46 protein-coding genes and 2 pseudogenes (1 of these 48 running past the window's edge) are annotated in these 57,671 nt (G+C 71.4%); 19 read left to right on the top strand and 29 right to left on the bottom strand.

What is annotated here, in order from left to right; all coding sequences use genetic code 11:
- The 4 genes from ABT254_RS43855 to ABT254_RS43840 form a co-directional block, all read right to left on the bottom strand.
- Positions 1-710 carry the 5' portion of an L-fuconate dehydratase gene (locus tag ABT254_RS43855; RefSeq protein ID WP_351483314.1) on the bottom strand. Its footprint begins 625 nt before the window's first position, so 710 of the gene's 1,335 nt are visible here — the first part of the coding sequence; its start codon is at positions 708-710; its stop codon lies beyond the left edge, outside the window.
- Between the two features lie 94 nt (positions 711-804).
- Positions 805-1,848, bottom strand: coding sequence for an ABC transporter permease (locus ABT254_RS43850; protein ID WP_351483313.1), 1,044 nt, complete (start codon positions 1,846-1,848; stop codon positions 805-807).
- Entirely contained in the window at positions 1,841-3,403 is a 1,563-nt protein-coding gene (locus ABT254_RS43845; protein ID WP_351483312.1) for a sugar ABC transporter ATP-binding protein, read from the bottom strand. The genes ABT254_RS43850 and ABT254_RS43845 overlap by 8 nt, the downstream gene beginning before the upstream one ends.
- A gap of 44 nt (positions 3,404-3,447) precedes the next feature.
- A complete protein-coding gene (locus tag ABT254_RS43840; protein ID WP_351483311.1) occupies positions 3,448-4,512 on the bottom strand; it encodes a sugar ABC transporter substrate-binding protein in 1,065 nt (354 codons plus the stop codon).
- 431 nt (positions 4,513-4,943) lie between these two features.
- Here ABT254_RS43840 and ABT254_RS43835 point away from each other — a divergent pair, with 431 nt between their 5' ends.
- From ABT254_RS43835 to ABT254_RS43825, 3 genes are all read left to right on the top strand, one after another.
- Positions 4,944-7,175 carry an alpha-L-fucosidase gene (locus ABT254_RS43835; RefSeq protein WP_351483310.1) on the top strand — a complete coding sequence of 744 codons (2,232 nt, stop codon included), beginning with the start codon at positions 4,944-4,946 and terminating at the stop codon, positions 7,173-7,175.
- A 167-nt stretch (positions 7,176-7,342) separates the two neighbouring features.
- Entirely contained in the window at positions 7,343-8,296 is a 954-nt protein-coding gene (locus ABT254_RS43830; RefSeq protein WP_351483309.1) for an expansin EXLX1 family cellulose-binding protein, read from the top strand.
- Positions 8,297-8,598: 302 nt separating this feature from the next.
- Entirely contained in the window at positions 8,599-10,611 is a 2,013-nt protein-coding gene (locus ABT254_RS43825) for a glycoside hydrolase (RefSeq protein WP_351483308.1), read from the top strand.
- A gap of 47 nt (positions 10,612-10,658) precedes the next feature.
- Here ABT254_RS43825 and ABT254_RS43820 read toward each other — a convergent pair.
- A pseudogene (locus ABT254_RS43820) lies at positions 10,659-10,880 on the bottom strand (VOC family protein); the annotation flags it as partial.
- A gap of 86 nt (positions 10,881-10,966) precedes the next feature.
- Here ABT254_RS43820 and ABT254_RS43815 point away from each other — a divergent pair.
- From ABT254_RS43815 to ABT254_RS43800, 4 genes are all read left to right on the top strand, one after another.
- The gene (locus ABT254_RS43815; protein WP_351483307.1) at positions 10,967-11,617 is read left to right on the top strand and encodes a hypothetical protein; all 651 of its coding nucleotides are present in this window, start codon (positions 10,967-10,969) and stop codon (positions 11,615-11,617) included.
- 158 nt (positions 11,618-11,775) lie between these two features.
- Entirely contained in the window at positions 11,776-15,027 is a 3,252-nt protein-coding gene (locus tag ABT254_RS43810) for an ATP-binding protein (protein ID WP_351483319.1), read from the top strand.
- A 197-nt stretch (positions 15,028-15,224) separates the two neighbouring features.
- A complete protein-coding gene (locus ABT254_RS43805) occupies positions 15,225-16,991 on the top strand; it encodes a serine/threonine-protein kinase (protein ID WP_351483306.1) in 1,767 nt (588 codons plus the stop codon).
- A complete protein-coding gene (locus ABT254_RS43800; RefSeq protein ID WP_351483305.1) occupies positions 16,988-17,656 on the top strand; it encodes a hypothetical protein in 669 nt (222 codons plus the stop codon). The genes ABT254_RS43805 and ABT254_RS43800 overlap by 4 nt, the downstream gene beginning before the upstream one ends.
- Here ABT254_RS43800 and ABT254_RS43795 read toward each other — a convergent pair.
- From ABT254_RS43795 to ABT254_RS43770, 6 genes are all read right to left on the bottom strand, one after another.
- Complete coding sequence (locus tag ABT254_RS43795) at positions 17,640-21,038, bottom strand: ATP-binding protein (RefSeq protein ID WP_351483304.1); 3,399 nt, start codon at positions 21,036-21,038, stop codon at positions 17,640-17,642. The two genes, ABT254_RS43800 and ABT254_RS43795, sit on opposite strands and share 17 nt — an antisense overlap.
- An 80-nt stretch (positions 21,039-21,118) precedes the next feature.
- Complete coding sequence (locus ABT254_RS43790) at positions 21,119-22,822, bottom strand: phosphoenolpyruvate--protein phosphotransferase (protein ID WP_351483303.1); 1,704 nt, start codon at positions 22,820-22,822, stop codon at positions 21,119-21,121.
- Positions 22,819-23,445, bottom strand: a complete 627-nt coding sequence (gene dhaL / locus ABT254_RS43785; protein ID WP_351483302.1) for a dihydroxyacetone kinase subunit DhaL — start codon at positions 23,443-23,445, stop codon at positions 22,819-22,821. Before dhaL ends, ABT254_RS43790 begins: the two co-directional genes overlap by 4 nt.
- A 151-nt stretch (positions 23,446-23,596) precedes the next feature.
- Positions 23,597-24,595 carry a dihydroxyacetone kinase subunit DhaK gene (gene dhaK, locus ABT254_RS43780; protein WP_351483301.1) on the bottom strand — a complete coding sequence of 333 codons (999 nt, stop codon included), beginning with the start codon at positions 24,593-24,595 and terminating at the stop codon, positions 23,597-23,599.
- The gene (locus ABT254_RS43775; protein ID WP_351483300.1) at positions 24,592-25,362 is read right to left on the bottom strand and encodes an MIP/aquaporin family protein; all 771 of its coding nucleotides are present in this window, start codon (positions 25,360-25,362) and stop codon (positions 24,592-24,594) included. Before ABT254_RS43775 ends, dhaK begins: the two co-directional genes overlap by 4 nt.
- Positions 25,363-25,618: 256 nt before the next feature.
- On the bottom strand, positions 25,619-26,398 hold the full coding sequence (locus ABT254_RS43770; protein WP_351483299.1) for an IclR family transcriptional regulator: 780 nt from the start codon (positions 26,396-26,398) through the stop codon (positions 25,619-25,621).
- Between the two features lie 61 nt (positions 26,399-26,459).
- Between ABT254_RS43770 and dhaM the strand changes: the two genes are divergently transcribed.
- The 3 genes from dhaM to ABT254_RS43755 all read left to right on the top strand — a co-directional run bounded on the left by dhaM (position 26,460) and on the right by ABT254_RS43755 (position 27,654).
- Complete coding sequence (gene dhaM, locus ABT254_RS43765; protein ID WP_351483298.1) at positions 26,460-26,852, top strand: dihydroxyacetone kinase phosphoryl donor subunit DhaM; 393 nt, start codon at positions 26,460-26,462, stop codon at positions 26,850-26,852.
- The gene (locus tag ABT254_RS43760) at positions 26,836-27,126 is read left to right on the top strand and encodes an HPr family phosphocarrier protein (protein ID WP_351483297.1); all 291 of its coding nucleotides are present in this window, start codon (positions 26,836-26,838) and stop codon (positions 27,124-27,126) included. Before dhaM ends, ABT254_RS43760 begins: the two co-directional genes overlap by 17 nt.
- A 75-nt stretch (positions 27,127-27,201) precedes the next feature.
- On the top strand, positions 27,202-27,654 hold the full coding sequence (locus tag ABT254_RS43755; protein WP_351483296.1) for an ATP-binding protein: 453 nt from the start codon (positions 27,202-27,204) through the stop codon (positions 27,652-27,654).
- Between the two features lie 16 nt (positions 27,655-27,670).
- Here ABT254_RS43755 and ABT254_RS43750 read toward each other — a convergent pair whose 3' ends face one another.
- Entirely contained in the window at positions 27,671-28,261 is a 591-nt protein-coding gene (locus ABT254_RS43750; RefSeq protein WP_351483295.1) for a TetR/AcrR family transcriptional regulator, read from the bottom strand.
- Positions 28,262-28,412: 151 nt separating this feature from the next.
- Here ABT254_RS43750 and ABT254_RS43745 point away from each other — a divergent pair, with 151 nt between their 5' ends.
- Both ABT254_RS43745 and ABT254_RS43740 read left to right on the top strand, forming a co-directional pair.
- Positions 28,413-29,480: an oxygenase MpaB family protein gene (locus tag ABT254_RS43745; protein ID WP_351483294.1), complete on the top strand. Its 1,068-nt coding sequence runs from the start codon at positions 28,413-28,415 to the stop codon at positions 29,478-29,480.
- A gap of 150 nt (positions 29,481-29,630) precedes the next feature.
- On the top strand, positions 29,631-29,984 hold the full coding sequence (locus ABT254_RS43740) for a hypothetical protein (RefSeq protein WP_351483293.1): 354 nt from the start codon (positions 29,631-29,633) through the stop codon (positions 29,982-29,984).
- A gap of 129 nt (positions 29,985-30,113) precedes the next feature.
- Here the strand turns inward: ABT254_RS43740 and ABT254_RS43735 are convergent.
- Positions 30,114-30,645, bottom strand: a pseudogene (locus ABT254_RS43735) (hypothetical protein); the annotation flags it as partial.
- Positions 30,646-30,843: 198 nt separating this feature from the next.
- Here ABT254_RS43735 and ABT254_RS43730 point away from each other — a divergent pair.
- The gene (locus ABT254_RS43730) at positions 30,844-31,869 is read left to right on the top strand and encodes an ArsR/SmtB family transcription factor (RefSeq protein ID WP_351483292.1); all 1,026 of its coding nucleotides are present in this window, start codon (positions 30,844-30,846) and stop codon (positions 31,867-31,869) included.
- Between the two features lie 185 nt (positions 31,870-32,054).
- Positions 32,055-32,513, top strand: a complete 459-nt coding sequence (locus tag ABT254_RS43725) for a hypothetical protein (RefSeq protein ID WP_351483291.1) — start codon at positions 32,055-32,057, stop codon at positions 32,511-32,513.
- Positions 32,514-32,585: 72 nt separating this feature from the next.
- On the opposite strand, the gene ABT254_RS43720 is transcribed toward ABT254_RS43725, so the two are convergent.
- The 11 genes from ABT254_RS43720 to ABT254_RS43670 form a co-directional block, all read right to left on the bottom strand.
- The gene (locus ABT254_RS43720; RefSeq protein WP_351483290.1) at positions 32,586-33,587 is read right to left on the bottom strand and encodes a LacI family DNA-binding transcriptional regulator; all 1,002 of its coding nucleotides are present in this window, start codon (positions 33,585-33,587) and stop codon (positions 32,586-32,588) included.
- A gap of 107 nt (positions 33,588-33,694) precedes the next feature.
- Positions 33,695-35,212: an alpha-N-arabinofuranosidase gene (locus tag ABT254_RS43715; RefSeq protein WP_351483289.1), complete on the bottom strand. Its 1,518-nt coding sequence runs from the start codon at positions 35,210-35,212 to the stop codon at positions 33,695-33,697.
- 121 nt (positions 35,213-35,333) lie between these two features.
- Positions 35,334-36,212, bottom strand: coding sequence for a potassium channel family protein (locus ABT254_RS43710; RefSeq protein WP_351483288.1), 879 nt, complete (start codon positions 36,210-36,212; stop codon positions 35,334-35,336).
- Positions 36,213-36,359: 147 nt separating this feature from the next.
- Entirely contained in the window at positions 36,360-38,528 is a 2,169-nt protein-coding gene (gene helR / locus ABT254_RS43705; RefSeq protein WP_351483287.1) for an RNA polymerase recycling motor ATPase HelR, read from the bottom strand.
- Between the two features lie 170 nt (positions 38,529-38,698).
- Positions 38,699-39,217 (bottom strand): GNAT family N-acetyltransferase, encoded by a 519-nt coding sequence (locus ABT254_RS43700; protein WP_351483286.1) that lies wholly within the window; start codon positions 39,215-39,217, stop codon positions 38,699-38,701.
- Between the two features lie 52 nt (positions 39,218-39,269).
- Positions 39,270-39,812: a P-loop nucleotide/nucleoside kinase family protein gene (locus tag ABT254_RS43695; RefSeq protein WP_351483285.1), complete on the bottom strand. Its 543-nt coding sequence runs from the start codon at positions 39,810-39,812 to the stop codon at positions 39,270-39,272.
- A 52-nt stretch (positions 39,813-39,864) separates the two neighbouring features.
- On the bottom strand, positions 39,865-40,560 hold the full coding sequence (locus ABT254_RS43690; protein ID WP_351483284.1) for a maleylpyruvate isomerase family mycothiol-dependent enzyme: 696 nt from the start codon (positions 40,558-40,560) through the stop codon (positions 39,865-39,867).
- A 22-nt stretch (positions 40,561-40,582) separates the two neighbouring features.
- Complete coding sequence (locus ABT254_RS43685; RefSeq protein WP_351483283.1) at positions 40,583-41,794, bottom strand: 4-hydroxybenzoate 3-monooxygenase; 1,212 nt, start codon at positions 41,792-41,794, stop codon at positions 40,583-40,585.
- A 56-nt stretch (positions 41,795-41,850) separates the two neighbouring features.
- The gene (locus ABT254_RS43680) at positions 41,851-43,233 is read right to left on the bottom strand and encodes an L-serine ammonia-lyase (RefSeq protein WP_351483282.1); all 1,383 of its coding nucleotides are present in this window, start codon (positions 43,231-43,233) and stop codon (positions 41,851-41,853) included.
- Between the two features lie 121 nt (positions 43,234-43,354).
- A complete protein-coding gene (locus ABT254_RS43675) occupies positions 43,355-43,609 on the bottom strand; it encodes a biotin/lipoyl attachment domain-containing protein (protein WP_351483281.1) in 255 nt (84 codons plus the stop codon).
- Positions 43,610-43,644: 35 nt separating this feature from the next.
- The gene (locus ABT254_RS43670; protein ID WP_351483280.1) at positions 43,645-44,826 is read right to left on the bottom strand and encodes an NAD(P)/FAD-dependent oxidoreductase; all 1,182 of its coding nucleotides are present in this window, start codon (positions 44,824-44,826) and stop codon (positions 43,645-43,647) included.
- 219 nt (positions 44,827-45,045) lie between these two features.
- Here ABT254_RS43670 and ABT254_RS43665 point away from each other — a divergent pair, with 219 nt between their 5' ends.
- A complete protein-coding gene (locus tag ABT254_RS43665) occupies positions 45,046-45,843 on the top strand; it encodes an IclR family transcriptional regulator (RefSeq protein ID WP_351483279.1) in 798 nt (265 codons plus the stop codon).
- 33 nt (positions 45,844-45,876) lie between these two features.
- Here the strand turns inward: ABT254_RS43665 and folP are convergent, their stop codons facing one another.
- From folP to ABT254_RS43650, 3 genes are all read right to left on the bottom strand, one after another.
- Complete coding sequence (folP, locus tag ABT254_RS43660) at positions 45,877-46,767, bottom strand: dihydropteroate synthase (protein ID WP_450753348.1); 891 nt, start codon at positions 46,765-46,767, stop codon at positions 45,877-45,879.
- Between the two features lie 190 nt (positions 46,768-46,957).
- The gene (locus ABT254_RS43655) at positions 46,958-47,338 is read right to left on the bottom strand and encodes a bifunctional 3-phenylpropionate/cinnamic acid dioxygenase ferredoxin subunit (RefSeq protein ID WP_351483278.1); all 381 of its coding nucleotides are present in this window, start codon (positions 47,336-47,338) and stop codon (positions 46,958-46,960) included.
- Positions 47,339-47,525: 187 nt separating this feature from the next.
- Positions 47,526-49,997, bottom strand: coding sequence for a SpoIIE family protein phosphatase (locus tag ABT254_RS43650; protein WP_450753347.1), 2,472 nt, complete (start codon positions 49,995-49,997; stop codon positions 47,526-47,528).
- Between the two features lie 253 nt (positions 49,998-50,250).
- Here ABT254_RS43650 and ABT254_RS43645 point away from each other — a divergent pair, with 253 nt between their 5' ends.
- Entirely contained in the window at positions 50,251-52,317 is a 2,067-nt protein-coding gene (locus ABT254_RS43645; RefSeq protein ID WP_351483277.1) for a SpoIIE family protein phosphatase, read from the top strand.
- Between the two features lie 69 nt (positions 52,318-52,386).
- The gene (locus ABT254_RS43640; protein ID WP_351483276.1) at positions 52,387-52,641 is read left to right on the top strand and encodes an EF-hand domain-containing protein; all 255 of its coding nucleotides are present in this window, start codon (positions 52,387-52,389) and stop codon (positions 52,639-52,641) included.
- A gap of 38 nt (positions 52,642-52,679) precedes the next feature.
- On the opposite strand, the gene ABT254_RS43635 is transcribed toward ABT254_RS43640, so the two are convergent.
- Together ABT254_RS43635 and ABT254_RS43630 are read right to left on the bottom strand one after the other, a co-directional pair.
- A complete protein-coding gene (locus tag ABT254_RS43635) occupies positions 52,680-53,603 on the bottom strand; it encodes an RNA polymerase sigma-70 factor (RefSeq protein ID WP_351483275.1) in 924 nt (307 codons plus the stop codon).
- Positions 53,604-53,768: 165 nt separating this feature from the next.
- On the bottom strand, positions 53,769-54,419 hold the full coding sequence (locus ABT254_RS43630; RefSeq protein WP_351483274.1) for a DUF6629 family protein: 651 nt from the start codon (positions 54,417-54,419) through the stop codon (positions 53,769-53,771).
- Positions 54,420-54,709: 290 nt separating this feature from the next.
- On the opposite strand from ABT254_RS43630, the gene ABT254_RS43625 reads away from it, so the two are divergent.
- Both ABT254_RS43625 and ABT254_RS43620 read left to right on the top strand, forming a co-directional pair.
- Positions 54,710-55,942, top strand: a complete 1,233-nt coding sequence (locus tag ABT254_RS43625; RefSeq protein WP_351483273.1) for a PP2C family protein-serine/threonine phosphatase — start codon at positions 54,710-54,712, stop codon at positions 55,940-55,942.
- Between the two features lie 207 nt (positions 55,943-56,149).
- Complete coding sequence (locus ABT254_RS43620) at positions 56,150-57,526, top strand: alpha-lytic protease prodomain-containing protein (RefSeq protein ID WP_351483272.1); 1,377 nt, start codon at positions 56,150-56,152, stop codon at positions 57,524-57,526.
- Positions 57,527-57,671 lie beyond the last annotated feature (145 nt).

The raw sequence follows: 57,671 nt of genomic DNA, 5'->3' as shown, positions 1-57,671 counted from the left end.
TCCTGAAGGTCCGCGCCGACCTTCAGCTTGATCTGGGTGAAGCCGTCGGCGACGGCCTCGCGGGCCAGACGGGCCAGCTTCTCGTCGGAGTAGCCGAGCCAGCCGGGGGTGGTGGTGTAGGCGGGGTAGCCCCGGTCGAGCAGGTGGGCGATGCGCTGGGCGCGGCCGGGCTCGGCGCGGCGCAGGATCTCGAGGGCCTCCTCGGGGGTGAGGGCGTCGGAGAGCCAGCGGAAGTCGACCTGCGCGACCAGTTCCTCGGGGGTCATCTCGCCGAGGAAGCGCCATACGGGCTTGCCGGCGCGCTTGGCGGCCAGGTCCCAGGCGGCGTTGACGACGGCGCCGGTGGCCATGTGGATGGCGCCCTTCTCCGGGCCGAGCCAGCGCAGTTGGGGGTCGTGGACGAGGGAGCGGGAGAACGCGCCGAGGTCGCCGCAGACCTGCTCGACGGACAGGCCGACCACGTGCGGGGCGAGGGCCGCGATGGCGGCGGCCTGGACGTCGTTGCCGCGGCCGGTGGTGAAGGCGAGGGCGTGGCCCTCCAGTCCGTCGGAGTCGTCGGTGCGCAGGACCACGTAGGCGGCGGAGTAGTCGGGCTCGGGGTTCATCGCGTCCGACCCGTCCAGGTGCTCGGACGTCGGGAAACGCACGTCCAGCACGTCCAGGGCGGTGATGCGGGCAGATGCCGGGGAAGCGGACAGGGCGGATGACATGGCGGCAACTCCTGTGAGAGCAGGGGCGATACGGCCCCGTGCGACGAGATGGCGGTGCGGTGGAGGGTGCCGGGCGGCCGGGGGGCCGCCCGGTTCACTCCTGGACCTTGCCGCCGGTGATGCGTGAGATGGCGAGGGCGACCAGGATGATCAGGCCGTTGAGAGCGCCGATCCACTGCGCGGGGACGCCCGCCAGGGTGAGCACGTTCTGGATCATGAAGAGCAGCAGGATGCCGCAGAAGGCCCCGAACATGGTGCCCTTGCCGCCGTTGAGGCTGATCCCGCCGATGACGGCGGCGGCGAACACGGTGAAGATGTAGCCGTTGCCCTGTGCGGAGGCGACCGAGGCCAGGCGTCCGGAGAGCAGCAGTCCGGCGAGGGCGGCGAGCAGGCTGCCCGTGACGATGACGATCCACAGCACCCGGTCGGTGCGGATGCCGGCGGCCTTCGCGGCGTCGACGTTGCCGCCGATGGCGTAGAGGGAGCGGCCGAAGCTGGTCCAGCCGAGGACCACGATCGCGACGGCGAACAGCAGCAGGCAGACCCAGATCGACGCGGGCATCCCGAACCATTCGGTGGTGCCGAGGTAGAGCATCGACGGCGGCAGCTGGAAGAATGTCTGGCCGCCGGAGATGCCGGTGAGGACACCGCGCAGCACGATCAGCATGCCGAGGGTGACGATGAACCCGTTGAGGCCGAAGCGGATGATCAGCAGGGCGTTGATCACGCCGATCAGCAGGCCCGTGGCGAGTGTGACGGGGATGGCCCAGGCACCGGGAAGGAGGCCCAGTCCGTGGCCGGCGCCGGCCGGTACCACCAGCCAGGCCGCGACGCCGGGTGCGAGGCCCATGGTGGACTCGAGCGACAGGTCCATCTTCTTGACGATCAGGATCATCGTCTGGGCGAGGACCAGCAGGGCCATCTCGGACATGGTCTGCAGGACGTTGATGAGGTTGTCGGCCTGCAGGAACACCGGGTTGACGATCTGTCCGACGATCGCGATGACCACGATGGCCGGGACGAGCGCGAGGTCGCGCAGCCGGGCCAGGGGTATCCGGCCGCCGAGCAGTGCGGTCCGCTTCGCCGCGGGCTCGGGGGTGCCCGCCGCGGCGGTGTCCGCGAGGACGGTTTCAGGCATGGAGGTCCACTCCTTCCATCGCGGCCACGAGGTCGTGGTCGTGCCAGCCGCGGGCGATCTCTGAGGTCACTCGGCCCTGGAACATCACCAGGACCCGGTCGCACATGCGCAGGTCGTCGAGTTCGTCGGAGGCGATGAGCACTCCGGTGCCGGACTGCGCGGTCTCCTCGACCTTGCCGAGGAGGAACTCCTTGGAGCGCACGTCCACGCCCGCGGTCGGGTTGATCAGGACCAGCAGCCGGGGGTCGTCGGCCAGGGCGCGGGCCATGACGACTTTCTGCTGGTTGCCTCCGGAGAGCGCGGAGACGGGCAGGTCGGGTCCGGGGGTCTTGATCGCCAGCTTCTCGATCATGCCCTCGGCGAGCCGGTCCCGTCGGGTCCGGCTGAGAAAGCCGTTCGCACCGAGCCGCTTCGGCACGGACAGCGTGGCGTTGTCGGCGATCGACATGTCGGGGACGAAGCCCTGGTGGTGCCGGTCCTGCGGGACGAACCCGGTGCCTGCGGCGAGCGCCGCGGGCACGCTGCCCGGCCGGGGCCGCTGCCCGGCGATCTCCACCTCCCCCGCCGCTGCCGCCCTCAGTCCTACGACGGTCTCGGCGACCTCGGTGCGACCGCTGCCGGCGGCCCCCGCGAGGCCGACGATCTCGCCGGCTCCGATCCGGAAGCTGACGTCCTCGTACCCCTCGCCCTGCAGCGCGCGGACGTTCAGTGCGGGCGTGGCGCCGGAGTCGACAGGCGCGGCCCGTTCCGCGCGCCGGTCGGCGGCCGCCTCGCCCGTCATGGCGGCGACGAGGTCGGCGCGGGGCAGGTCCGCGACCGGGGCGGTGACGATGTGCCGGGCGTCGCGGAACACGGTCACCATGTCGCAGATCTCGTAGACCTCCTGGAGGTGGTGGCTGATGAACAGGAAGGTGACGCCCTGGCGTTGCAGGTCGCGGATGCGGTCGAAGAGCCGGTTGATCGCGGCCCCGTCGAGCTGGGCGGTCGGCTCGTCGAGGATGATGAACCGGGCGCCGAAGGACAGCGCGCGGGCGATCTCGACGAACTGCCGCTGCTCGACGCTGAGTTCGGCGGCGGGGGCCTGCGGGTCGACGTTCACCGACCAGGCCGACAGCAGGTCCTGTGCACGCCGACGGGTGGCCCGCCAGCTGATGAGCCGGCCGGCTGCGTGGTCGTGCCGGTTCAGGAAGAGGTTCTCGGCGACGGTCAGCGTGGGGATGATCGTCGACTTCTGGTAGACGCAGGCCACGCGCCGGCGCCAGGCGTCGCGGTCGCCGAGCCGGGGGGCCGGTTCGCCGCCGAAGGTCACCGTGCCCTCGTCGGGGGCCTGGAGGCCGGTGAGCACGGACACCAGCGTCGATTTGCCGGCTCCGTTGCGGCCGACGAGCGCGTGGGTCTCGCCGGGCCTGATGGTGATCCGGGCGCCGTTCAGGGCCACCGTCGGACCGAATCGTTTGACGATGCCCGTCGCCTCGACGACGGGCGGGGCTGCGGGGGCCCGCCCGTCGTCCGCCGGGGCGGGCGCGGGGGTGACTGCTCGCTCCCCGTCGCTCATCTCAACCGCCTTGTTCTCGTGGAATGTTGTGTTCCGGAGGAGGATCAGCCGAGGTTGTTGCCCCACAGCGACTTGTCGTCGCTCTTGACGCTGGGCACGCCGCCGTAGGTGGCGCCGTCGGCGGTGACGAGCGGGGCGGAGAGCTGGTCCTCGAGCACGCCGTCGCGGACCTTGATGATCGTGCTGTCGTGGTCGGTCTTGCCGGGCTTGAACGTCTTTCCGTCGATCGCCGCCTTCAGGTAGTACAGGGCGTACTTGGCGTAGAGGTCGGCCGGCTGGGAGACGGTGGCGTCGATCTTGCCCGCGGCGATGTCCTTGAGCTCCTCGGGGATGCCGTCGTTGGACACGACGAAGACGTGCTTCTTGTCCTTCGGGTCCACCAGCAGGCCCTTCTGCTTGAGCACCTGGAGCGTGCCGGAGAGGGCGAAGCTGGACTCCATGTAGACACCCTTGATGTCCGGGTTGGCGGTCAGGTCGGTCTGCAGCTTCTGCGCGGCGACCGCGCCGTCCCAGTTGGTGGCCTCACCGAGCACCTTGATACCGGGGTAGTTCTTCTTCATGCACTCGTTGAACGCCTCGGTGCGGTCACGGCCGTTGATGGAGTCCAGACCGCCCTCCAGCATGACGACCTTGCCCTTGCCGCCCAGCTTGGTGCCCAGGTACTGGCAGGCCTTCTCGCCGTAGGCGCGGTTGTCGGCGCGCACGACCATGAACACCTTGCCGCTGTCGGGGCGGGTGTCGACGGTGACGACCGGGATCTTCTTCGCCTCCAGCTGCGCGAGGGTGGGCGCGATGGCGGCGGTGTCCTGCGGGGCCATCGCGATGCCCTTGACGCCCTGGCTGATGAACGTCTGTGCGTTGGCGGTGAGCTTGGCGACGTCGTTCTGCGAGTTGGTGGTCTTCAGGTCCAGCCCCAGCTCCTTGCCGTACTGGGGCGTGTACTTGATGTAGGAGTTCCAGAAGTCGGTGTCGGAGCGCGGGTAGTCGACGCCGACCAGCGGCTTGTCGCCCGACGACGCCGAAGTGGTGGAGCCGCTGCTGCATGCACTGAGCAGCGCCAGTGCGGACACGGCGGAGACGGCTGAACAGAGGGCGGTTCTGAGTCTCATCGATGCTTCCTCGCGCTCGTCCCTGGGCGGGAGATGTTTCGCCTCGACGACATCTGTGTATCGCCGTGCGGTAGAGATGGGATGTTTATAGGCGTGATTTCGACCCGCTGTCTAGACCCTCGTCGAACTCGAATTGAAGCGCCAGGTCACAGCCGTCTCGCTGTTACTGCTGGCGCCGCCGAGACTGAAGATGCATCCCATCAATCCATAGTGCCGGACCAGCGTGGCTGACCGCGAGGCCTCGGCAGACATGCCATGTTTGCTTGATCACAAAACTGCCTAAACCTGCCACAATCCGGCCCAACTGCCTTGCCGTGCGGTGCTTTTCATCCCTGCACGCTGGTTGACATCCCAGGGAGACATGGCCGACCTTCATCCGTAACAAGCGGCCCGCTGCACCCCCCTGCCCCCTTCCGAACCAGGGATGTTCCATGTCAAGTTCGCTCAGCAGACGCCACTTCCTGGCCGGCGCCACCTCCGTGGCCGCTGCCGCCGTCGCCGGAGGTGTGTTCGGCGCCGGCACCGCCCAGGCGGCGCCCAGCACCTACACGCCCGACTGGAACTCGGTCGACCAGCACCCGCCGGCGCCGGAGTGGTTCCAGGACGCGAAGTTCGGGATCTACTTCCACTGGGGCGTCTTCAGCGTTCCCGCGTACGACAGTGAGTGGTACCCGCGCAACATGTACAACGCGGGCAGCAACGCCAACCAGCACCACATCGCGACCTACGGCCAGCCGTCGGCTTGGCCGTACCACAACTTCATCAACGGGGCGCAGGACCTGGCGGGCAACTTCGTGAAGTTCGCGCCGAAGCTGAAGTCGGCCGGCGGAAACTTCGACCCCAACGAGTGGGCGCAACTGTTCGTCGACGCGGGCGCCAGGTTCGCCGGCCCGGTCGCCGAGCACCATGACGGCTTCTCCATGTGGGACAGCCAGGTCAACGAGTGGAACTCGGTGAACAAGGGCCCGGGGCTGAACCTGCTGCAGCTCTTCTCCACGGCCATCCGCGCCAAGGGCCTCAAGCTGCTGGTCGCCATGCACCACGCGTACAACTTCAACGGCTACTACGAGTACGCCCCCGCCCAGACGGACCCGAGCCTGAAGAAGCTCTACGGACAGCTGGGCTCGGCCGCCGAGAACCAGCTCTGGTACGACAAGCTCAAGGAGGTCATCGACCGCGCCCAGCCCGACATCCTGTGGCAGGACTTCAAGCTGGACGCCATCGACGAGACCCAGCGCCTGAACTTCCTGTCGTACTACTACAACCAGGCGGGCAGCTGGGGCCGTGAGGTCGTCGCCACCTACAAGGACGGCCTGAACAGCAAGGGCGAGGTCTTCGACTACGAGCGCGGCGGCCCGGCCGACATCACCACGCCGTACTGGCTCACCGACGACAGCATCTCCAGCTCCAGCTGGTGCTACACGCAGGGCATCGGTTACTACAACATTCAGCAGATGCTGCACTCGTTCATCGACCGGGTCAGCAAGAACGGCAACATGCTGCTGAACATCGCGCCGATGGCCGACGGCACCATCCCCCAAGCGCAGAAGGACGTCCTGCTCGGTATAGGCGACCACCTCAAGCGTTTCGGCGAGTCGATCTACTCGACGCGCGCGTGGAGCGTGTACGGCGAGGGCCCGACGAAGATGGGCGGCGGCGCCTTCACCAATCCGACGGCCGGCACGGCGCAGGACATCCGCTTCACCCGCAACAAGGACAACAACGTCCTGTACGCCACCGTCCTGGGCTGGCCGGGCAGTTCGCTGACGATCAAGACACTCGGCTCGGGCAACATCAACCTGTCGTCACTGACCTCGGTGAAACTTCTCGGCTCCACCGCCGGCACCTACATCGACCTGCCGACGCCGGCCCAGAGCGCCTCCGGCCTCACGGTCACCCTGCCGTCCTCCGCGCCGTACAGCGCAAACGCCTATGTCCTGAAGCTCTCCTTCTCCGGCACCATCCCGGCCGTGGCACCGCTCGCCGGGGCCGTCGCCTTCACGGACGTCAACTACACGGGCGGCTCCGCCACGTTCGCCCTCGGCGACTACACCGCGGCCGACCTGACCGCGGCGGGAGTGGGCGCGCGCAGCATCTCCTCCCTCCGTCCGGCCCAGGGCTACCAGGTGATCGGCTACTCCGGTGACAACTTCACCGGCACCGCCTGGACGTTCACCGCCGACAACCCCGACCTCAGGGGCACCGGCAACAACGATCAGATCACCTCGCTGAGGGTCCAGTTCAACCCGTCGACGTACTTCCGGCTCACCAACGTCACCGACGGTCTCGCCCTGGACAGCGGCGGCAACGTCGCCTCCGGATCGACCCTCAAGCAGTGGACCTGGAACGGCAGCTCCAACCTCCAGTGGCAGGCGGTCGATGTGGGCGGCGGCTACTACAAGCTGGTCAACCGCACGAACGGCATGGTCGCCGACGGCTGGGGCGCCGCCGCCGACGGCTCCGCGGCCCGACAGGCCGCCTGGAACGGCGGCACCAACCAGCAGTGGAAGATCACCCACCGGGGCGGCAACAGCTACTCGATCGCCAACCGCACCACCGGCCTGGTCCTCGACGGCGGCGGCAACGTCGCCTCGGGCTCCATCACCAAGCAGTGGACGTACGGCGGCAGTACGAACCTGCTGTGGACCTTCACGGCCCTCTGATCCCCGGAATGTGCGAGCGTCTGCGGTGGCGTACTTCTCGTGCGCCGCCGCAGCCGCCGTCCGACCGGAAGGAACCGTCGGCGACACACAGAAAAGGCAGGCAACCTTTTCGCCGTCGGCGGCAACTGAGCGGTGCACCATCGGCTCCATCTTCCGAACGGACAGGTATGAAGACAGCGAGGCAGGCCGCGCGGCAGCGCAGGCACATACGCCGGCTCATGCTGGGCGGCACGTTGGCACTGACCGCCACGGGCGTTCTCGCCTCCCTGGTCATGGGGGTCCTCCCCGGCCACGGCGCGAATGCGGGGTCTGCCGCGGGTATCCCCTCCGCCACCACCCAGGTGACCGCCGCCGGCTCGGCCGAGGCGCGCCCCTCGGCCACGTCGGCGTCCCCGACCACGACCGGCACGCCGTCGCCGACGGCCGCCGCGACCAGCGCTTCAGCGCGTCCGTCGGCCAAGGGCACCCCGCGCTCCCGGGGAACGAGGTCCACCACGGCAGTGGCGGCAGGGCGGATCCGGCCCCACACCACCTACTCGGGGGTCGCCACCGCCTACGAGGCCGGCGACGGAAACGGCGCCTGCCTGTTCGGACCCAGCGCCGACCTCATGATCGCCGCGATGAACACCACCGACTACGAGACGTCCAGGGCGTGCGGTGCGTACGTGCTCGTCCACGCGTCCAACGGTGCCTCCGTCACCGTACGGATCACCAACGAATGCCCCCTGCCCTGCGCGCCCGGGCAACTCGACCTGAGCCAGCAGGCCTTCGCCAAGCTGGCCGACCTCAAGGTCGGCCGGCTGGCGATCACCTGGCAGCTGGTGAGCCCCAGCGCAGTCGGCACGATGTCGATCAGGTACAAGACCGGGTCCAGCCCGTACTGGTGCGGCATCCAGGTGATCGGCCACCGGAATCCGGTGGCGCGGCTCGAGGTCCGCACCCCGGGCGGCTGGCGGCAGTTGCCGCGCACCGACTACAACTACTTCATTTCCGCCAACGGCGGCGGGTGCGGCGGCTCGATCAGGGTCACGGACCTCTACGGGGAGCAGCTGACCGTCAGTGGGATCGCACTGCGGCCGGACGTCGTGCAACCGACGCGGGTCCAGTTCGCCCGGCACTGATCGCGCCGGTCACACCTTTGGCGGCATCAACTCCCCAACTTTCGCTGTCCGTTCCGAAACTCACGGCCTCACGGATATGAGGCGAGCCATCGATCATGTCCATGCTTCCGGCAGTTGGCCGGAAGCATGGACACGTGAGTGGGCCCGAAAGTTTCGAAGATGTTAACGAATCATGCGGGAAGCATTGACGAGCTTTACCGCGTCCCTATCATCCGTGGTGCTCGGCAAGTCGACTGACGTTCGGCACCCCGCACGAGAACGCTTCTCGGGATGTCATGGACGCATCAAACTTGAGGAGAAGAATGAACCCGCTGACATGGCTCGGCCGCCGCCGAGTCCCGGTCTTAGGCCTGCTCGCCGCGGCCGCCCTGGTGACACCCGGGACCGCGGCCGGCGCGCCCAACCCCACGATCCAGGCATCCACGCTGGGCGCCCAAGCCGCCCAGTCCGGACGGTACTTCGGGACCGCCGTGGCCGCCGGGCGGCTCGGCGACGGCACGTACAGCAGGATCCTGGACCGGGAGTTCAACGCGGTCACGCCCGAGAACGAGATGAAGTGGGACGCGACCGAGCCGTCCCGCGGCAACTTCAACTTCGGGCCCGGCGACCAGATCGTCAGCCATGCCACCGCGCACGGCCAGCGGATGCGCGGCCACACCCTGGTCTGGCACTCCCAACTGCCCGGCTGGGTCAGCTCCATCAGGGACGCGAACACCCTGCGCAGCGTGATGAACAACCACATCACCACCGTCATGAACCACTACAAGGGCAGGATCTACGCCTGGGACGTGGTCAACGAGGCGTTCGCCGACAACGGCAGCGGCCAGCAGCGCAGTTCGGTGTTCCACGACGTGCTGGGCAACGGCTTCATCGAGGAGGCGTTCCGCACCGCCCGGAACGTCGACCCGGCGGCCAAGCTCTGCTACAACGACTACAACATCGAGAACTGGAGCGACGCCAAGACCCAGGGCGTCTACCGCATGGTCCGCGACTTCAAGTCCCGCGGTGTGCCCATCGACTGCGTCGGCTTCCAGTCCCACTTCGGCACCGGCGGCCCGCCGTCGAGCTTCCAGACCACCCTGTCGAACTTCGCCGCCCTCGGCGTGGACGTGCAGATCACCGAACTGGACATCGCGCAGGCCTCGCCGACGGCGTACGCGAACACGGTGCGCGCCTGTATGAACGTGCCGCGCTGCACCGGCATCACCGTCTGGGGCATCCGCGACAGCGACTCCTGGCGCAGCGGCGAGAACCCGCTGCTGTTCGACCGCAACGGCAACAAGAAGCCCGCGTACAACGCGACGCTGACGGCGATGGGCGGCACGCCCGCCGCCACCCGCAGCGCTGCCGAGGCCGCCGCCCTGCCCAGCCGTTACTCGTGGAGCTCCAGCGGTCCGCTGATCGCACCCAAACCGGACGCCACCCACAACATCGCCGGGATCAAGGATCCGACGGTCGTCCAGTACAACGGCAAGTACCACGTGTTCGCCAGTGTCGCGAGCGCCTCCGGGTACAGCCTGGTGTACCTGAACTTCAGTGACTGGTCCCAGGCCGGTTCCGCCACGCACCACTATCTGGACCGCACCGCCATCGGCACCGGGTACCGGGCCGCGCCCCAGGTCTTCTACTACGCGCCGCAGCGCCTGTGGTACCTCGTCTACCAGACCGGCAACGCCTCGTACTCCACCAACCCCGACATCAGCAACCCCAACGGATGGAGTGCGCCGCGCAACTTCTACTCGTCGATGCCGGACATCATCCGGCAGAACATCGGGGGCGGCTACTGGGTCGACATGTGGGTGATCTGCGACAGCGCCAACTGCTACCTGTTCTCCTCCGACGACAACGGGCACCTCTACCGCTCGCAGACAACCGTCGGCCAGTTCCCGAACGGCTTCACCAACACCGTCATCGCGGCCCAGGACTCCAACAAGTACGCCCTGTTCGAAGCGAGCAACGTCTACAAGGTGCAGGGCAGCAACCAGTACCTCCTCCTCGTGGAGGCCATCGGCTCGGACGGCCGGCGCTACTTCCGCTCCTGGACCGCGAGCAGTCTCGCCGGCTCGTGGTCACCCCTGGCCGCGTCCGAGAGCAATCCGTTCGCGAGGTCGAGCAACGTGGCGTTCCCCGCCGGTGCCTGGAGTCGGGACATCAGTCACGGCGAGATGATCCGCGCGGGCTACGACCAGACGCTCACCATCCCGGCCTGCAAGCTGCAGTACCTGTACCAGGGCAAGGACCCCAACGCGGGCGGTGACTACAACAGCCTGCCGTGGCGTCTGGCCCTGCTCACCCAGACCAATTCCACCTGCTGACCCCATGGGCCCCGCCGCTCCTGCGGGGCCCATCCCCCTCGGGATCGTCAGGACGTGGCGGCCAGGTCGGACTCGCTGCGCAGAACGCAGAATTCGTCTCCTTCGGGATCAGCAAGGACCGCCCAGCCGGATCCATCGGGGTTCCGGCGATCGGCGACAAAGGTGGCACCGAGGCCCAACAGCCGTTCCACCTCCTGCTCACGCGAGGTCTCCGGGCGCAGACACAGATGGATCCGGTTCTTGATCGCCTTGGCTTCGGGCACCTGGTGTTCCCCTGTCGGGCCGGACATGGTCGGTGCCCCCGAGTCGTCCACGCCCATCTGCAAAAGTGGCGGGACACGAAGGGACGGTCCCCATGGCTGAGCACGCCGTCGTACGCCGGATCGGCGTCGCCGCCCTCTCCCTGCTGGCCGCGCTCGGGTCCGCGGCGGGACAGGGGTGGGCGCAGCCCCGGTCGTCCTCGCCCGCCGACTGCGCCCCTGTCACCGCAACGATCAAGGGCAGGGTGGGGGACACCGTCGTGGTACGGCTCGGCGTGACGAACCTGGGCCCCGGTTCCCCTGCCGGCGGAGCCCCTGGAAGTTTCGCTGTGGTGCCGCCTGCCGGGACCACGATCACATCCATTCCCTGGGAGGGGGACGACGACGATCGGACATACTCGTGCCGTCCGCCGCAGGACAAGGACAACGGCTTCTTCCTGTGCGACCTCTCGGAGTGGCCCGCTCCCCCGCCCGGCTCCTCGATCACCGTCGGATTCCACATCCGCATCGACAAGCGGATACCCGGCGCCAGGGGTTCCGTCACCGTGTACGGCCCGAACGACCCCAGGCCCGGCAACGACCGCGAGGCGATTCCTGTGGACGCCATGCCCGCGCCGTTCTGGCGTTGGCAGCACTGGGCGCCGGCGGCCGGGGCCCTGGCCCTGGTGGTCTGCGCCGGCGGATGGTTCGTGAAGAGGCGGCGGCAGGACAGGTTCCAGCGCCGAACATCCGCTGCTGCTCGTTGAGCACGATGGCCCGCTGCGACGAGCATCCCGGTGGGCGCACGCCAGGCACTATGGGGCGTATGGAGCACGCCGACGGTGAGGGACCGAGACGGGGCGTCCCGGGGCCGGAGCCCCGTGGGGCCGCCGGGCTGCGGGTCCGTGTCCTCGGTGGGTTGACCGTGACGCGCGGCGGACGGGCACTGAGTCTCGGTGGGCCCCGGCCGCGTGCGCTGTTCGTGCTGCTGGTGCTGGCTCGGGGCGCTGTGGTCACCTGCGACCGGCTGGTCGACGCCATGTGGGGCGAGGAACCGCCCCCGAGCGCGGTCGGTGCCCTCCAGGCGTACGTCTCGCGGCTGCGACGTGAGCTGGAACCGGCCCGCACGACCGGTACCCGCAGCAGCGTTCTCGTGCGGGAGGGCTCCGGTTACGCGATCCGTCTCGCCCCCGACGAGGTCGACGCCTGGCGGTTCGAAGCGCTGCTCGAACAGGCCGGCCGGCCCGAGCCGTCGGCGCCGGAGAAGGCCGGCCTGCTCACCGAGGCGCTCGCCCTCTGGGCGGGACCGGCCTTCGAGGGGTTCGAGGACGCACCCTGGGCACGGGCGGAGGCGGCTCGCCTTGCGGAACTGCGCGAGGTGGTACGGGAGCGGCTTCTGGCGGCCCGTCTGGAGTGCGGGGACCCTGGCGAGGTCCTCGACGAGGCCGAGGACCTCGTCGCCGAACAGCCTCTGCGCGAGGAGCGCTGGTCCCTGCTGGCCCTTGCCTGCTACCGGGCCCGTGGCCGGGCCGAGGCCCTCGCGGTACTGCGCCGCGCCCGCCGCACTCTGGCCGACCGGTTGGGCATTGATCCAGGTCCCGCCCTGCGCGGCGTCGAGGCCGAGGTCCTGTCCCATGCGCCGCGCCTCGCCGTGCCGGTACCGGCCACTGCGTCGGGGCTCACCCCCGCCTCCGGTCAACTCGTGGAGCGCGAACACGAGTTGGCCGAACTGCGGGACTGTCTCGCGGACGCGGTCGCGGGCCGGGGCGGACTGGTGTGTGTGCAGGGCCCCGCCGGGATCGGCCGCAGCGCACTGCTGGCGGAGGCTGCCCGGTCGGCTCGGGAGTCGGGCGTACGGGTCCACGGCGCGCACGCTTCCTCGCCGACCCGCCCGCGTGAACCCTACGAGGTCGTACGCCAGTTGCTCGGTCCGGAGGTCGCCGAGCAGGGCGGCGTGCCGGCGGCCGCCGCGACGCCGGCTGCCGAGGGACCGGACGGCTTCGGCGTTCTGCACGCCCTGTACCGGCTCATCGAGCGCCTGGTCACCGTCGACGACCCGGCGCGGCGGCCCCTGCTCCTCCTCGTGGACGACCTGCAGGCGTGCGACACGGCGTCCCTGCGCTTCCTCGCCCACCTGCTGCCGCGCATCCAGACCCTGCCGATTCTGGTCGTCACCGCGCTGCGCACGGGGGAACGTCCTGCCCTGGACGAGAACGAGCAGGTGCTGGCCGACATCGTGCAGGACCCCACGGTGGTGCACATCCGGCCGGAGCCTCTCGGCCCGGCAGGTGTCGATCATCTCGTACGGCGGCGGCTCGGCGCCCTGGCGCCCGAGGAGGTCGTCCAGGCCTGCCGCCGAGTGTCGGCGGGGCTGCCGCTGCTGCTGACCCATGTGCTCGGGACCCTGGAGACCGCGGGAGAGGGGGCAGACCCGCGTGTCGTCGAGGAGGCCGGAATCCGTGCCGTCTCCGAGCTCCTGCTCGCGCGGCTGGACCGGCTGCCGCCCGCCACCGCGGATGTCGTACGGGCGATCGCGGTCCTCGGCGGCGGGGCCTCCCTGCCGGCGGTCGCCGCCTTCGCGGAGCTGTCCGAGCAGGAGGTGGCCACGGCGACGGCGGCCCTGGTGCGGGCCGAAGTGGTCCGGGACCAGTACCCGTTGGACTTCGTCCATCCCCTGACCGGCGAGGCCGTGCTGCGAACGGTACCCGGGCAGCAGCGCCCGGACCTGCAGGAAAGGGCGGCACGGCTGCTCGACCGTGCCGGGGCGGCTCCGGAGCGGATCGCCGCGCATCTGCTCCTGGTCCCCTACCGGGGCGACCCCCGGGTGGTCGAGGTCCTGCGCACCGCAGCGGCACGCGCGCGTGCCCGCGGCGCCAACGACGCCGCCGCCACCCTGCTGACGCGGGCGCTGCTCGAACCGCCCGCGCGGGACGTCCGGCCCGAGGTGCTGCTGGAACTGGGCCGCGCGGAAGCCCTCGTCGACGGGCGGGCGGCGGCCCGGCATCTGCGGGAGGCGTACGAGAGGTCACCGTCGGCCGCGGGCGCCGCGCGTCTGCTCGCGCAGACGCTGATCTACACCGGCAAGCCCGGTGAGGCGGCCGAGTTCGCGGCACGGGCGGCGGCACGGCTGCCGACCGCCGGGCCGGCCGCTGCGGACGGTACGGCCGACGAGTGGCAGGGGTTGGTGGCCCTGGCCCGGCTCGGCGCCTTCGCGCACGGGCTCTACAGCACGGGCGCCGACGGCACGGACGGGAAACTGCCACCGCCCCTCGGCGACGGGCCCGGCGCCCGCATGCTCGCCGCCGAGGCGGCGAGGGAGGCCACCGTATGGGAACTGGACCGCGCCACGGCCGTCGCCTCCGCCCGTTTCTCGCTCACCGAACGGGTGCTGCTGCACAGCGGCGAGATCCTCTCCTGGTGCACCGCGGGCGTCGTGCTGCACCTGGCCGGCGAGGACGTGCGGCGGCTGTGGGACGAGACGCTGACGTACGCGGCTCAGCACGGGTCGCTGATCGGGACGCTCTCGGCGCACCTGTGGCAGGGGTTCACCCGGTGGCGGCACGGCGAGTTGGACCAGGCGCGCCGTTCGCTCGAGGCCGCGCTCGAACAGTTCGGCGCGTGGGGCGTCACACCCGGCGCCCCGCAGTGCCGGGCCTTCCTGACGGGTGTGCTGCTCGACCTCGGGGACATCGCCGCGGCGCGTGCCTGTCTCGCGCGGATGCGGCAGCGGAGCGCGGGTGCGGAGGGGGCGCGGTTGCACGGGGAGAGCGAGGCCCGCGTGCTGATCGCGCAGGGCCGGTACGCGCAGGCGCTGGCCGTGCTGGACGGCGTGCGCCACCTCCAGCCCGCGGTGGTGAACCCGGTGTGGTGGGACGGGGAACTCCTGCGGGTGCGGGCCCTGACCGGGCTGGGTGAGCGGGACCGGTCCGAACAGCTCGCGCGGCAGCAGCTGGTGATGGCCCGCAGGTGGGGCGCACCCGGCGCCGTCGCCCGGGTGCTGCGATTGCTCGGTGAGGCGCGCGGGCCCGGCGGCGCCAGCGAAATCCGGGAGGCGCTCGCCCTCGCGGCCGACGGCCCTGCTCGCCTGGAGCACCTGCGGGCCGTGCAGTCCCTGCATGCCGTGACCTGCGGGGACAGCTCCAAGGACGGCGCCGTACGCCGATTCCCCCCTGTGTGACCGGCGTACGACAGACCGTCGGGAGGAGAATCCGACGCCCGACTTGCGATCGGCTTGCAAGCGGTTCGCAAGACCGATGGTGCATCGTCCATGTCCCGGAGGAAGCAGACGCATCACCAGGCAGACGCATCACGAGGCGGACGCACCGCAGGAGCACGAACGGGGGCGGTCCGGGGGACGGGCCGGATGCAGAGGACATGAGCGAAGCGATACGCGGCGGGGGCCCATGGGCGGTCGCCGGCTACACACAGATCAAGGAGCTGGGCTCAGGCGCCAGTGGGCGCGTGGTCCTGGCCACGCACGACACCACCGGCACCCATGTGGCGATCAAGTACCTCGCCGAGCAGCTCTGTGACGACCCGGCCTTCCGTGAGGTCTTCCGCGCCGAGGCCCGGCTGCTGGGCGAGCTCCGCTCCCCGCATGTCGTGGCGCTCTACGAATACGTGGAGAGTCCGCGCGGTGCCGCCATCGTCATGGAACTCGTGGACGGTGTGCCGCTGCGCAAGCTGCTGCGCGAGCACGGTGCCACGACCCCCGAGGCCGCGCTCGTCGTGCTCAAGGGGTCGCTGCTCGGCCTCGCGGCGGCCCACGCGGAAGGCGTCGTGCACCGCGACTACAAGCCGGACAACGTCCTGGTCGCCGCCGACGGTTCCTCCAAGCTGGTGGACTTCGGCATCGCCGTGCCCAGCGGGGTGGCCGCCAATGCCTCGGGCACCCCGACCTATATGGCGCCCGAGCAGTGGACCGGCGGTGCGGCCGGGCCGGCCACCGACGTCTACGCGGCGACCGCGACCTTCTTCGAGTGCCTGACCGGGATGAAGCCGTACCCGGGCCAGACGCTGGCGGAGCTGGCCGTCCAGCACATCGAGGCACCGATCCCGGCCGAGCTGGCTCCCGAACCGGTGCGCCCGCTGATCCGCAGGGGCCTCGCCAAGACGCCCGAGGAGCGCCCGGAGAGCGCGGCGGCATTCGTCGAGGAGCTCGAAGCCGTCGCGGCGGGCGCGTACGGAGAGGAGTGGGAGGAGAACGGCCGACGCGAACTCGCGGCCCTGGCCGCCCTGTTCCTCCTGCTCTTCCCGCTCTCCGACGGTACGGCCTCGGGCACGACCGCCCTGGCCACGACCACCCTCGGAGCGGGCGCCCGCCGGCTGCCCGGCAGAAGGGGGAAGGTCCTGGCCGGGCTGGCGGCGGGGGTCGTGCTGGTGGTCGGCGGGGTCGCGGTGACGGCCGTCGCCACGGGTGGGGGCGGTGGGCACCGCACCACGCACGGAGCCGGGTCCAGCTCCGCCGAGGGGGCCGGTCCGAGCGGATCGTCCGACTCCCCGGACGGTGGCCCCTCGGCATCGGACGGCTCCGCGTCCCCGTCCGGGAGTGCTGCGCCCTCCGCGTCGGCGTCCGCGAAGGACGCTTCGCCCAGCGCTGACGGGACGTCCGGCGGGACGGGCGGCGGATCGTCGGGCACGGGCGGGACGACGTCCACGACGGGCGGCGGTACGAGCGGCACGGGCGGCGGTGGGACCACCGGCGGCAGCGCCTCCGGCGGAACGACCTCGACCGGGGGTGGCTCCACCAGCGGCGGCGGGACGACGGCAAGCGGCACCTCCACGCCCCCTCCCACCCTCGACGTCACCTCGGCGCAGATCAACGCGGTGGGCCCGACCTCGGCCACCTGCACCATCGTGGCCTCCGTCAGCGTGACGACCGACGGCGCCGCCGACGGCACGCTCTATCTCAGCTGGTACGTCAGCGACTCGGCCGGCGCCGTCGGCACCGTCGTCGCCACCGACCCCGTCGCACTGCCCAAGGGCAAGACCCAGATCTCGGGCCGCTACACCCACGCCTTCCCGGTCCCGACGCGCTACGACTACCTCGGCGTCAGGATCACCACCGATCCCGCGGCCGACTCCGGCAACGGTTCCTTCCAGTCCACCGCGGCTCCCGTCGATTGCGACCCGCCCCGATGAGCACACCCTCCGAGGACCCCCGACTGCGGTTCGCCCGTACCGACCCGGCGTCCCGCCCCGGCGACCCCGACCTCACCGCCACCCTCCCGCCGACGGATCCGGCCGCGACCCTGCACCTCCCTCCCTCGGAAGCAGGCGGGGCAGAGACCCGTTTCGGGCCCGGCGTGCCCGGTGCGCCGGACACCGCCGACAACCTCGCGACGGGCCTCTGGCGAGGCACGGTCACTCCCGAGGTCGCGTCCGGCGTGACCGCCCGTCGCCCCCGGCCGCGCCGGCGGCGGGAACTGCGGTTCCTGCTGGTGATGGTCGCCGTCGTGGTGGCCGTCGTGCTGGCCATGCGCTCCTGCACGGCTGCCGGACCACCGCTGAAAGTGCTGGACGCCACGGTCACGGCGCCCGAGGTCGGCCACTGCGCGAAGACGGTCGTCGTCACCGGAGTCCTCAGGACGGACGGCCATGCCGGCACCGTCGACTACCGCTGGAAGCGCAGCGACGGCACGGCGTCGGCCGTCCTCCACCAGGAAGTCGGCCGCAACGTCAAAAGCTCGAAGGTCGTACTGCGCTGGAGCTTCGACGGCCACGGCACCATGAAGGCCACCGCCACCCTCGAAGTGCTCTCGCCGGACCGGGTGACGGCCTCGACCGGCTTCACGTACGACTGTTAGGCCCTTCCGCGAGACCCACGGCTCCGCACTCCCGCGCGATGCTCCGCCCCCGGCTCAGCAAGGAACGGGCCTCGTCCTCCTCGGCGTACGCGGCGAGCGCACACAGCGCGCGGGCGTACTCCAGCCGTGCCGGGCCGGGTGCCAAGAGGGCGACGGCTTCACGCAGTTGGGGCTCGCCCTCGGGTCCTCGCAGCTGTCCGACGATCCGCAGCACCCGCCCCAGCGTGCTGGGGGCTCCCCACCCGCGGGCGACCGTCAGCTGCTCCTCTGCGAGCGCCAGCGCCTCGGCCCGCCGGCCGACGCCCGCGAGCGCGCGCGCCCGCAGCAGCGACCAGGGCCACCATGCCGGGTTGGCCAGCGGGGGCTGGAGGTGGCCCACGCCGTCGAGGGCGGCGAGCGCCTCCTCGTGGCGGCCTTCCGCGTTCAGCACGCCCGCCTCGCTCTCCCCCAGCAGCCGCTGCCCCTCCGTTCCCCGGATCCAGCCGCGCATCCGCTCCAGACAGGCGCGAGCCCCCGCGGTGTCTCCGAGGTCCAGCAGGACGGCGGTCAGGAAGGTGCGGCCCTGTGGGGCGCCCGGCGCGAGCCCCCAGGTCTCCGACTGCCCGACCGCGGTCTCCAGCGACTGCCGTGCCGCGTTCAGGTCCCCGTGGTGCCACTGGGTGAAGCCGCGCCACAGGTGTGTGGCGAGCACGGAGAACAGTGAGCCGCTCTCGACGGCGCGGGCCACCGCCGCGTCCCACAGTTCGCCGACCTCCTCGTCGGCGAGGTGCAGCACGATGGCGGCCGTGTACCAGAGCATCTCCTCCCCGGCGGCCTGGAGCACTCCGCCGGCGACGGCGAAGCGGGCCAGTTCGACGGCCCGGGCCCGGTTGCTGCCGTCCGAGGCCGCCTCCCGGGCGAGATTGGCGGCGAGCATCCGCGCGCCGGGGCCCTCGCCCTCGACGACCGGGTTCTCGACGGTGCGCCACAGCCGCGGGTCCAGGCCGTGCATGAAGCCGCTGATGCGCTCCAGCGCCAGCAGTCCCTGCCGTTCGTCCTTCAGCTCGGCGGGCAGTTCCGCCGCCGCCCGGCGGGCGAACTCGGTGGCCTGGCCATGGCCGCCGGCGAAGACCAGGATCCGGGCGAGCAGCAGGGCGGCGACCGCTCTGCGCTGCGGGTCGGCGAGGGTGTCGTAGGCCTGACGCAGATGGTCGACGGCGGCCGGGCCGTTGCCGAGCATCTCGGCGCGCCCGAGTTCGAGAAGGACCTCGGGGCGGCGTTCGGGGGTGGGCGGTTCGTCGAGAGCGCGGGTGAGGTGGGTGACGGCGGCGTCGGGGGCGCCCCGGCCCACGGCCTCGCGGGCGGCCGCGCAGAGGATCTCCACCACATCCGGGTCGCCCCGGTGCGGGGCGAGCAGCAGCTGGGCCGCCGTGCGCTCCGGCGGTGCGCCCGCGGCGGACAGCGCCCGGGCCGCCCGCTCATGCCGCAACTGCCGTTCCCCGGGCGGCAGTTCACGGTAGACGGCCTCACCGACCAGGGGGTGCGCGAAGGCGTAGGGGCGGCCGTCGCGCAGGATCTCGGCCTGCACGAGCGGCACGATCGCCTGCGCCGCCTCCGCCTCCGACCGCTCCATGAGCGCGGCGACCTCGGCGAGCGTGGCCGCCCCGTCTCCCAGTACGGCGACGGCCTGCGCCGCCGCCCGCGCGCCTTCGGGCAGGCGGGCGATCCGGCCCAGCACCAGCCCGGACACCGCCCGGGCCCCGGTCTCGGCCACCTCCCCGCTGTGCGCGGCGTCGGGCCGTGTCCCGCGCGCGTGCAGCGCGCGCAGCAACTGCCGCAGCAGCAGCGGGTTTCCGGCGGTGGCGCGATGGCAGGCCGCTGTGAACTCCTCCTGGGGCTCCTCACCGAGCGTCCGGCGTACGAGCCCTGCGACCCCGCCCGCCGTCAACGGTGTGGGCCTGATCCGCACCACCGACGGATCCGTCGTCAACGTCCCCGGCAGCTCCTCGCCCGGTCGCTGCTCCCCCGTGCGCAGGGTGAGCGCGATGAGCACCGGCAGCCCTTCGAGCCGGCCCGCCAGATACGCCAGAAACCGCAGCGAACCGCTGTCGCTCCACTGCACGTCGTCCACGGCCAGCACCAGCGGCCCGCGGGCTCGCACCAGCTTGCGCGTCAGCTCGCTCAGGCCGTTGAGCACGGCGAAACTCTGCGGCTGCTGCCCCCGTACCTCTCCGAACACCGCGCCCGCAGCGACGGCGGTCCCGGCGAGCAGGGGCTCCTCGCTGCCGCTCACCACCCGCTCGAACAGCTGGCGTACGACCCCGAAGCCGTAGTCCTTCTCCCGTTGGCTGCCCCTGGCGGTGAGGGTGAGGGCCCCTTCCCCGGCGGCCAGTTCGGAGACCTCGCCGAGCAGGCGGCTCTTGCCGATGCCGGCCGGGCCCTCGATGAGCACGACGCCGGGTCTGCCGTCGAGGGCCGCGCGCAGGCTGTCGCGCAGTTCGGCGATCTGGAGATCGCGTTCCACGAGCGCGTCGGTGCGTGGGGCGGGGCGAGGGACGAACACCGGCGCTGAGGCCGCGGACGTACCGGCCGCGGCAGGAGCGGTGTGCGGTATCTGCCGGGAAGGGGTATCCAGCAGGGGCGACTGGGCGAGGATCCTCGCTTCCAGGTCGCCCAGATCCGTCCCTGGAGCACACGACCCGGCCGGCAGCAGCTTCCTCCCGCGGCGGAGGGCCTCCAAGGCGTCGGCCTGGCGGTGGGCGCGGTAGAGGGCGAGGGCGAGCAGACCCCAGCGTTCCTCGCGCAGCGGGTCCTCGGCGACCAGGGATTCGAGTTCCGGGACGAGGACGGCGTCCTCGCCGCGGGCGAGACGGGCGGCGAGCAGGCGCTCGCGGGCCAGCTCACGCAGTTCGGTGAGGCGCACCGCCTCCGGGCGCGCCCAGGACTCGGCGGCGTACTCCGCGTACGCGGGCCCCCGCCACAGCGCGAGCCCGGACTCCAGGACGGACACCGCCTGCGAGGGTCGTCCCCGCTCCGAGTGCACCGAGGCGGACCGCAGCGCCGCCTCGAACCGCCAGGCGTCCACCGCCTCGTCCGGCAGCCGCAAGGCGTAGCCCGCCCCTTCGCTGACGATGACGCCGGCGCGGGCCCTCGCCTCCTGCTCCGGTTCGAGGCAGCGCCTGAGATGGGAGACATGGGCGTGCAGCGAGGCGGCGGCACTGGGCGGCGGTGTGCCGCCCCAGACCCGTTCGACCAGCCGGTCGCGGGAGACGACGGAGCCGCGGGCGACGATCAGCAGGGCGAGCACGGCACGCTGCCGCCGCCCGCCCAGCTCCAGCGGCCGGCCCCGGAATCCGGCACGGACCTCGCCGAGCACCGTCATGCGCAGTTCGTGCAGCGACACGTGGGGCATCAAACCAGAACACCGCCACACTGCTCCACAGCAGTCTCACAACAAAGACACGACTTCGGCCCCCGCGCGGTTCAGGCGCCCTCTTCCCAGGGCAGCGGCGGCTGACAGCACTGCTCGACGAGCCGCCACACCTCTTCGGGGGTCTCGCGGGTGAGGGCGACTGCGGCCAGGGAGGCGCAGGTGTCGTGGCGCAGGCGGCGGATGCGGGCCCGGACCTCGTCGAGGGCGGCGGGGCCGACCGAGAGGCCGTCGCAGCCGAGGCCGATGAGCAGGGGGGTCACGAGGGGGTGGGCGGCGGCGTCGCCGCAGACGGAGACCTGGCGATCGTGGCGGTGGGCGGCGGCCACGACGCGGGCGATGGCGTCGAGTACCGCCGGGTGTGCCGCCATGGCGGGGGTGGCCGCGGGGTCGCGCCGGTCCAGGCCCAGGATCTGGCAGGTGAGGTCATTGCTGCCGATGGAGAAGAAGGCGGCCTCGCGGGCGAGGTCGTCGGCGGAAGCGACCGCTTCGGGCAGTTCCACCATGATGCCCAGGGGTGGCGCCGGGACTCCGGTTTCGGTGGCCGCGGCCTCCAGGAGGCGTCGGCAGGCGCGGAGTTCGTCGACGCTCGCGACCATGGGGATCATGATGCGCAGGTCGGTGCCGGCTCCGGCGCCGAGCAGGCTGCGGAACTGGTCGGCGAAGGCGTCCGGTTGGGCGAGCATGAGGGGCAGCCCGCGCCCGAGCCGGCCGTCCTCGCGGCTCTCGGCGAGGAACGGCGGCAGTTTGTCGTCGGCGAAGTCGAGCGTGCGCGCCGTGACGACCTGCCCGGTGAGGGCGCGAAGGACGGGGACGAGGGTGGCCGCGTGCTGGTCGCGGGTGGGCCAGGCGCGATGGTTGAGGAAGGGCAGCTCGGTGCGGAGCAGCCCGACACCTTCGGCTCCCGTGGCCAGGGCCGCGCGGGCCTCGGCCAGGGTGGCCACGTTGGCCCGCAGCACGATGCGGTGAGAGTCGAGTGTCTCGGCGGGCAGGTCACGCTCTTCGGCGAGGGCGAGCCTGCGGGAGCGGGCGGCCTCCATGACGCGTAGGGCCCTGGTGCGTTCCTCGTCGTCGGGGTGGACAACGGCGCCGGCCCGGTCGGCGTCGAGCAGGATCTCCTGCCCGTCGGGCAGTTCGAGCAGCCGCGGGTCGACGGCCAGCAGGAAGGGGACGCCCAGCGAGCGGGCGACGATGGCGGCATGCGAGTTCGGGCCGCCCGTCACGGAGAGGGCGGCTGTCACGGTCCGGCCGGGTTCCAGCAGGTCGGCGGCGCCGATTTCATGGGCCACCAGGACCAGGGGCTGGTCCGGGGCGGGATCCGTGTCGCCGTGGAGATGCGCGAGGACGCGGCGGCCCACCTGCCGGACGTCCGCGGCGCGTTCGGCGAGGGTGGGGTCGTCCAGGGCGGCGATGGTTGCGGCGTAGGCGTCGACGGCCTGCCGGACGGCGACCGGTACCGGCCGGCCGTCCTTCGCCCCCTTGACGGCCTGGTCGCGCAGATCCCGGTCCTGGGCGATGTAGCTGTTGACCTCCATGATGTCGGCCTGCTCGTCCTTGCCCTGTTCGCGCAGCGAGGCCGACAGTTCGAGCAGGCGGGCGGCGACGGCGTCGAAGGCGTCCGTGATCTGTTGCGTGGGCTCGCCGCCGGCGCGGTGGGGCAGCGCACCTCTCGTGAAGGGCCGGTCGGTGCGGTGGAGGACGCCGAGGGCCGTGCCGGGTGCGGCGGCCCGCCCGGTGAAGGTGTGGCGGTCGGTCACCGGGCCCCCAGCGTCTCGGCGAGGGCGCGGAAGACCAGGGCGGTGGAGGTGGCACCCGGGTCCTGGTGGCCGATGCTGCGGGCGCCGAGGTAGGAGGCGCGGCCCTTGCGGGCCTGCATCGGGGCGGTGGCGCGCATGCCCTCTTCGGCGGCATCGGCGGCGGCCGCGGCCGCGGCGCCCAAGTCGGCCCCGGCGTCGGCCTGTTGCCGGAAGGCCGCCAGTGCGGGGGCGTAGGCGTCGATCATGGTCTTGTCGCCCGGGGCGGCCGCTCCGAGCTTCTCGATGCTCGCGAGGCCGGCGGCCAGTGCGGAGGCCAGCTGCTGCGGGTCGGCGGTGGCGGTGTCCAGGGCCTTGCCGATCGCGCGGAAGGCGCCGCCGTAGAGCGGTCCGGAGGCGCCGCCGACGGTGGAGATGAGAGTGGTGCCGGTCTTGACCAGTACGGCCCCCACGGTGTCCGGCGCGTAGTCGGCCAGGGCCTTGACGGCGGCGGAGAAGCCGCGGTGCATGTTGGTGCCGTGGTCGGCGTCGCCGATGGCCGAGTCGAGTTGGGTGAGGTGGTCCTTGTGCTGGTCCACGGCGGCTGCGATGGCCTGCACCCAGGTGCGGGCGAGGTCGGTGTCCACGGGGTCTCCGATCGGGGTCGGTACGGGGTTGGCGGGTGGTGTGGTGAGCCGGGGGCGGGGCGGTGGCGCGCGGGGTGCGGTCCGGGCGGGGCGGCCGCGGGAAGGCACCGGCCCGGCCCGCGCGGATGGCGCGGCCCGCCCCCGGCTCGGTTCAGACGCCCCAGCGCAGAGCCGGGGTGTTCACGGGTGCGTCCCACAGGGACAGCATGTCGGCATCGGCCTTGCATACGGTCAGGGAAACACCCGCCATGTCCAGGCTGGTGACGTAGTTGCCGACGAGGTTGCGGGCGATGACCACGCCCCTGTCCGCGAGTGCGGCGGCGACCTCGTTGTAGACCACGTACAGCTCGATGAGCGGGGTGCCGCCGAGACCGTTGACCATGACGATGGTCTCGTCACCGGCGTCGAGCGGCTGGTCGCCGAGGACGGCGTCCAGGGCGGTGGCCACGATCTCCCTGGCGGGACGCAGCTTCTCGCGGCGCCGTCCGGGTTCACCGTGGATGCCGACGCCGACCTCCATCTCGTCCTCGGGCAGTTCGAAGCCGGGCTTCCCGGAGGCGGGCGTGGTGCATGCGGTCAGGGCCACGGCGAAGGACCGGGAGGCGGCGTTGACCCGTTTGGCCATCTCGGCGACGGTGGCGAGGTCGGCGCCCTGCTCGGCGAGGGCCCCGGCGATCTTCTCGACGAAGACGGTGGCCCCGGTGCCCCGGCGGCCGGCCGTATAGGTGGAGTCCTGGACCGCGACGTCGTCGTCGACCAGGACGGTCTCCACGGCGATGCCTTCCTCGACGGCGAGTTCGGCGGCCATCTGGAAGTTGAGGACGTCTCCGGTGTAGTTCTTCACGATGAACACCACGCCCGCGCCGCCGTCGACGGCCTGGGCCGCGGTGAGCATCTGGCCGGGCACGGGCGAGGTGAACACCTCGCCGGCGCAGGCCGCGTCCAGCATCCCCTGTCCCACGAAGCCGCCGTGCAGGGGTTCGTGGCCCGAGCCGCCGCCGGAGACGAGGGCGACCTTGCCCGGCTTGGTGCCCGAGGTGCGGGCGATCACCCTGTTCTCCGCGTCGACCTTCAGCGCGGGGTGCGCGGCGGCGATCCCGGACAGCGCGTCGGCCAGTACCGCTTCAGGTGCGTTGATCAGCTTCTTCATGACAGGGCTCCTTCGGCGGCTGCGACGGGCTCGGGGGTCGGCTCGGCGAGGGTGGTGACGCCTCTGCGGGCGTTCAGGGCGACGTAGAGGAAACCGGCGGCGACCGCTCCCACGACCTCGGCGATCAGGTAGACGGGCAGCTGGTTCCAGTGGACCGTGCCGTTGAACAACTGGCCGACCAGCATGGGCCCGATCGTGCGGGCAGGGTTGATGGACGCGCTGGTGGCGGGCGCGACCACCATGATGACGGCGAACACGGCGAGGCCGATGGCGAGTCCGGCGAACCCGCCGGCCGAACGGCGGTCGATCGCGCCGAAGACGACGAAGGCGAGGACGGCCGTGCCGAGCGCTTCCGCGAAGAAGGCCTGGCCGACGCTGACTTGAGGGCCGTAGGAGGCGATGCCCAGACCGACGGTCACGGCCTTGTGGCCGAGCACCCCGATGATCGCGAGGGCTCCCAGTACGGCGCCTGCGACCTGGGCGGCTATGTATCCGGGGACGTCCCGCCACGGCATCTTCCTCGTGGCGGCGAGCGCGAGGGTGATGGCCGGGTTGATCTGACAGCCGGAGATGTGGCCGATCGCGTAGATCATCGCGATGACGACCGTGGCGAACGCCAGCGAGATCATGCCGAGGTCGGCGAAGGTGAACGGGGCCTTGCCGTTGACGATGAGTGTTGCGGGAACCGAACCGACGCCGATGAACACCAGCATCGCGGTGCCCAGAACCTCGGCCAGCAGCTTCTGTGGGTAGGTGTTTTCTTCCATGAAAGGCGCCCAGCGCCGAACGGCGGCTCGGGCGTCTCACCTCCTCCGCGGGGAGCGGGCTGTGAAGGGAGGGGGAAGCCGGGCGGCTTTGAGCCTCCGACTGCAGATCGTTCACTATGGATGAACGTTGTTCCGGAAATTAAGCCCGCGTTTCCGGCCTGTCAAGAGGTTCGGCAGCCTCGCGCTCCATTGACGGGCAGACCGATACGAAAAAGACCCCGCGGCGGTGCGCCGAGGGGCCTGATCAGGCGGGGGGTCAGTTCAACGTGGTGCGGGCGGCCGCGCCGCGGGGGGCTCCCAGGTCGCGGGAGAGGTTGCGGGCGGTCTCCCGGACGGCGACCGCAAGCTCCTGACGTGCCGATTCGGCCAGAATCCGCTCGACGGGTCCGACGATGCCGAGAGACCCGACCACCTCGCCGGAGCGGTCGAAGACGGGGGAGGCGATACCGGCGTCACCGATGGCGGATTCCTGGTCCTCGATCGCGTAGCCCGTCCTGAGGACCTCCTTCAGCTGCCCGGCCAGCTCCTCCGGGGCCGTGATGCTGGCACCGGTGAGCACCGCCTGCTCACCCGCGAGCAGCCGCTCACGCTCGACGGCCGGCAAGAAGGCCACGATGGCCTTGCCCAGGGCGCAGGTGCTCCACGGGATGCTGGCGCCCACCTCGAGGATCTGCACGGCGCCCTCGGGCCGGAAGGCATGGTGCACCACCAGGACGTGGTCACCGGTGAGCACGGCCACCCAGACCGCCTCGTTCGTCCGGTTCGCGAGCTGGTCCGCCCAGGTCAGCGAGCGGGTGCGCAGCTCCTGGGTGTCCAGGTAGGCATTGCCGAGCTGCACCAGTTCCGGGCCGAGCTGGTACTTCGAACTGTCCCGGTCCTGCACCACAAGCCCCTCGGCCTCCAGCGTGCGCAACAGCGCGTGCACGGTCGGCTTGGCCACGCCCAGGCGGTCGGCCAGCTCCGTCACTCCGAGCCGCGGACCGGTGGACGCGAGCTCCCGCAGTATCTGCACCGCTCGCTGCACGGCCTGCACCATCGAAAAATTCTCCTCGGTTCACTATTGCTGAACGCTGTTCCGACATCTACGTTAGCTGTTCATGAGCGCATCTGTCGGCATCGTACTCGTGTCCCACAGCGCCGAGCTCGCGGCGGGCCTTCGCCTGCTGGCGGAGCAGATCGGCTCCGACACGGTCCCCCTCGCCACGGCCGGAGGCACCGACGACGGCCGGATCGGCACCAGTTACGACCTCGTCCTCACCGCCATCCGCAGCGTCGACCGCGGTCAGGGTGTCGTCGTCCTGCCCGACCTGGGCAGCTCCGTCCTGACCGCCCGCACCGTCCTGGAGGACCACCCCCATCCCGACGTGCTGATCGTCGACGCCCCCTTCGTCGAAGGAGCCGTCGCAGCCGTCGTCACCGCCGCATCCGGCGCCGACCTCAAGGCCGTCGCCGACGCCGCCAAGGAGGCCCGTCATGTCCACAAGCTCTGAGCCCACCACCACGACCGCAGCCAGGCAGGAGGCGGCCGTCGTGCTGCCCGCCCCTCTCCACGCCCGCCCCGCGGGTCAACTCGCCCGGGCGGCAGCGACCTTCACCAGTGCCATCCAGCTGGAGTACGGCGACCGGACGGTCAATCCGACCGGCGTGCTCGCCGTCATGGGCCTCGGGGCCACCCTCGGAAGCACCGTGACCGTCCGCGCCGAAGGCCCCGACGCCGAACAGGCCGTCACGACACTGGCCCAGATCCTCGCCACCGCCGAGTGACCCGAAGGCCGCCGGCGGCACGAACCGGCTGCCGCTCGGCGAAGCCAGAAGCGGAGACCAGTGAAGGTGACCGAGGTGAGCACCCCCGCCACGCACACGCCCGACACCGAGACACGGCCGCCCTCGCGGATCGAGGACCTCTCGGTGCCGCACATCCCCGAGGCCGTTTACGCCGTCCGCCGACGGGCCCGCACCGTGCTGGCCCGATGGCGGGTTCCGAGGTCGACGGCCGACGACGCCCTCCTGGTGATCTCGGAGCTGACCACCAACGCGATCGTCCACGCACTGCCGCCGGCGGTGCTGCGGCTGTCCATGCCGCAGGACGGCACCTGCGGCGGGATCCGTATCGAGGTCACCGACGCGGGGCCGGTGTGTCGAGGATTTTCCGCGCCCGGCGGCCCCCACCTCGCCGAACACCAGGAACACGGCCGCGGGACCGGCATCGTCGCGGCCCTCTCCACCCGGCACGGAATCTCCCGTCACCCCGAGAGGACCACCCGCTGGGCCGTTCTCCACGTCATGGCGTGAAGCCGCTGACGCCCCGTCACCGCACGGGCGGCCAGAGGGCGTCGAGGATCACCCGCACCTGGTCGACGAGGTGCGACGGGTCGAATCTGCCGGGATCGGTGAGCGCGATGCGGCCGAAGTGCTCCGCGCAGGCGACGAGGGCGTGGGCGACGACCTGCGGGTCGAGTGCCGGGCCGCCCCTGTCCGCCAGGACGACGGAGATCCATTCCTGGACGCGGCGCCGGAACCGCTCGCGGTCCGCCTCGATACGGTCGCGGACGACCGGGGGCATGTTGCCCGGCGGCAGCAGGATCAGTCGCCAGGTGTCGGGGTCCTCGCGGAGCATCGCGGACATCCGGCGCACCGCCTCGGAGACGAACGCGGCGGGATCGCCCAGGTCCTGCGCGCCGGGGATCGTCTCCAGCAGGCGCCCGAAGGCGCGTGCCTGCTGCCGGTCGAGCAACGCCATCAGGAGGGCGTCGAGGTTCTCGAAGGCGCCGTAGACCACCGACCGGGCGACATCGGCCCGCTTCGCCACGGCGTCGACGGAGACCCGGTCGTAGCCGTCGCTCACGATCACGGCGAGGGCAGCGTCGAGCAGCTGCTCACGGCGCTGTGCGAGCGGCACGCGCGGGGCGTAGGGGCGTCGCTTGCGCGGCCTGTCTTCCGAAGCGCGGAGTGCTGACACCTTGGCATCTTACGACATGCGTGTCTTAATTTAAGACAGTAGTGTCGTAATCAAGGGCGGCGCAGGCCGCGGACACATGAGGAGCGGCTCCATGGCGAAGGTCAAGTCGAAGTGGAGCGAGGTCGAGCCGCACGAGGACTACGGCTTCTTCGGCCCGGGTTCGGTGGTGTGGAAGGTCTGGAGCCACCCGACCGCGCCGACGGTCGGTTTTCAGCGGGCCGTGGTGGTGGAGGAACTCGACCCGCCGCTGGTGGCCGCCGTCCACGCGACCCAGGGCATCTACCGACGCGCCCGCACCCGTTACGACCGCACCCTGCGCTACTTCGCCATGGTGGCCTTCGCCGGCTCCCGGGAGGTGTGCAAGGCCGCCGACGTCCTGGTCAAGATCCACTCCAAGGCGATCGGCGAACTGCCCTACGGCGGCGGCACCTACGACGCCAACGACCCTGCCTCGCAGCTGTGGATCCAGCTCACCGGGTGGCACTCGATCCTCTACGCGTACGAGAAGTACGGCCCCGGCAAGCTCACCGCGCAGGAGGAGCAGGAGTACTGGGAGGCGTGCGCGCTCGCCGCGGAACTGCAGACCTGCTCCCCCGACGACGTCCCCCGCAGCCGTGACGGCGTCCGGGCGTACTTCGAGGACATGCGCCCGCGGCTCTCCGCCAGCCCGATCGCCCGGCAGGCCATGAACCACCTGCTGAGGAGCGAGCTCGTGCTGCCGCCGACACCATGGTGGGCAAAGCCGGCGAGCCTGGCTGTCGCCAAGGCGCAACGGATCGCCACGATCGCCACCATGCCACGCTGGATGCGCGAGATGGCGGGGATCCGGCAGTCACGTCTCCTCGACACACTCATCGTGCCCGTCATGAAAACGGCCTTCGCGCTCGCCCACATGAGCCCCAAGGCCGAACTGCGCCTGCTGGCGCGCCTCTCGCCCTCCACGGTTCCGGTGATCGCGCCGATCAAGCTCGGCATCCCTCCCCACAAGGAGGAAGTACTGACGCCCGCGGAGGCCCGCGCCCGCCACGGCTACGCCAAGCCCGCCGAGGCCCACCTCGAATTCCGGGCCCGCCAGGCCGCCCGTGTCTTCGACGACGGCAAGGCACCCAGCGACCAGGGGCTCGTCGAGTCCCAGGAGATCCTCGGGCCGCTGTCGTAAAGGAACCATTATCGGGACATCGCGGAAGGAGGTGTAACGCGGCGACGGCGGTGAGGCGCTGAGGAACAGAGGCGTGGGAAAACCTCGGACTGAATTCATACGCCCCGGGCGACCGTGCCACCACGACAACTCGTCAGATCGGAATTTCTCGTGAGCAACACAGACCCGGTTTCCGGATACCAGACGTACCCCCAGCCCCCGGGGCCGGACCGCTCCGCGCAACGTCAGGCCACCGGCCGACGGGCGGCACTGACGATCTGCACGATCGCCGACACAGCGGCCGGACTGCTGGTCCTGTGGATTCTGCTGTTCCTGCTCGACGCGAACCAGGCGAATGTATTCGTCAAGTTCGTGCACGGAATATCGGACTGGCTGGCCGGATGGTCACAGGACATTTTCACGATGAACACCGAGGGTCTACGCGTCATCCTCAATTACGGTCTTCCGGCGATTCTGTATTTGCTGATCGGTCACGGAATCGCCGCACGGCTCAACCGGGCCTGACCTCCTCGTCGCGCAGCCGACCCGCCAGGGAGGTCAGTGGTTCGGTCTCCTCCGTGCAGCCGAGGACGGTCAGGCGGGAGATCGCCGCATCGAGGCGGGCGCCGGGCGTTCCAGATAGAGGCCCTCGACGGCAGCCGCGTCCAACTTCCTTGCCCGGATGATGAGTTCGGGCAGCGAGTCGGGGACGGCGGCGGGCGCGGCGGCGGTCGGTGTGGGCCGTGGTGCCGTAGCGGGCGGCGCGGCCGCGCACCTCCGCGCGCAGGCCGGCCACCGTCCAGGTGCGGCACGTGTAGCCGGTGGCGGGCTGTTCGCCGTGGCCGAGGAGCTCGATGCGCTGGAGGAGGACCTCCACGCCGGTGAGGAAGCCGAGCTGGTCCAGCGGCGAGTCGACCTCGTCGAACAGGTTCCGGTTCCCGGCGAGCAGTTCCAGGCCGCGGGCCTCGTTGCCGGTCAGCGCACAGAACTCCGGGTGCCGGCCGACCTCTTCGGACATCGAGGGGCTGCGGTAGCCGGTGAGGTGCAGTTCGCGGGCGCGGTCGGCGTGGCCGGTGCGCAGCAGGGGCAACAGTGCGTACGAGGCGGAGCGGGCCGGTTCCTCCTTGCAGGACGCCTTCCCGGCCAGGACCGGCTCCCAGGCGCGCAGCGCCCGCTCGTCCTCGCCCTCAGGATTTTCACGGGCACTTCACGGTGCGACGCGGCCTGCCCGGTGAGGGCGGCCGGGTACGGCGGCATCCAGCCGATCTCCCGTACGTCGGGTTCAACGCCGCAACCAAGCACCGTACTTGTCAGTCGTCCCCCATGATGACGCTCAGCGCTCTTCGCCCTCGGCCAACCCCCCACTGTCCGCGAATGAGGCCGCATGCTCCGTATCCATTTCACCACCGCCGACTTACAGAACATCCGAATCTCACGTCGCCCCGACCCCCTGTGGGAACTCGTCTGCGCCACCTGCCGGTTGGTCACACACCAGGGACCGCTCGAGTTCGGGGCATGGCGTCGCTCCGTCCGCGAACGGCTCGCCACGGACCCGGTGGCCGGCCGTGCCCTGCACACGCTGCAGACACTCGTCCCGCCCTTCGGGTACATCCCCGACTTCCTCACCCCGACCGTCCTGGAGGGAGGTCTGCCCGCGGCCCTGGAGGAGATACAGGCCACCCCTCCCGGCCGGCTGCGGCACGAGTTGGGCAGGCTCGCTGCCGCGCGTCCCCTCCCGGGGTGGACCACGACGCTGGGCCGACCGGGAGACCACGGTCTGCGATCTCTGGCCAAGTCGCTGGAAATCTCCGCCACGACCTTGCTCGAACCGCGCTGGGCCCATGTCCGCAGAGCCATCCGTGACGAGGTCGACCTGCGCTCTCGTGTCCTCCTCGACGGAGGGGTCCTGGCCCTGTTGGAAAGCCTGCGGCCGCTCGCCCGGTGGCGGGCGCCCGTCCTGGAAGTGGAGTACCCCACCCACCGCGACCTCCATCTGGAGGGCCGTGGGCTGCTTCTGCTCCCCTCCTACTTCTGCTGGCGCAGGCCCACCGCCCTCGCCGATCCGGCCCTCGGCCCGGTCCTGGTCTACCCGGTCACCGCACGGCCGCTCGACTCGATCACCTTCCACGACAACGGACTCGACCGTCTGCTGGGCCGCACCAGGGCCTCGGTCCTCACCGAGGTGGCCCGCGGCGGCCCCCGGACCACCTCCGAGGTGGCGACGGCTGTCGGCATCGGCCTGCCCAGCGCCAGCTACCAGCTCGCCGTCCTCCGGGACGGGGGGCTGGTGGCGAGCCGGCGCGAGGGACAGTACGTGCGGCACTCGGCGACGCTCATGGGCCACCGGCTCCTGGACGGAGACGGAGGACAATTGCAGCAGACGGGACAGACCGTCGGCGGCACCCCTTAGCGGGAGCCGCTGATCTGGCGGCGGCTCCGGCGGAGCCGCCGTGGTCCACGAGCTGCCCGTGATTCGAGCACATTCGAAATGCTTCTCCCCCGCCGGCGCACGGCCGAACATCGTCGGCGGGGCCCGGCCGCGAAGCATCGCGGCGACCGCACGAACCGCACCACTCGACCCAACGGGGGAAGACAATGAACCTGCTCCGCAATCACCGCACCCGTCGCGCCACCACCGCGGGTGTCACCCTTCTGCTGGCGGGCGTCCTCGGGACCGCCGGCGCCACCGCCTCCGGCGCCGAGGCCAAGGCCGCGGCGCCTCAGACCCAGCAGATCGCCTCGTCCGTCCTCGGCAGCGACTACAAGATCACGCTCACCGCGCTGCGCTCGTCCCAGGACGAGTACGCCGCCTCGGTGCGGCTGCAGGTCTACACGCACGACAGCGGCAAGTGGAAGGAGTCCGACCGGGTCACGGTGGGCGAGGTCGACGGATGGTTCTGGTACCCGCTGACCGGCAGCGGCTCCGTCTGCGAGTTCTCGACCGCGAGCATGGAGCCCGCGCCCCTCACCGTCAGCCTGCTGATCACCCCGTCCATCGGCTGCTCCCAGCCGGCGCACTACGTCGTCAAGCAGGGCAAGGTCTACGCCGGCTGAACCACCTCAGCCGGGGCGGCCGGGGTTTCGGGAAGGACAGCGTGGTCGGGCTGTACCCCGTCGAGGAGGTGGTCAGCCGCCCGTGGACTCCCGGATCACCAGGGAGAAGCCGCCGACGACATCCTGGTGCGGGGCCGGCGGCTCGGTCTGCTCGATGCGCCGGACGAGGAGGTCGACCGCGCGCTCGGCCATACCGTCGTGGTCCGGGTCGACGGTGGAGAGCGACGGGATGAAGAACTCGCTCTCCGAAACGTTGTCGAAGCCGATCACCTTCACCTGCTCGGGTACCCGCGTCCCGACGTCGGCCAGGCCCCGCAGCACGCCCATGGCAAGGGAGTCGGTCACACAGAACACGCCGTCGAAGTCCAGGCCGCTCTTCGCCATCTCCCGGGCGCGTTCGGCGCCTTCGCGCATGCCGAGCCGGCCCACCTGCTGCACCAGGGCGCCGTCGGCGGACAGGCCCGCGTCCTTGAGAGCCTTGAGGTAGCCCGCGATGCGCAGGCTGGAGGTGTCCACCTCCTCGACCGCCCCGCACACGATCGCGACACGCCGGCAACCCCGCTCGATCAGATGCCGGGTGGCGGCGTGGGACGCGTCGAAGTTGGGCATGGCGACGTGGTCCACCGGGCCGCCGAAGATCCGGTCGCCGAGGATGACCACCGGGTGGTCCACCCTGAGCCGCTCGGCATCACCCTGCCCCATGCCGGCCGCGCTCAGGATCAGCCCGTCGTAGAGCCGGTTGCGGGACAGGGACAGCGCCTCCAGCTCGTTGTCCCGGGAGGCGGTCTGTTCGATGTTCACCCGGAGGCCGCGCCGCTCGGCCGCGGCGATGATGGCGGCGGCCAGCAGCCCGTAGTAGGCGCTGTCCACCTCAGGAACGGCGAGGCCGATGGTTCCGGTACGGCCCTTGCGCAGATTGCGGGCCGCGACGTTGACCCGGTAGTCGAGCCGGGCCATGGCCTCGAGCACCTTCTCGCGCGTCGCGGGGCGGACGTTCGGATGGTCGTTGATGACGTTCGAGACGGTCATCGGTGAGACCCCGGCCGCCTTCGCCACGTCCTGGATCGTCGCCACCCTCACCCCTGGTCTGCCGTCTGGGAACCCACTCGCATGCTAAGCCGCACCCCTACCGGCCAGGACGGTGACGGAGTGCGGCCGGGACGACGGCCGGAGTCGTTGTGTCAGGCGAGCGGAGCGCTGACCGTGACGAAGGAGTGCGGCGGCAACGTGAGGGTGAACCCCTGGTCGGTGGCCTTGAGGGCGTCGAAGGAGCGCGGGGCGACCGTCTCCGGTGTGCCGGGCGTGTTGTGGTCCTGCAGCCGGTCGGCCGTCAGGATGCGGGCGCTCGGCTCGCCGACGCCGCGCCCGCGCAGGTCGAGCGTCACCCCCGCGGGCTCCTCCGCGTCCAGGTTGGACAGCGAGATGAGCACCGCCCCGTGCTTGACGCTGGCGGAGGCGGACAGGGTCTCCAGCTGCGTGTCGCCGACCGTGCGCCGCAGGCCGTCGCCGCGCAGATGCACGGCGAGTGACGTGGCGTCCTGATGGCCCTTGTTCATCTCGAACACGTGGTAGGTCGGGGTCAGCACCAGGCTGTCGCCGTCGGTCAGGAGCATGGCCTGCAGGACGTTGACCGTCTGCGCGATGTTGGCCATGTACAGACGGGCGGCATGCCGGTGGAAGATGTCGAAGTGGGTGGAGGCCACCAGCGCGTCGCGCAGGGTGTTCTGCTGGAACAGGAAGCCGGGGTTGGTGCCCGGCTCGACGTCCCACCAGGTGCCCCACTCGTCCAGCACCAGCCCGACGGTGCGCCCCGGGTCGTAGACGTCCATCACGGTGGAGTGGCCGGTCAGGATGCGGTCGAGGCGGCGGGCCGCGACCATGGTGCGGTAGTGGTCGTCGGTCCCGAAGACGGTCGCGCTGCCCTTGGCCTCCCAGGGACCGGCCAACGTGTAGTAGTGCACCGACAGGCCCTGGAAGAAGTTCTTCGGGGTGGCCTCGCAGCCGAAGCAGCTGATCTGCTGCATCAGCGTCTCGGTCCACTTGTAGTCGGCGTCCGAGGCGCCGGAGGCTATGCGGTAGAGCTTGTTGTCGCCGTGGTCGCGGCAGTAGGTGGCGTACTGGCGGGCCAGGTCGGCGGAGTACTCGGCGCGCATGTTGCCGCCGCAGCCCCAGGTCTCGTTGCCGATGCCCCAGAACTTCACCCGCCAGGGCTCCTCGCGGCCGTTGGCCTTGCGCAGCCGCACCATGGGGCTGTCGCCGTCGCGGGTGAGGTACTCCACCCACTCGCTCATCTCGCGCACGGTGCCGGAGCCGACGTTGCCGCTGATGTACGGCTCCGCGCCGAGCAGCTCGCACAGCGCCATGAACTCGTGGGTGCCGAAGTGGTTGTTCTCCTCGACGTCGCCCCAGTGCGTGTTGACCATGCTCGGCCGCTGCTCGCGGGGGCCGATGCCGTCACGCCAGTGGTACTCGTCGGCGAAACAGCCGCCCGGCCAGCGCAGGTTGGGGATGTCCAGGGCACGCAGGGCCTGTACGACGTCGAGGCGGATACCGCCCTCGTTCGGGACCGTCGAGTCCTCTCCGACCCAGAAGCCGCCGTAGATGCAGCGGCCGAGGTGCTCGGCGAAGTGACCGTAGAGGTGACGGCTGATCCTCGGGCCCTCGATGTCGAGGTTGATGACCGCGGTGGCGTTGGGCACGGACGTACTCCTGTGTCGGGTCGAGGACGTGGGGTGGGCAGGAACCGCGCATGGCAAACGCTTTCTTGTAGCGATACAAACGTACTCTCCACGGCACCGCCTTCGCCATGCCCGCCGGCGATCAGGGCCGCGCGGCTTCAAAGCCGTGGTCGGCGGCGTACGCGGCGAAGACCTCTGTCGTGCTGCCGTCCACGTGCAGGAAGCGCTGGTCGAGAATGGTGGCGAGGTCGTCGAGCGCGCCCGCGAGCAGGTCCCCGCCCAGTCGCACGTCCGGTCGTCGGGCCGCCTGCCCCTGCCGGGCAAGGGCGACGGCGTGGCCGAGGACGGCCGCCAGGGACGAGTGGTCCTCGCCGTCATGGAAGTAGTAGGCCTCGGCGTACTGGGTGAAGTCGACGCGGACGCGGACGACCTCGGTGGCCAGGCTGTCCAGCAGTGCCGCTCCGGCCACGCTGTCGATGTGCTCGGCCGTCGGTGCCGAGCGGTGCAGCAGCGACAGCCGGATGGCCAGGACCCGTCTGCGGGTCAACGCGGGGTAGATCTCCAGCACCCAGGAGACCGTGGCCGTCAGGAGGGCGAAGCCGACGAGGGCCTCCAGCGGGGAGACCAGGCGGAGCCACCCTTCGCCGGGCGTGATGTCCCCCAGGCCGAGGGTGGCGACGGTGACCAGGGACAGGTAGACCGAGTCGAGGAGTGCCGGCTGCTGGGCCGCTCTTGAACCAGGGGTGAGCGTGAACGCGCCCGGCATATGGGGCCAGTAGATGATCGCCCAGCCCAGGATGATGATGACGGCCCACAGCCCCACCACCGTCACCATCGCCAGCGGCCCGACGAGCCCGATCAGGCGGGGACGCAGCCGTGAGCGCCGGGCCAGTCGCCACATCCTGGTCATGACGAGTCGGCTGATGCCTCCGTGGCGGGTGGGGTGCCAGAGCGTGTGGAACAGATCCCGCAGGACAGCCAGGACCAGTCCGACGCCGACCAGCGAGACCAGCCACTCCATCCATGTCTCCCACGGGCCTGTTCCGCGAAGCGTCTCGACGGCTCCGGACGACCGGGAGCCGCGCACCTCCTGCCCGATTTTGCCCTGGTTTTTAGTGCTATGCCAAGGGTGACAGCGGCGGGATCCCCGACGGCCCGTCAAAGGTTTTCAGCGGGTGAGGATGACGAGCTGCTGCGTGGCTCGGGTCATGGCGACATAGCGGTCGACCGCTCCTTCGACGTCGGTGCCGAAACTGTCCGGGTCGACGAGGACGACCAGGTCGAACTCGAGCCCCTTCGACAGCGTGGGGGTCAGCGACTTGACCCGGGGCGTGGCCTGGAACGTGGGATCGCCGATCACGCAGGCGATTCCCTCGGCATGCGCGGCGAGCCAGGTGTCCAGGATCGAGTCCCGTTGCGAGGCAGTGCCGTGTACGACGGGGAGGCCGCTGCTGCGGACGGAGGTCGGCACGTTGGCGTCCGGGAGCACGGCCCGGATGACCGGCTCCGCTTCCGTCATGACCTCTTGCGGCGTGCGGTAGTTGATGCTCAGGGAGGCCACACTGACCCGGTCGAGCCCGATCCGCTGCAGCCGTTCCTGCCATGTCTCCGAGAACCCGTGCCGGGCCTGGGCGCGGTCACCGACGATGGTGAAGCTCCGGGACGGGCAGCGCAGCAGGAGCATCTGCCATTCCGCGTCGGTCAGTTCCTGGGCCTCGTCCACGACGATGTGCGCGAACGGACCGGCGAGCAGGTCCGGTTCGGCGATGCTCAGTTCGGCCTCGTCGACCAGGCTGACCTTGGCGTCCTGGCCGCGCAACATCCTCACCAGGCCTTCGCCGTCATCACCGTCGGCACCGGAATCGGCCGCCGCGTCGATGAGGTTGTCCACGACCTGCGCCATGCGCTCGCGCTGGGCGGCGATGACGGCCTCGTGCCGCCGCTTGCGCAGGGCCGTCTCCGGGTCGCCGAGCCGCTGCCGAGCGGCGTCCAGGAGCGGCAGATCGGACACCGTCCAGGCCTGGGCATCCGCCCGCTGCAGCTTGCGGACCTCCTCGCGGCTCAGCCAGGGCGCGCACATCCGCAGATAGGCCGGCACCGACCACAGATCTCCGACCAGGTCGGCCCCTTCGAGCAGCGGCCATGCCCGGTTGAGGGCCCCGACCAGCTCCCTGTCCCGCCGTAGCACCCTGCGGAACTGCTCCGGCGGGAGGTCGTCGCCGTCGTATCCGTCCTCCAGGATCGTGACCAGCTTCTCCCAGATCTGCTCACGCGCCTCGTTGTGCGGGGTGCCGGGTTCCGGCGCGTCGAAGGCCTCGGCCCAGTCGTCGGCGGTCAGCGGGATGTCGGTCCAGTCGACGGTGACCGTCATCCCCTCGGCGGGCGGCTCCTCGTAGAACCGGACGGCCTTCTCGATCGCCTTCACCATGTCCGCGGACGACTTCAGACGGGCCACCTCGGGGTCGGTCTCGACGCCCGCGTCGGCTCCCTCGTCGACGAGGTCCCGCAGGATGCAGGTCTGCACGCCCTCCTCGCCGAGGCTCGGCAGGACGTCGGCGACATAGTCCAGGTAGGGGCGGTGCGGGCCGACGAACAGTACGCCGCCCCGACGGTGCCCGAGGCGGGGGTCGGAGTAGAGGAGGTGGGCGGAGCGGTGCAGGGCGACGACGGTCTTGCCGGTGCCGGGACCGCCGTCGACGACGAGCGCGCCGCGTGATCCCGCCCGGATGATGGCGTCCTGGTCGGCCTGGATGGTGGCGAGCACGTCCCGCATGCGGGCCGAGCGGTTGCTGCCCAGACTGGCGATGAACGCGGACTGGTCGTCGAGCGCGGCGCGCCCCTCCAGCCCGTCGGCGGTGAACACCTCGTCCCAGTAGTCGCTGATACGGCCGCGGGTCCAGCGATAGCGGCGGCGGCCGGCGAGGCCCATCGGGTTGGCGTGGGTCGCCGCGAAGAACGGCTCGGCCGCGGGAGAGCGCCAGTCGAGCAACAGGCGACGCCCCGTGCTGTCGGTCAGGCCGAGTCGTCCGATGTAGACGGGCTCGGGGTCGTCCGCGCCGACGATGTGTCCGAGGCACAGGTCCAGGCCGAAGCGGCGCAGGGTGCGCAGCCGACCGGTCAGCCGGTGGACCTCCATGTCCCGGTCCATCGCCTGCCGGCCGGTGCCGCCGGGTGCCTTGAGCTCGGCGTCGAGGCGGGCGGACAGTTCGGCGATCGTCTGCTCGAGGTTCTCCGCGATCGCGGCGAAGTGCTGCTCGTCGGCGGCGATCAGGGTGGGGTCGGCCTTGTGGGCGAGTCGGTCGGGAAGGTCGAACGCACGGGTGGTCAGGGGGGTCATGTCACCGGACGGAACACGCACTTCGTGAAACTCCCAACTCCGCAGCTGACGGCCTCGGCGTGCGATTGTGCGGCACGACCGGGGCCTTGCCGCAAGCCCCCCAGTGCGCTATAAGTTGAGAGTGGCAAGGAGTGACCGACCTCCTTGCCTTTGCTTTTTGGGTGCCGTGTTCAGGCCGGTTCGCCGCGCAGGATGCTGTAGCGCACGCCGTCACGCCACTGTCCGTCGCGGAAGGCGATGCTGCGCAGGACGCCCTCGCGGGTGAACCCGACCTTCTCCAGGGCCCGTTGTTCGGGGATGTTGTCCGCTTCGGTGTCCGCCTCGATGCGTACGACCGTCGTGTGCGCGAAGAGGTAGCGGACCAACTGCCGCTGCGCCTCGGTTCCGACGCCCTGTCCGCGGGCCTCCGGCAGCAGGTTGATACCCATGTTCCAGTAGGTGGTGGTCCGGGTGGGCCTGACCTGCCGCCAGGCGACGAACCCCAGCGGCTGCGCGCCGCGCACCACCATCAGATGCCCTCCGTCGTCGCCGAGCAGGCCGTTCTCCGCCCACTGGCGCCGCCAGCGCCCGGTGTCCCACCAGCCCCACCACTGGAAGGGCACGACGGTCTCCGGATCGACGAGGAAGCGTTCCATGACGGACAGGTCGGGCTCGGCCACCGGACGCAGCGCAACACGGTCGATGCTCATGTGACTCACCCTACGGCGCGACCCGACGGCTGTCGGGGCTCCGCGGGTGGGGTCAACTCCCTTGCCCCGCCCAGCCGGTGAGGGCAACGACCTCGCGGGCGATGTCCCCGACCGTGCGTCCGTCCGTCATGACACGCACCGTCTCCGCGGGGGCCCGCCGGTCCAGGATCCGGGCCTTGCGGGCGCTGCCCTCGAGCTCCTTTTCCAGCTCCGAGCCGAGTTCCCGCCGTACCAGCCGCTCTCGGGCGGTGGCATCGGTGGCGGTGAGCAGGACCCGTACGGCCCGCACCTCGGCCCCCATGGCGCGCTCGAACATGCCCGCCGCCTCGGGGAGCACACTCGCCGTGTTCGTGTAGATCAGACGGCGGTAGCCGCGCCGGGCGAAGTTCGCCCACACCGCGGTCAGATTGCTCTCGGTGATCTCCGCGCGATGCGGATCGCCCTCCGGGGCCGGGTGCACCTGGCCCATGAAGTCGCCGTCGATGATGGCGTGAGCGACCGCGGCGGCCCGCAGCAGCGCCGAGACCTCCCACCCGACCGTTGTCTTTCCGACTCCGGCCCGTCCTCCGACGAGCAGCACCTCCGCACGGTCCATGGGAGGCAGCGTGCCAGTTCGCAGTCGTGCGGGGCGAGCAGATATCGCTGCCTCAGGGTGTCAGGGTGCCGGCCGCCAGGATGGCCAGACCGGCCTGCCGGTCCCCACTCCAGCTGAATGCCTCGCTCATGCCGGGCATACGGCCCCACAGCAGAAGCAGGAGGTGCTCCGCGGTGGCGGACAGCGTGGCTACGGGGGTTCCGGGGCCGTAGGTCCAGGAAGCCCCGATGTCCGTGGCCGCAAGGCGCAGTCCGCTCCGGGGCGGCTGCGCTCGGCCCCGCGCGATCTGCCTCGGCGCCATCGTGTCGAAGACCTCCGCCACTCCTTCACCCGCCAGTTCGGGGTCGAGCGCTCGCGCCCTTCCGAGCGCGTGCTCGGCGTCCCACCGGTGCACGAGCGACTCCAGAGCGCGGCGCCGCTGCCAGAACCCGACGGTGTGCGGCGGATGGAACGTCCAGGCGCTCGCACCCGGGTCCGTGTCCAGGACCTTCAGCAGCCTCTGCGACGTCTCTTCGAACCACCGCACGAGTTCCGCCGGATCGCGGGGAGCGGGTGCGGGGTCGTGGTCGCCGTGCTGTTCGGTCACGGCGGTCGCCGCCCACTGGTTCGAAGTGCCCAGGTGCTCCGCCAGGTCGTGCAGCGTCCACCCCGCGCAGTGCTCTATCGGGACGGACAGGTCGCCGTCGAGGCAGGCGCGGAACGCATGGAGTTCATCGCGCAGATGGAGAAGCAGAGAAGCCGAGTCCATGAGCGATGAACCTAACCCATGCCTAAGCGGGGTCCAGCCCCGTCATCAGTTCCGCGAAGGCGCGGGCCGCGGTGGGTGAGGTGAGCAGGCGGTCGAGGCGGGCGCGGGCCAGGTTGCGGTGGAAGGGGCCAAAGGCGGTGGTGTCGCCGGCGTCGTGGAGGGTGCGGGTGAGCCAGTGGGAGAACTCCTGGTCGTTCCAGACGCGGCGCAGGCACCGCTGCGAGTAGCCGCGCAGGGCTGTGTCGTCGTGGTCGCGGACGGAGTCCCGGACGGCCCGGGCGAAGACGTCTGCGTCGTAGAGGGCGAGGTTCATGCCCTTGCCGCCCATGGGGGAGACGATGTGGGCGGCATCGCCGACGAGGTAGAGGCGGCCGTACTGCATGGGATCGTGGACGAGACTGCGGAGGCGGAAGGTCTCGCGGTCGGTGATCGGACCGGCGGTGAGGGCGGGGTCGGCGAGGCGGGTGCGCAGGGCGTCCCAGATGCGGGTGTCGGGCCAGGCGTCGGGGTGGTCGTCCGGCGGGCACTGGAGGTAGTAGCGGCTGGTCTGCGGGCCGCGGGGGAAGTGGGCGGCGAAGCCGTGCGGGCTGACGGCGAGAAGCGGGTGGGCCGGGGGCGGGGCGTCGGCGAGGACGGTGAGCCAGCCGATGCCGTGGTCCTGGGAGTACGCGGTGAGGGCGCCGTCGGGGACCGCGGTGCGGCTGATGCCGTGGTCGCCGTCGCAGCCGGCGACGAAGGTGCAGGTGATGGTGTGGAGGGTGCCGTCCGCGGTGCGGTAGCGGACGGTCGGGCGGTCGCCGGTCAGGTCGTGCAGGGAGACGTCGGCGGCCTCGAAGCGCAGATCGCCGCCGTCGGCGAGGTATGCGGCGGTCAGCTTCTGGACCAGTACCTGCTGGGGGCAGAGGCGGGCCCGCGGGCCTTCGGAGCCGTCGTTGTCGGACACGAGGTGGCTCTCGCCGTCCACCCGGATCTCCAGGATGCCGTCGTACGGGATACCGCCCAGGACGCGGTCGGCCAGCCCCCAGGAGTCGAACATCCGCACGGCGCGGGTTTCGACGATGCCGGCCCGCTGGCGCTGCGCGACGTACTCGCGGCTGCGGCGCTCCAGGACGATGCAGTCGATTCCGCTGCGTCGTAGCAGATTGGCGACCGTCAGACCGGCCGGTCCCGCGCCGATCACGACGACGGTCGCGGATTCCGGCTGGTCCGCCAACTCCCCCGTATTTCCGGCCACTTGACCACCTCCGCTGTCAGACTAGCGGAGTGGTCCGGATCTCCAGGGGTTCCTCTTCAGCACTCGATGACGTTGACGGCGAGTCCGCCGCGGGCGGTCTCCTTGTACTTGACCTTCATGTCGGCGCCGGTCTCCTTCATGGTCTTGATGACCTTGTCGAGGGAGACGTGGTGGCGGCCGTCGCCTCGGAGTGCCATCCGGGCCGCGGTGACCGCCTTGACCGCGGCCATGCCGTTGCGCTCGATGCAGGGGATCTGGACCAGACCGCCGACCGGGTCGCAGGTGAGACCGAGGTTGTGCTCCATGCCGATCTCGGCGGCGTTCTCGACCTGTTCGGGGCTGCCGCCCAGTACCTCCGCGAGGCCGCCCGCCGCCATGGAGCAGGCGGAGCCGACCTCGCCCTGGCAGCCGACCTCGGCGCCGGAGATGGAGGCGTTCTCCTTGAAGAGCATGCCGATCGCGCCCGCGGCCAGCAGGAAGCGGACGATGCCGTCCTCGTCGGCACCGGGCACGAAGTTGAGGTAGTAGTGCAGGACCGCCGGGATGATGCCGGCCGCGCCGTTGGTGGGGGCGGTGACGACCCGGCCGCCGGCCGCGTTCTCCTCGTTCACGGCCATCGCGTAGAGCGTGACCCACTCCATCGCACGGGCCAACGGGTCGCCCTCGCTGCGCAGTTGACGGGCCGCGGCCGCGGCCCGGCGCCGTACCTTCAGGCCGCCCGGGAGGATGCCCTCCAGGGCCAGGCCGCGCGACACACAGCCCTCCATGACCCGCCAGATCTCCAGCAGACCCGCCCGGATCTCCTCCTCCGTCCGCCAGGCCTTCTCGTTCTCCAGCATCAGCGCGGAGATCGACAGGCCGGTCTCCCGGGCCAGCCGCAGCAGCTCGTCGCCCGTGCCGAAGGGGTGGGCGAGCACCGTGTCGTCCAGCTTGATCCGGTCCGCCCCGACGGCGTCCTCGTCGACGACGAAGCCGCCGCCCACCGAGTAGTACGTCTTCTCCAGCAGCGGCACATCGTCGGCGTCGTACGCGAAGAGGATCATGCCGTTCGCGTGGTACGGCAGCGAGCGCCGGCGGTGCAGGACCAGCTGGGTCGAGACGTCGAAGCCGATCTCGTGGACCGGGCCGATCCGGGCGCCGAGGAGGCGGATGCGGCCGGTGGCGCGGATGCGCTCGACGTCCAGGTCGGCCTGGGCGACGTCGACCGTGTGCGGCTCGTTGCCCTCCAGGCCGAGCAGCACCGCCTTGGGGGTGCCGTGGCCGTGGCCGGTCGCGCCGAGGGAGCCGAAGAGCTCCGCCCGTACCGCGGTGGTCTGGGCGAGCAGGCCGTCCTGCTTCAGCCGGGCGGCGAACATCGCGGCGGCGCGCATCGGGCCGACGGTGTGGGAACTGGACGGTCCGATGCCGATGGAGAACAGGTCGAAGACGCTGATTGCCACGCCATACTCCGGGGGATTTGCGGGGCGTGCCGACGCGGATCACGGGCACGCCCCTGCGGGCGGGTGGTCGGTTACAGACCTGCGTAGAGGGGGTGCCTGTCGGCGAGCGCCTTGAACAGGGTCATCGGCGGTCTCCTCGGATGTGGGCGCAGTGGGCTGCGTACGGGCCGCTGACGGCCGTCAGTGACCTGATCTCTCCGCGGCTCTCGCCCGCCTCCACGCGGCTGCCGACCTCGGGCAGCCGCAGATGGACGACGTCGCCGAGGGCCTCGGTCGCGAACACGGTGATGCCGACGGTCGCGTTGCCCTCGTCCACGACCAGCCACTCGTGGTCCCAGGTGTGGCGTAGGTGCCGCGGGATGCTCGTGGCGGTCATCTGCGCTTTCCGCAGGGGCAGTTGAGACGTGGGGCTCATGACACGGGAGCCGGGAGAGCGGGGGCGAGGGTGCGGCGGAGCCGGTTGAACAGCTTCGGCTGGTTCAGGGAGAGCACGGCGACCGGGGCGCCCTCGCGCAGATAGACCGAGACGAAGGAGCGGCTGTCGAGGCTGCCCTCGATGAGTTCGGGGCGGTCGCCGGGGGCGACGTGTCCGGCGAGCTGGATGCGCACCTGGTACTGGTCGGACCAGAAGTACGGCGCGGTGATCCGGGCGGGCGCGGCCGACTCGCCGGTGAGCAGCGTGCGGGCGGCGGTCTTCGCCTGCTCGGTGGCGTTGGTCCAGTGCTCGATGCGGGCGTGCCGTCCGGTGAACGGGTCGGGCCAGCGGGCGACGTCCCCGACGGCGACCACGCCCGGGACACTGCTCGCGCCGCCTGCGTCGCACACCACGCCGTCGTCCACCTGTACACCGGACCCGGCGAGCCAGCCGGTGGCGGGCCGTACGCCCACTCCGACCACGACGATGTCGGCGGGCAGCAGGCGTCCGTCCGCCAGCCGTACGCCGGTGACCCGGTCCACGCCGGTGAGTCCCGCCACGCCGGTTCCGCACAGCAGCCGCACCCCGTGGTCGGTGTGCAGCGAGGAGACCACCAGGCCCATCTCGCGACCCAGTTGGCGTTCCAGTGGGACGTCCACGGCTTCCACGACGGTGACATGGAGGCCGAGCCGGTGGGCGGTGGAGGCCACCTCGGCACCGATGAAGCCGGCGCCGATGACGACGACCCGGGGCAGTCCGTCGAGCAGTTCGGCGCGCAGGGCCTCGGCGTCGTCGAGGGTGCGCAGGGTGTGGACGCCGGCCAGTCCGTCCATGCCGGGCAGCAGGCGGGGACCGGCGCCGGTCGCCACCACCACCCCGTCGCTGCGCAGCCGCCGTCCTCCGGCGAGGGTGACGGACCGGTCCGCGGGGTCGAGCCGTACGGCGCGCTCGCCGAGCAGCCAGGTGACCTGGAGGGCCTCGTACTCGTCGGCGTCGCCGAGGGCGAGCGCCTCGGCGTCGATGTCCCCCTTGAGGAAGTCCTTGGACAGCGGCGGGCGGTCGTAGGGGGTGTGGCGCTCCTCCCCCACGACGACGATCTCGCCGTCGTACCCCTCTGCGCGCAGCGCGCGGACCGTGCTCAGGCCTGCCAGCGACGCGCCGACGACGGTGATGCTCATGGGGAACCTCCGGGTTGCGGGCGCCCGACCGGGTGTCTCGGATGACACAACAAAGCTCGCTATACGCAACATGCTTGGCCGAGGTCGAGGACTTGTCAAGAGACGGGCGGCATTAGTGCGCAATAGCGCAGAAGGTTGCGCGATGCGCAACCTTCACCCCGCGCACTACGTCACCTCCGACCTCGACGAAGGCCCGATACGAATGCGTATAGTTGCGTCATGAGCAACTACACGGCAGACGGCGAAACTGCGGCTCCCGCGGTGAGCGGGGTGCAGTCCGTCGACCGTGCCGTCAGCGTCCTGGAGATCCTCGCCCAGCGCGGCGAGGCGGGCGTCAGTGAGGTGGCCGGCGAGATCGACGTCCACAAGTCGACCGCGTTCCGCCTGCTCGGCGCGCTGGAGGCACGCGGTCTGGTGGAGCAGACGGCCGAGCGGGGCAAGTACCGGCTCGGTTTCGGGATCGTGCGGCTGGCCGGCGCGGTCACCGGCCGGCTCGACATCACCCAGCAGGGCCGGCCGGTGTGCGAGCGGCTCGCCGAGGAGATCGGCGAGACGGTCAACATCGCGGTGCTGCAGGAGCATTACGCCGTCAACCTCTACCAGGTACGAGGCCCGGGCGCGGTCGGCACGCACAACTGGGTCGGTCAGCTCACCCCGGTGCACGCCACGTCCAGCGGCAAGATCCTGCTGGCCCATCTGTCTCCTCAGGAGCGCGCCGACGTGCTCGCGGCGGCCGGGCTGCGGAAGCTCACGCCCCACACGCTGACGGTCAGGGCGAAGCTGGAGACGGACCTCACCGCGGCCCGGGAGCGCGGATACGCGGTGACGCGGGAGGAACTCGAGATCGGGCTGCACGCCATGGCGGCGCCGATCCGCTCCCGTGACGGCGAGGTCATCGCGGCGCTGAGTGCGTCCGGGCCCGCGTACCGGTTCACCGAGGAGCGGATGAACGAGGTGGCACCGGTGCTGCTCAAGGGGGCCGAGGAGATCAGCCATCGGATGGGGTATCTCGGCTAGGCGCTGCGCTGCTTGCCGCGGGGTGCCGTCTTGTCAGGCAGGCGTCTCGGCGCCCCAGCGGGCCGTCACCCGTACCGCGTCCAGGGTCGACGTCACGTCGTGCACCCGTAGGCACCAGGCGCCCTGCGCGGCGGCGAGCACGGAGACGGCGGTGGTCGCGGCGTCACGCTGCTGTGCCGGGCGGGACTGTCCGGTCGCCGGGTCGGCCAGCAGGCGGCCCAGGAACGACTTGCGTGACGCGCCCACCAGGACGGGGTGGCCCAGCGCGCGGATCTCCCCGAGGCGACCCAGCAACTGCCAGTTGTGCTCCGCCTCCTTGGCGAAGCCCAGGCCGGGGTCGACGATCAGGCAGCCGGGGCGGATGCCCGCCTCCAGTGCGGCCTCGACCCTCAGGCGCAGTTCGCCGGCCACCTCGGTGACGACGTCGCCGTAGACCGCGTTCGCCTGCATGGCGGTGGCGTGGCCGCGCCAGTGCATCAGCACGTACGGCGCGCCGGCGTGGGCCATCGTCGGCAGCATCGCGGGGTCGGCCAGGCCGCCCGAGACGTCGTTGATCAGCTGGGCGCCCGCGTCGAGCGCGCGGGCGGCGACCTCGGCCCGCATGGTGTCGACACTGACGACGGCTCCCGCCGCGGCGAGTTCCGCGACGACGGGCAGGACGCGCCGCAGCTCCTCCTCCAGGGTCGGCCGCTGCGCGCCGGGGCGGGTCGACTCCCCGCCCACGTCGACGATGTCCGCCCCGTCCTCGAGCAGGGCGAGCCCGTGCGCTACGGCCGCCTCCGGGGCGAACGAGAGCCCGCCGTCGGAGAACGAGTCCGGGGTGACGTTCACGACCCCCATGACCAACGTCCGGCCGGGCCGCGGCAGTCCGTGCGGATGCGGTTCCGGCGTCCCCGGGCGCGGCGGGGCGCTCGCCTGGACCATGGCGGTCACGAGGAGCCGCCCTTCCGCACCGCCTCGGCGGCCGCCGGCCCACGCCGCCGAGGGCACCGGCGGCTCGGGTGAACACCAGCCGCGTCGAACTGAATGCTCACGCGGTACTCGTCGAACCAGGCGTACGGACCCGCCGCGACCCACGGGGCGGCGAAGCCGGTCGAGGCGGCCCCCACACTCCTCACGCGGCCCCTCCCGCGGGAACGGCCCCCCGAAGGCGGGCCGCCACGCACGTCGGCGGGAGGTTCGGCGGGGCCTCGGACAGCTCGACGTAGATCGTGCCGTCCTCGACGAGGACCCGGTGGGTCCGGACGGGCAGCCGGGCCGGTGGGGCGTCGACGGCGCCGGTGCGCAGGTCGAACTTCGAGGCGTGCAGCGGGCATTCCACCTCGCAACCCTCCAGCCAGCCGTCGGCGAGCGAGGCGTCCTGGTGGGTGCAGGTGTCGTCGATCGCGTAGAGCTCGCCGTCCTCGGTGTGGAACACGGCGACCGCCGGGTCGGACTCGAGGCGGAACGCCTCGCCCCGCGGCAGATCGGCGAGACGGCAGGCGGGAATCATCATGACCACCTCGGTGCGTATTGCGAAACTTAATGCGCGACGCGCAACGCCAGTTTCCGGCTGCCCCCAACCCTTGTCAAGGAGCAGCCACACGGCGGCTGTCAAGGAGTCGCACGGCGGCAGCGGTCAAGAAGTCGTACGGCGGTGGCCACCACGGAGGCACCCGTACCGGCGGGCCCCGCCGCACCGGTCAGGGAATCTCCTGCTCCGCCCAGATGATCTTTCCCTCGGGCGTGTACCGGGCGCCCCATCGATCGGTCAGCTGGGCCACCAGGAAGAGGCCGCGGCCGCCCTCGTCCGTGCTGCGGGCATGCCGCAGCCGGGGGGCCGTACTGCTGGCGTCGGCGACCTCACAGGTCAGGGTGGAGTCGCGGATGAGGCGCAGCCGGATGGGAGGTTCGGCGTAGCGGATCGCGTTGGTGACCAGTTCGCTCACGACGAGTTCCGTCGTCATGACCAGGTCCTCCAGCCCCCAGGCCGCGACCTGGCGGGTGGCGCGGGCGCGGACGTCGGCGACGGCGGCCGGGTCCACCGGCACCTGCCACGAGACGACGTGGTCGGAGCCGAGCGCGTGGGTGCGCGCCAGGAGGAGGGCGATGTCGTCCGGCTGTGGCACGGGCACGAGTTGCCGTACCGCCGAGGTGCACAGGACGTCGAGGTCGGTGTCGGAGCGGGCCAGCAGCTCGCCGAGCCGGGACATGCCCAGCTCCATGTCGCCGTCGGCGCCCTCGATGAGGCCGTCGGTGTAGAGGCCGATCAGGCTGTTCTCGGCGAGTTCGATCTCGGTGGCCTCGAAGGCCATCCCGCCGAGCCCGAGCGGCGGCCCGGCCGGCGGTTCCGGGAAGGACACCTGTCCGTCGGGCGCCACGACGACCGGCGGCGGGTGTCCGGCGCGGGCCATCGTGCACCGCCGGGTGACCGGGTCGTAGACGGCGTACAGGCAGGTGGCCCCGAGGAAGGCGGTGGTGCTGCGGTGGGCGGCCTCGTCGTCGGTCCGCTCGGCGCTCAGCCGCAGCACCAGGTCGTCGAGGTGAGCGAGCAGTTCGTCGGGGGGCAGCTCCATGTCGGCGAGGGTCTGCACCGCCGTGCGCAGCCGGCCCATGGTCGCCGCGGCGGTGATGCCGTGCCCCACCACGTCGCCGACGACGAGCCCGACCCGCCCCCCGGACAGCTGGATCACGTCGAACCAGTCGCCGCCCACGCCGTCCGTCGGATCCGCCGGCAGATAGGCCGAGGCCACCTCCAGCGCGGTTCCGCCGGTCAGGGCCTGCGGCAGCAGACTGCGCTGCAGGGTGACCGCCGCGGTGTGTTCCCGGGTGTAGCGGCGGGCGTTGTCGACGCACAGCGCGGCCCGCGCCACCAGTTCCCGGGCCAGCAGTACGTCGTCGGGCTGGAACTGGACGGGATTGAGCGACCGCATGAACGTGGTCAGGCCCAGGATGGTGTTCCGTGCCCGCATGGGCACGGCGATGAACGAGTGCAGCCCGAACTCCTTTATTTTTGCCGCTCGTTCGGGCTGTTCGGTGAGCCACCGCTCGTCTGACGGATCGAGGACGGGCAGCAGGATCGGCTCGCCGTCGACGAGCAGGTTCACATCGTGCGCGGGAGGCAGAAAGTCCGCGCGGTCCCCCACCCGTACCACGGCCTCCGGACAGCCCTCACGCACCGAGCTCATTCCGGCCCGGCGCATCACCGGTCCGACGGAGGCCGGCCCGGCGTCCGTCAGCCACGCACCGTGCCCCTCGGTGCTGAGCACGGGCTCCAGCAGGTCCACGACGACGAAGTCGGCGAAGCGGGGTACGGCGAAGTCGGCGAGTTCCTGGGCCGTCCGCATCACGTCCAGAGTGGTGCCGACACGCGTCCCGGCCTCGTTGACCAGGGTCAGGAGCCGGCGGGCGTTCCAGCGCTCGGTGACGTCCTGGACCATGTAGCAGACTCCGGTGACGGACTCGTCGGCGTCCACCAGGGGGAAGAAGGATGTCGAGTAGGCGTGCTGGCGGTGCGGGTCGGCCCAGCTCCAGCCCAGATACTCGTAGTCGATGACCGGGTCCCCGGTGTCCAGGACCTTGCGCATCAGTCCCTCGATGGCGGCCGCCTGCAGCCCGGGCAGCAGTTCGCTCAGCCGGCGTCCCATCCGCTGCTCGCGGGGCACTCCGCCGAAGCGTTCCAGGGTGTCGTTGAGCCAGACGTAGCGCAGTTCCTGGTCCATCACGGCCATGCCGATGGGGGAACGGGTCAGGAACCCGTCGAGGACGGACTGGCCGACGGACCACTGCTGCCGCTGCTCCCGCGCCGACAGCAGGAAGCACTCGTCCTCGCCGATGCGGAAGGACGCGGAGACCCGCAGGTCGACGTCGAGGCTCCGGCCGTCGCGGTGCCGCACGGAGATGAGGCCGCTCCAGCCCATTCCGGCGCGGCACCGCTGCGCCACCGCGGCCACCCGGGCCGGGTCGGCGGGCATCGCCACCAGACGCGCGGCGGAGCCGCCGACCACCTCGGACGCGGGGCGGCCGAGCAGTGCTTCGGCACCCCGGGTCCAGCCGAGCACGACGCCCGCCGCGGACACGACCGCCGCCGCGTCGGTGGACGCGTCGAGCCCTTCGCGCGGCCCTGAGGGCGTGGGCCCGTCGGATGTCTCTCGCGCAGGATCCATGGGTGCCATCCGGGTGCCGTCCTCGTACAGGACCATGTTCCTGCTTGTCCGCCCGATCCGCACGGCCCTGGCGGACTCCCGCGCCTCGCCCGCAGCGCTTCCGCCCTTCCCGGACCGGAGGGAGCATGGAAGTGCCGCTGGTCGGAATCCGGGTGGCGGTGCTGCACCATTCCAGGGGACGACCCCCGGACCCCCGGCAGAAAAGCCGGTCAGCTGGGGCGGACGTCGCGAGACCCCGCCCAACGGTGGAGGTGGTGGCGGGATGACAGCCGAATCCTTCCGGTCCGACAGTGATGCGGACGATTTCGAGTCGCCCCCGCCGACCGGTCTCCTGGACGTCCTGAGCGTGGCCGCGACCGTGGTCGACGCCGACGGACGCATCGTGTTCTGGACCCCGCAGGCCGAGGAGCTGTTCGGCTACAGCGCACAGGAGGCGCTCGGCAAGTACGCGGCCCGGCTGTTCATCCACCCCGAGCATCTGAAGTCGGTGGTCAAGCTGTTCACGGAGGTGCTGGAGACCGGCCGGAGCTGGGCGGGTGCCTTCCCCATCCGGCACAAGGACGGCAGCACCCGCGTGATGGAGTTCCGCAACATGCGGCTCCAGGACGATCTCGGGGACATGTACGCCCTGGGCATCGCCGCCGACCACAATCTGCTGCAGCGCGTGGAGACCGACCTCGCCCTGTGCGAACGGCTGATCAACCAGTCCCCGATCGGCCTCGCCCTCCTCGACCCCGATCTGCGGTACCTCCTGGTCAACCCGGCGCTGGAGCGCATCGACGGCATCCCCGCCGAGGACCATGTGGGCCGGCGGCTGAGGGAGACGCTGCCGCTGCCCGACGTCGGCACCATCGAGAGCGCGCTGCTCCAGGTGCTCACCACCGGGACCCCGCTGCTCGACCAGTACCACGTGGGCCGCCCGCCGACCGACCCCGACCACGAACACGCCTGGTCGCTCTCCTTCTACCGGCTGGAGGACCCGGGCGGGCGGGTGCTGGGCGCGGCCGCCTCGGTCGTCGACGTCACCGAACGGCACCGGGCGGCCGCCGAGGCCGACCGCGCCCGGCGCCGCCTCGCCCTCATCGCGGATGCCTCGGTGCGGGTGGGCACCACGCTGGAGGTGGAGGAGACCGCCCGTGAACTGGCCGAGATCGCCGTGCCGCAGCTCGCCGACGTGGTCGCCGTGGACGTCCTCGACTCCGCGCTGGCCTGCCGCCGCTCACGCAGACCCGACGACGGCCCGGAGCTCTTCCGCGCTCTCGCGCTCAAGGCGGCCCAGCCCACGGTGGCGCTGCGCGCGGCCGACCCGCCCGGCGGCCTCGCGGCCTACGAGGGGGACCGTCTGGTCACCCTGTGCGTGCACACCGGCCGGCCGGTCCTGGTCAGGCACGTCAGCGACCGCGATCTGCCGCGTATCGCCCGGGACGCCGAGGCCGGCTCGCTGCTGGCGCGCGCGGGCGTCCACTCCTACCTGGCCGTACCGCTGATCGCGCACGGCGAGATACTCGGCGCCCTGGACCTCAAGCGCACCACCAACCCGCTCCCCTTCGACGAGGACGACGTCGTCCTCGCGAGCGAACTGGCCGGGCGCGCGGCCGTGGCCATCGACAACGCCCGCTGGTTCCAGAGCGTGCGCAACACCGCCCTCACCCTCCAGCGCAGCCTGCTGCCCGACCACCCGCCGCAGCACTCGGGGCTCGAACTCGCCTCCCGCTACCAGCCCGCCCAGGCCACCAGCGAGGTCGGCGGCGACTGGTACGACGTCATCCCCCTCAGCGACGACCGGACCGCCCTGGTCGTCGGCGACGTCATGGGCAACGGCATCGACGCCGCCGCCACCATGGGCCGGCTGCGCACCGCCACCTGCGCCTACGCGGACCTCGACCTCGCCCCCGACGCCGTGCTCCAGCACCTCGACAAGATCACCTGCGATCTGGAGCACTACATCGTCACCTGCCTCTACGCGGTGTACGACCCGCGCACACGGCGGTGCCAGTTCGCCAACGCGGGCCATATGCCGCCCGCCCTGGCCGGGCCGGACCGCGCCCCCGAGCTGCTCGACCTGCCCTCCGGCGCCCCGCTCGGCGTCGGCGGCATCGCCTTCGAGACCACCACGGCCCGCCTCGGCCCCGGCGACCTGCTGGTCCTCTACACCGACGGCCTCGTCGAGACCCGCCACCACCCCATCGACGACCGCCTCGGCGTGCTGCTCGGCTTCCTCGACGAACCCCACCGGCCCCTGGAGGAAACCTGCGACCTCCTGCTCTACGGCCTGCGCCACCCCGACGACCACGACGACGTCGCCCTGCTCGTCGCCCGGGCCCTCTAGCCGGGTGCGGCGGGGAACGCGAGTGCCGGGAGAGGCGTCCTCCTTCATGAAAGGAACGGGGGCGACAAGATGAGTGACAAGGCACGGAAGCTGTTCGAGGCGCTCGACCTCGACCACAACGGAACACTGACCCGCGAAGAGGTGATCATCGCCCTGCGGACCAAGGGCCCGACCCTGGCCGCGTCGGGAGATCTGCCGGTCTGGGCCCTGGGGGACGCCGAGGACTCCTCCGCCCTCTTCGACGCGGCCGACCAGAACGGCGACGCCGTACTGACCCTGGAGGAGTTCGCGGCCCTGGTCGACCGCCGCTTCGGCTGGCACTGACTCGGGCCGGCGCAGCTTCGGCGGACGGTCGGCCGAGGTCAGCCGCTCTGCCGCCGGGCCTGCTTCACCTCGCGGTCGACGGCCCAGGCGTCGCCGACCGGGCCGAGGTGGGCGAGCTTGTCGGGGTTGAGCACCGCCCGGACGGTCTGGATCCGGCCGTCGAGGACATCGAGGGCCATGGTCTGCAGGATCCTGCCGTCCCTGTCGCGGAAGATCGCGCCGGGCTGGCCGTTGACCTCGTGCAGCTCGAACGTCACGTCGATCCGGATCAGCCAGGGGAACACGGTGCCCAGCAGCCGGGCCACGTTCTCCGCGCCCGTGACCGCCCTGGCCAGCTGCGGGGCCTTGCCGCCGCCGTCCCCGACCAGCTGGACGTCGGCAGCGAGCAGGTTCTGCAGCCCGCCCACGTCGCCGTTCTTCAGCGCGTCGAAGAACCGCGTCGCCAGCTCCTCGCGGTCCTCACGGTCGGCCGCGAACCGGGGCCGGCCGTCCTGCATGTGCCGCCGGGCCCGTACCAGCAGCTGCCGGCATGCCGCCTCCGAACGCCCCACCGCCGCCGCGATGTCGTCGAACCCGAAGGCGAACACCTCGCGCAGCACGAACACCGCACGCTCCAGCGGGCTGAGCCGCTCCAGCAGCACCAGCGCCGCCATCGACACCGAGTCGGCCAGCTCCACCGACCGCTCCGGATCCTGGTACGGGTCGCTGAGCAGCGGCTCGGGAAACCACGGCCCGACATACTCCTCCCGCCGCACCCGCGCGGAACGCAGCACATCGATCGAGATCCGGGTCACCACGGCCGACAGATACGCCTTGGTCGACGTGGGCCGGGTCGCCGAGGCGTCGAAGCGCAACCACGCCTCCTGCACCGCGTCCTCGGCCTCACTCACGCTGCCCAGGATCCGGTAGGCGATCGAGAACAGCAGCGGCCGCAGCTCCTCGAACTCCTCGACCTTCCTCACACCGGTCCCCTTCCCCCGTGAGGTGCTCCCCCGTAGCGCGTCCATGGTGTGCTCCTCCGCCGTCGTCACTGACCACACCCTCTGAGACGGGGCGGCCCGACCGCCTGTGACATGGCCGAATGTGACCTGCGTCTCCCGGCCGCAAAAGCGCCTTCTGAGGCCGATTCACACCCTGTCGGGGGTGGGCGGAACGCTGCTGCGAGTACTCGGCCGCCGGGCCGCCACCCACCCGAACACCACCACCGAGCAGGCCGCCGCGAACGCGCACCAGGTCGAGACGAACTCCAGCCGCCACAGCGCCCAGCACACCACCGCGCCCACCCCGGCCAGCACGCCGAGCGCCACCAGCCAACGGTCGCCGGACAGCAGCAGGGCGCCCACCGTGGCCAGCAGATACCCCGCGATCAGGACGCCCGCATGCGGCAGCCCGATGACATAGCCGACGGTGTGCCCACGGATCTCGGCCCGCACGGGACGGGTGGCGACGGCGTACGCCAGCACTCCCGCGGTCGCGACACCGCACGCCACGGGAATCGACAGCCGGGCCGCGGCATCCCGCGAAACGGCGCTCAGCACGGCCAGCGGCACCCACACCGCAAGCAGGGGAAGGGCGATCACGGCCCAGGCGACGGTGGCCCATCCGGTGCCGCCCCCGACCTGCCACACCCGCGCCTCGACCAGCTGATGGACGCCGAGCAGCACCGGCAGCGCGGCAAGGGGGAGATCGCCGAGCCGGTGCACGCGCGCCACGCAGGCCACCCCCACGCAGGTGATCCCTGCACCCGCCACGAGATCAGCCGTCGCACTCCAGCACATGGCACCAACCTTGGCGGCGACCGCTCGTCAATTCCAGCGGTGCCTCCGGCGACCCAGGAGTCTCAGCCACGTGTGCGGAGGTACTCCTCCAGCTCGGCGGCGCCGGTCAGCATCCCCGCCCGCGGGTGGACACCGGCTGCGCCAGTCGCGCAGTGCGACTCGTCGTAAACGCGGTACCCGGTCAGTGGGTCGCGGCGCGGGCGCGTGGCACCGGGCCGTGGAACGGCCGCCCGCCGCATTCGCTTCTATCGTGGGAACACACTGATGGTTGGCGCCAAGGCAGGCAGCACATGAGGGAACCGCAACCGATCGACTACGCGGCGGTCTTCCAGGCCCTGCCCGGCATGGTGGCGCTGCTGACACCCGAGCTGGTGTACGTCGACGTCAACGACGACTTCGCGCAGCTGGCCGGACGCTCACGCGAGCAGCTCCTCGGCCGCTACATCTTCGACGTCTTTCCGGAGAACCCGAACGATCCGGCCGCCGCCGGCATGCGGGAGACCCGGGAGTCGATGCTGCGGGTGGTGGCCACCGGCGAGCGGGACACCATGGCGGTGCTCCGCTACGACATCGAGGACGCCCAGCGGCCCGGCCACTGGCAGGAGCACTTCTGGAGCCCCGTCAACGCGCCCGTCCTCGGCCCGGACGGGAAAGTGGTGCTGGTCGTGCACCGGGTGGAGGAGGTCACCGAGCTTCTGCGCGCCCGCGGCAGCCTCACCGACAACGACCGGGCGAGCGTGCTGGAGGCAGAGCTCTACACCCGCGCCCGGGAACTGCAGGAGGTCAACGAGCGGCTGCGCCGGGCCCACGCCCACGAGCGTGAGGTCGCCCTGGCCCTGCAGACGGCGATGATGCCCACCCCGAGGCATCTCGGTCCTCATCAGGCGGCCGTGCGCTACCGGCCGGCCATCGGTGACCTGAACGTGTGCGGCGACTGGTACGACCTGGTGGACCTGCCGGGCGACCGGATGGCGGTCGCGGTCGGGGATGTCGTCGGCCACGGACTGGCGGCCGCCTGCGCCATGGGCCAACTGCACAGCGCGCTGAGCGCGGCCACGCGGGTCGCCGACGGCCCGGCGCAGGCCCTTGAGGCCCTCGACATGTACGCCGGCTCCGTCGACGGGGCCGAGTCCGCCACGGTGGCGACGACCATCATCGACTGGGGCGGGCACGGCATCACCTACAGCTGCGCCGGCCATCCGCCGCCCGCCGTGCTGCACCCGGACGGCAGCGTCTCCTTCCTCGACCAGGCCACCGACCCGCCGATCGACGCCCGGCCCGGCCGCTTCGCCCGACCGCAAGCCCGTGTGCCCTTCGCCGAGGGCGACACCCTGGTGCTGTACACCGACGGGCTGATCGAGCGCCGCGGCGAGGACATCGACACCAGCCTGGGCCGCCTCGCCGACTGTCTGGCCCGCCACCGCCGGACCGCTCCCGAGGCCCTGGCCGACGCCCTGCTGGCGGACCTTCTCCCCGCCACGGGCAACACCGACGACACCGCGCTGGTCGTCGTCAGCCTGTAGCCGACGAGCCCGATTCCGAAGCGTTCCTGCCGAGACGGCCGCTGACGCCGGCCGGCGCTCTCCCATGCCCGTCGTACTGCACATGGCACCCCAGGCGTCCCCCAAAGCGCGAAAGACCTCCGCCTTTGACATCCTTCCGGGCCTTTGCGGCAAGGCCGCCTACGGATTCGCCTCAGTCTCCCCCGTACTCAGCAGGAGGTACACCGCATGGTCGGCAGACATGCAGCGCGCAGGCGCCGCGCCGCCCTGGCCACACTCGGCACCCTCGTCCTCACCGGGATCCCCGCGGCCGCGGCGGCCGCCCCGCCGCCCGCACCTGGGCCCCTGCCCGCCGGGGCCCGGTCGCTCGGCGCCGACAAACCCTCCGCGCAGATCCTCGGCGCGATGCAGCGCGACCTGCATCTGACGCGGGCACAGGCGGCCACCCGGCTGGTCAACGAGGAGGAGGCGGGCACCCGCGCGGGCCGGCTGCACAACGCTCTGGGCGGGCACTTCGCCGGAGCCTGGGTCAGCGGGAAGACCTCCGCCGAGCTCACCGTCGCGACCACCCATGCGGAGGACGTACCCGCCATCAAGGCGCAGGGCGCCAAGGCCGTGGTCGTCAAGGCGCCGCTCAGCGCCCTCGATGCCGTCAAGGCGAAGCTGGACGCGGCCGCCGTCCGCGTGAAGACGCACGACACCCCGGTCTGGTACGTGGACGTGCCGGCGAACCGGGTCGTCGTCGAGGCGACGAGGCAGTCGGCGGCCGCCGCCTTCCTGAAGGCCGCCGGAGTGGAGGACCGCGGTGTGGCGGTCCGGCTGACGACGGACCGGCCGCGGCTGATGGCGGACCTCGTCGGCGGCGAGGCCTACTACATCAACAACGCCGCCCGCTGCTCCATCGGCTTCTCCATCACCAAGAGCCAGCAGCAGGGCTTCGTCAGCGCGGGGCACTGCGGCAAGGCCGGCGACAAGACCACCGGCTACAACAAGGCCGACCAGGGCACGTTCCAGGCGTCCACGTTCCCCGGCAAGGACATGTCCTGGGTGGCCGTCAACAGCAACTGGACCGCCACGGCCGACGTCAAGGGGTCGGGCGGCAGGAACACGCAGGTCGCCGGCTCGGTCCAGGGGCTCGTCGGGGCGTCGGTCTGCCGCTCGGGCTCCACCAGCGGATGGCACTGCGGCACGATCCAGCAGCACGACGCGTCGGTCGACTACGCCCAGGGCACCGTCGACGGCCTGACCCGGACCTCGGTGTGCAGCGAACCCGGTGACTCCGGCGGCCCGTTCCTGTCCGGCGCCCAGGCGCAGGGCGTCACCTCGGGCGGCTCCGGCGACTGCACGGCCGGCGGGACCACCTTCTACCAGCCGGTCAACCCGATCCTCAGCACCTTCGGGCTCACCCTGAAGACCGCGTCCGTGCAGACCGGCCCGCCCGCGCCGCAGGGCGCCGGCACGGCCAACGCCTGGGCCGCCGGCCGGGTCTACGAGGTCGGCGCCACTGTGACCGTCGCGGGCGTGCGCTACCAGTGCCTGCAGACCCACCAGGCGCAGGGTGCCTGGTCGCCGGAGGGCACACCGGCCCTCTGGCAGCGGATGTAACCGCAGAGGCTTGCGGGGGGGGGGGGGGGGCCCCCCCCCCCCCCCCCCCCCCCCCCGGGGGGGGGGGGGGCCGCCGCCCCCCCCCCCCCCCCGGCGGGGCGCGCGGAAGGGCGCCGCGGCCCGCCCCCCCCACCCGGCCCCCCGG

Origin of the sequence: Streptomyces sp. NPDC001137 (assembly GCF_040298885.1) — a bacterium.
Taxonomy (GTDB): domain Bacteria; phylum Actinomycetota; class Actinomycetes; order Streptomycetales; family Streptomycetaceae; genus Streptomyces.
Note: the sequence above shows the minus strand (reverse complement) of the source record. Positions and strands in the feature narration are given on the sequence as shown.

Excerpts from the sequence above, each read along its gene's own strand:
- ABT254_RS43835 (WP_351483310.1), top strand. The coding sequence starts at position 4,944 with ATGTCAAGTTCGCTCAGCAGACGCCACTTCCTGGCCGGCGCCACCTCC.
- ABT254_RS43670 (WP_351483280.1), bottom strand. The coding sequence starts at position 44,826 with ATGAGCATCACCGTCGTCGGCGCGTCGCTGGCAGGCCTGAGCACGGTC.
- ABT254_RS43760 (WP_351483297.1), top strand. The coding sequence starts at position 26,836 with ATGTCCACAAGCTCTGAGCCCACCACCACGACCGCAGCCAGGCAGGAG.
- ABT254_RS43815 (WP_351483307.1), top strand. The coding sequence starts at position 10,967 with ATGGCTGAGCACGCCGTCGTACGCCGGATCGGCGTCGCCGCCCTCTCC.
- ABT254_RS43725 (WP_351483291.1), top strand. The coding sequence starts at position 32,055 with ATGAACCTGCTCCGCAATCACCGCACCCGTCGCGCCACCACCGCGGGT.
- ABT254_RS43840 (WP_351483311.1), bottom strand. The coding sequence starts at position 4,512 with ATGAGACTCAGAACCGCCCTCTGTTCAGCCGTCTCCGCCGTGTCCGCA.
- ABT254_RS43620 (WP_351483272.1), top strand. The coding sequence starts at position 56,150 with ATGGTCGGCAGACATGCAGCGCGCAGGCGCCGCGCCGCCCTGGCCACA.
- ABT254_RS43630 (WP_351483274.1), bottom strand. The coding sequence starts at position 54,419 with ATGTGCTGGAGTGCGACGGCTGATCTCGTGGCGGGTGCAGGGATCACC.
- ABT254_RS43730 (WP_351483292.1), top strand. The coding sequence starts at position 30,844 with ATGCTCCGTATCCATTTCACCACCGCCGACTTACAGAACATCCGAATC.
- ABT254_RS43690 (WP_351483284.1), bottom strand. The coding sequence starts at position 40,560 with ATGGACTCGGCTTCTCTGCTTCTCCATCTGCGCGATGAACTCCATGCG.
- ABT254_RS43710 (WP_351483288.1), bottom strand. The coding sequence starts at position 36,212 with ATGGAGTGGCTGGTCTCGCTGGTCGGCGTCGGACTGGTCCTGGCTGTC.
- ABT254_RS43650 (WP_450753347.1), bottom strand. The coding sequence starts at position 49,997 with ATGGCACCCATGGATCCTGCGCGAGAGACATCCGACGGGCCCACGCCC.
- ABT254_RS43830 (WP_351483309.1), top strand. The coding sequence starts at position 7,343 with ATGAAGACAGCGAGGCAGGCCGCGCGGCAGCGCAGGCACATACGCCGG.
- folP (WP_450753348.1), bottom strand. The coding sequence starts at position 46,767 with ATGGTCCAGGCGAGCGCCCCGCCGCGCCCGGGGACGCCGGAACCGCAT.
- ABT254_RS43695 (WP_351483285.1), bottom strand. The coding sequence starts at position 39,812 with ATGGACCGTGCGGAGGTGCTGCTCGTCGGAGGACGGGCCGGAGTCGGA.
- ABT254_RS43640 (WP_351483276.1), top strand. The coding sequence starts at position 52,387 with ATGAGTGACAAGGCACGGAAGCTGTTCGAGGCGCTCGACCTCGACCAC.
- ABT254_RS43775 (WP_351483300.1), bottom strand. The coding sequence starts at position 25,362 with ATGGAAGAAAACACCTACCCACAGAAGCTGCTGGCCGAGGTTCTGGGC.
- dhaM (WP_351483298.1), top strand. The coding sequence starts at position 26,460 with ATGAGCGCATCTGTCGGCATCGTACTCGTGTCCCACAGCGCCGAGCTC.
- ABT254_RS43745 (WP_351483294.1), top strand. The coding sequence starts at position 28,413 with ATGGCGAAGGTCAAGTCGAAGTGGAGCGAGGTCGAGCCGCACGAGGAC.
- ABT254_RS43645 (WP_351483277.1), top strand. The coding sequence starts at position 50,251 with ATGACAGCCGAATCCTTCCGGTCCGACAGTGATGCGGACGATTTCGAG.
- ABT254_RS43675 (WP_351483281.1), bottom strand. The coding sequence starts at position 43,609 with ATGACCGCCACGAGCATCCCGCGGCACCTACGCCACACCTGGGACCAC.
- ABT254_RS43805 (WP_351483306.1), top strand. The coding sequence starts at position 15,225 with ATGAGCGAAGCGATACGCGGCGGGGGCCCATGGGCGGTCGCCGGCTAC.
- ABT254_RS43770 (WP_351483299.1), bottom strand. The coding sequence starts at position 26,398 with ATGGTGCAGGCCGTGCAGCGAGCGGTGCAGATACTGCGGGAGCTCGCG.
- ABT254_RS43700 (WP_351483286.1), bottom strand. The coding sequence starts at position 39,217 with ATGAGCATCGACCGTGTTGCGCTGCGTCCGGTGGCCGAGCCCGACCTG.
- dhaK (WP_351483301.1), bottom strand. The coding sequence starts at position 24,595 with ATGAAGAAGCTGATCAACGCACCTGAAGCGGTACTGGCCGACGCGCTG.
- ABT254_RS43655 (WP_351483278.1), bottom strand. The coding sequence starts at position 47,338 with ATGATGATTCCCGCCTGCCGTCTCGCCGATCTGCCGCGGGGCGAGGCG.
- ABT254_RS43845 (WP_351483312.1), bottom strand. The coding sequence starts at position 3,403 with ATGAGCGACGGGGAGCGAGCAGTCACCCCCGCGCCCGCCCCGGCGGAC.
- ABT254_RS43625 (WP_351483273.1), top strand. The coding sequence starts at position 54,710 with ATGAGGGAACCGCAACCGATCGACTACGCGGCGGTCTTCCAGGCCCTG.
- ABT254_RS43825 (WP_351483308.1), top strand. The coding sequence starts at position 8,599 with ATGAACCCGCTGACATGGCTCGGCCGCCGCCGAGTCCCGGTCTTAGGC.
- ABT254_RS43665 (WP_351483279.1), top strand. The coding sequence starts at position 45,046 with ATGAGCAACTACACGGCAGACGGCGAAACTGCGGCTCCCGCGGTGAGC.
- ABT254_RS43850 (WP_351483313.1), bottom strand. The coding sequence starts at position 1,848 with ATGCCTGAAACCGTCCTCGCGGACACCGCCGCGGCGGGCACCCCCGAG.
- ABT254_RS43800 (WP_351483305.1), top strand. The coding sequence starts at position 16,988 with ATGAGCACACCCTCCGAGGACCCCCGACTGCGGTTCGCCCGTACCGAC.
- helR (WP_351483287.1), bottom strand. The coding sequence starts at position 38,528 with ATGACCCCCCTGACCACCCGTGCGTTCGACCTTCCCGACCGACTCGCC.